Raw genomic sequence first — 57,671 nt, forward strand, 5'->3', positions numbered from 1 at the left:
TGAAACCGGAATCCAGGGTTTTTGTTTAAAAGGAATTGATGCCCAAACCCTAATCTTGGCGATTCGTTCGGTTGTGGCCGGTGCTTCTTGGTGGGATTCCCAAGCAACTAAGGAAATCCGTACCGCTTTTACTCCTGGGATCGCCGATTCATCCTCCCAGATCAAGCATTCTCTTTTAACAGAACGAGAACAAGAAATTTTAACCCTAATGGCCGCTGGAAATAGCAATCAAGACATTGCCGATCGCCTTTATATTGCCCCAGGAACAGTTCGGGTTCATGTTCATGCCATTGTCAATAAATTAGGAGTCCGCGATCGCACTCAAGCCATTTTATTGTGGCAGAGCAAGACTGTAGATTCCACACTCAAAACCATTTGGCCCTAATCCCCACAAAAGCTAATTTCCTTTCGGCTAAACTGTTGGGCGATCGCGATCAATTCCTGGGTAAAGGTTCCGTAACCCTGGGGACAAGTTTTTTTGAGTATCATCAAATCAATTTGAACAGCCAAATTCCACTTAATTTGATGAATCCTAAGATTACGATTGTTCTCTTGGGACAGATAATTTGATTCATTAATCGCTTTTTCCCCATATTCCGTACCAATTAGAAGAAAATAAATAATTTAAAATTTACACGCTATATGCAGGCATCATTAGCCATCACAACACTAGATATAGACGGAGAAGGAAAGACTATCGTAGTGCGTTTATCAGTGCTTTTGTGCTGCATAAAGAGGCGTACTTTTGTTGATCAGTAGATTGTGATTCCTGAAACCTTTGTGGGGAAGCACTTCTGCTAATCTAGACTTGTTCGTATTAATTAAAATTCTTGTTGCCAAGTACGGAATGTGGGTTTTAAGCAAGGATGAAATCATAAGAATGCTTATACAGCTCAGAAAAATCCAACGTCCATCAGGGTAATCGGCAACCACTTTAGGCAAATTCTCATAGGCTTTTGCCTTCCAACGGAGCGATCGTCGTCACTGACAGATAGGGCAATGCCGAACCCGACAGAACTTAGCAGAAGCCAACTTTAACCTCTGTTGACCCGTCTTCTTATCAGGAACCAGTTTGAATTCTAGTAACTGAGAACAAAGCGAAACCCTCTCAGCGTGAGAGTCCATTCCCCCTTGTTTGTAATAGTCGCTTACGATGTCAGCGTTCTTCCGATGCTTGTCCCAAGGTTTATCTTTTTCGGATAAGGATTCTAGCGAAGAATTCGATCAACGTTATCCCTTAATGATTCAAGATGCAATCCAAGAATATTTAATTGCTTTACAGGATCGGTTACAAGGGATAAATATTGAAACATTTCGGAAATTTTTATGAACAATTTGAGATTTTCAACGGCGATCGCAGGGGTCAATGTCGAGATTTATATTTGCCGCGATCGTGTTCTGGGTTGAGACTATAGTTTTGTAGTTTATTAAGATTAATAAAGGCAGAGTTAATATTAGGTAATCTCATGCAATTGTAACAGCAAGATTTGAGGGCTAAAAGTACAAATTAGGGGACGCGGAGCATTCGGTCTTCGATTTCTTGCCAGACGGAAGGGGAAATATTAACAGCAACTTTTTTGCAGTCAAGAATAAGACGATTAATATGAAAATAATGATTGTCTATTTCTTCAAATTCTGCGTTAGATAAATTGAGTAATTCAGGGGTTAAAGCAAAGGCTATATTCCAAATTTTAAATAATTTATCGACAAATTTTTGGTGTTCTTTTCTATTTATGTCTATGTGATTCTTAGGAATAAGTTGTTCTAAATCTTCTAAATCAGCGATCAATTGGGCAATATTAACCCTAGAAAAAATTTGATCCTGAGCAAATAAGTTGGCTAATTCAATAAAAATTTTTCTAACCTTGACGATGTGGTTGATGTAGGCGAAGGCGAAGGCGTTGACGATGGCGATGCCGATGTCGTTAGCAATGTGGTTGGCGATGTGGTTGGCGTTGGTGTTGACGTTGGCGAGGGCGATCGCGTATTCCTGATTTGACTCTTTTTCTGTATTGTTCACGGGAGCTTGAATTAGTGGCGATCGTATTGTTTACTTAAGGAAGTATGGTACGATCGCCTTTAAAATTGAGAGGCGATCTGTCAGTTGTGTTCCTTAACGACAACACCCTTGATTGACATCAAGACTATTTCTGGTATGACTATCTGTCTTGTTATCCAGAAAGTTTCTATCTATCATTGAAGAATATACGGAATTTTTCTGGATATTCTTCTCTACAAGGGGATAATACAGAAATTTTCTCTTTTTTGCTCTCTAGAGATTGACTATACGGAAAATGTCGGTATAATCAATGGTTAGACTAAACCGATACGCTCGACAAGGTTGTATTTGTCTATTTTTAGCTGAGATTAGGCACTCAATCATTTCATGGAGTTCTCTAAAATGTACGAATCGTTGTGTAACCCCTAGAATAATGGAAGATGGCTATAGAGGTGTGCAGTCATATGAGAACTCCTGATAATAGGCTGTAATCGAGTCTAGAAAAGGCTTTATCTGTATCTAACTTAAGAATATACCACTATATATTTTTTAACTTTTATTTAAACGAATAAAATTCTATAATTATGGAAATAAAATTAACCACAAAAAAAAAGGAAAATTTATCATTATCCTCGGATGCTATATGGATTAGACTTGAAGATGGATCTTCCCGAATGATTCATCTTCAGGGAGATTGTCTTTATTTAAGTCCATCTGCTACTTCAGATTTAGAAAATTGTATTATCAAGAAAAGCAATAGCAATAAAAACTCGTCAGTTAATATTGTAAAAAAATTAGCTTCTTACAGAATGCTAGATATTAATTCTAAAAGATTTTTTACCTTAAACAAAATAATTAAATATTTTAAAATACAATTTATTTATTGTGTTGTTTACATAATAGGATTATGTAATTTTATTACTAGCATTAATTTTAAAATAAAAATACTTTTAATGTTTTCATTTATGTTTTATCAAGTATTTGGTATTTCTATAACAATCGAAGCTTGGCAAAAATATTTTGGAAAATTTATTGAATCAAAATCAAAAATAAATAAATGTTATACAGTTATTGAGTTAAGTAATCTGGTTATAAATTGTGTCAGTAATTTTATATTTCCTTTAGCCTGTAAAGAACGTGCATTAGTCACATTTGCTCTTTGTCAACAATATGGATATAATGTATCATTATTTCTTGGAGTACAATTATTTCCATTTTCTGGTCATTGTTGGGTACAGCATGATGACATTATTTTAAGCGATGAACCAGAACGATGTAAATCTTTTATGCCTGTTAGATCCTATGATAATAGTAAAATAAATTTTTATTATGAAAATGGAGTTGTATGATCTATGTACAATGGATTTCATGTTATTTCAACAGAAAAAAATGTAGATATTTTTATACATGGAAAAGATAAAGTTTTACAAGATACTAATATTTCCTTCTTTAAAAATAATAATATAGTAATTTGCACCATAGGTCGATTATATGTGGAAGATAATAAAATTAGTCAGATTAATGCATCAAAATATATATATATTGTTTACGAAAAATCTGGAATTGATGGCTTGATAAAAATTCAGGGTGACTTTGCATTTGCCTTGATTAATCAGCAATCCATTTCAATTACTGCTATGAGAGATATAATTGGTGGTTATCCCTTATATTGGTATACCAATGGAGAACAAATAATTCTCACCACCAATCTTTCTGTGATTCTTCGCAAATTTGGCAAGCAAAGGGTTAATAATGAGTATATTGCAGACTTTCTAAGCCTACCTCATTGCGGTTTTGCTGAAGTTCCAACAGACAAAACAATTTTTGAAAATGTGAATAGAATACTTCCTAATCAGATATTTCGTAGTCACAAAAAGAATATTGAAATTATCAAAAAACCGTCACCATTTTCTGATTTTGTTATGCAAGATATCCCTTCAAAAGGAGCATTAGAAAGTGGTTCTTATATTTATAAATTAGGTGAAGAAGTAACAGAAATCCTCACCAATTCGATAAAACTACGAGCATTTGGAATAACGGCTTCTCATTTATCGGGAGGCTACGATTCCACAGGAATAAGTTTATTATCTAGAAAAATCCTTAAAACAAATATCTTGACTATTTCACAAGTTTATCCTTTTTTTCAAGGACTAAAAAGGGAAATTGAGTTCATTAACTCAGTTTTTGAAGAATATCAAGATATATTTTCTTATTGTTACCTTTTAGCGGATAAGTTTAAAGACTTTTCAAATCTAGACTCTACACCAATACTGGAAGAACCAAGTCCATGTATAACTTCATGGAAAATCAGGGAAGTAACCCTAAAACTTTTGCAAAGCAATAATATTAATACTTTATTTATGGGAATTGGAGGGGATGAACTTTTTAATGTTATGTCAACTTCTTATATCGAATCACTACTAGCCGAAAAAAAGATATCTTTTGCTTGGGCAGAAGCTAAAAAATTTGGGTTATTAAAAGCTAGAACGGGATTATTGATTTTTTTAGAATCATTATCTTTATTTTTAAGTAGTCGCTCTAGACTTTGGCATCAATTATTATTAACTCCTATTCCGTGGCTGAACAAAGAATTTGCTGAAACCTATTCAATTAGTTTGAGATGCTATCGTATGCTTAAAGTAAATTATTGGTCAAGCGATTCAAATCAACAGTACCGTATATTAAATACTTTCGTTGGCCAAGCAGGTCATGTCTTACGTTGGAAGTTCGCTCAGTCTGGCAGTACCCATGTCACTTTTCCCTTTTTAGATCTGAACTTGATTCGTTATTCAATGACAATACCAGATTACTTTAGAGTTAATAGAGGACAAGAAAAACCAATTCTAGCAGCAGCATTTAAAGATATTTTGCCAAAGAAGATTATTAATAGACGAACAAGAGGTAGCTTTCTAGAATTAGTACTTCGAGGAATCAATGAGAATTATGAATTAATAAAAACCATTATACTCGATAGTGATAGTCATAATTTTATTAGCCCATCCAAGATGGTACAATATTTAGACAATATTTATCATGGAAAAACAGTTTCCATGGATTTAATTGATAAATTTTGCTTGACGTTGGCTATCCTTATTTGGTATGATAGAACAAGCGTTATGTACTCTGAGGCTCTATCTCAAGTAGATTTTCTTGTTTTCCCCAATTCACTGGAGTAAATGTAAAATGAAAAAAGATATCCAAAATTCATTAACTTCTATCTTGCGTTCTATGTCATCGCTCTTCGCCAATACTTCTGATTCAGATGATTCTAGCTCAGATGTTGTTCTTATTAATTCTTCTAAACAGTTTTTCCAAAATTACCAAGGTTCTAGTCGCGATACCGATTGGTCAAGTACTCGAGGATACGACTAGCAAAATTGCTATTTTATTAAGCTGCTCGGCTCTCTTGGAGTTGGTGTGTAGTGCGATCGCCATCGCCTAGGGTGCGTTACTCCAACGCACCTTATTTTTGTTTAAATAATCGTGAGCAAAATCCGAATGTTAGAATATTGGAAAACATACCCAACCCAAGCTCAAGAGAATCCATGACTCTAACCCTTAACCTACCGTCAGAAGTTGAGCAATATCTCTTACAGGAAGCCAATCAAAAAGGGATTTCAATTGAATCTGTGACATTACAGCTTTTAACGAGCTTTATTCTTTTAAAGCAAAAACAAACTAAGGCAGTTAACCTAATTCAGTCTTGGATAGATGAAGAAGACAATAATGAACAACAAGAAACAGGTCAATACTTGATCCATGCCTTGGATGAAGATCGTTTTTCTGAGCGTAAATTGTTCCCAATTGAGATGAAGGGAGTAACTTGGTGAGCAGAATCATAATGTTGGATTCAGGGCCACTTGGTCTAATCACCAATCCAAAGTTATCTACTGAAAGTGAAGCTTGCGCCCATTGGCTCCAAACTCACATCACATCAGGTAGTCGTACTATAATTCCAGAAATTGCTGATTATGAGGTTCGCCGCGAATTATTGCGAGCAAACAAGACAAAAGGTATAGCTCGTCTAGATGAGTTAGGCAAGTTGATCGAGTATTTCCCAATTACAACGGCTGCCATGCGCCAAGCTGCAAAACTTTGGGCAGAAGCTCGTCAACAAGGGCAACCAACAGCAGGTGATAAAACAATTGACGGTGACATGATTTTGGTGGCACAAGCTATAACTCTTGGAGTTCCAGATATTGTAATTGCGACAACGAATGTAGGGCATCTATCGAGATTTATTGCAGCCGAGTTATGGCAAAACGTTGCCCCAGGTTAGTCGCCACCTAACTAGACCGTTATTAGACAAGTAAAAAAGGTTGGCTTCGTTGTGAATTTCCAGAAGGTTATCGGCGATCGTATTGTTTACTTAAGGAAGTATCGTGCGATCGCTTTTTTTGAATGAGCAAGCTGCGATCGCCGAAAATAGCCTATTCTTGTTTAAGCTTATAATTTGGAGGAATTGAGCTTCTCTACAAAGCTTTGATGTTCCCCTGATGCTAAACCTTTCTGTAAAACCCGAAGAACTTTTGCTAAATTCCCTGTTAATAACGCATTTTGATCTAACCATAAACCAGGAAACATCTGAGAATACAAAATTCCCTCTGTATCAGGTTGCAATTTAAGATATTTTCCTTGTTTTAATTGAAACCAATCTAACTGCTCATCTTCAACTCGCCAGACCAAATATTCTTGCACTTGATGAAGTTGATAAACCTCTAATTTCTGATGTAAATCCAAAGAAACCGTGCTGGCTGCAATTTCCACAATTAATTCGGGCGCACCTTCAACATAGCCATCATTATTAACCGTTGATTGTCCTCCCGTTTGAATTCTTAATAATGCGTCGGGTTGAGGTTCGTTATATTGATCGAGTTGAACAGTGGAATTATCTCCTAATTCAACGCCTGGCGTAGCCGCCCAATAACTGCCTAGCCAGGTCATTATCCGAGCGTGGGGATTACCATGTTGGGTAATTCGCAGAGGAGAAGCTACATAAACAATTCCTGCTATTAATTCCGCTTTTTGATGGTTTGGCATGGCCTGGTAACGGCGTTCAAATTCACTACGGCTTAGACGATCGCCATTTTCAAGGAGAGGAATATTTCCCGATTTTGTTGTTGCTATCACCATAAAGTTTAAGAATAGTTGATGATGTTATTTTAATTATAAGGTGTTTCCCGCGATCGCGTTCTGGGTTGAGGCTATAGTTTCGTAGTTTATTAAGATTAATAAAAGTAGAGTTAACATGAGGTAATCTCATGCCATTGTAAAGACAAGATTTGAGAGCTAAAAGTACAAATTAGGGGACACAGAGCATTCGGTCTTCAATTTCTTGCCAGACGGTAGGGGAAAGAAAAGAAACAACTTCTTTGCAGTCGAGCCTGAAACGATGAAGATATACTTTAAACGGTCATAGTTTGAATTTATCGAACCCTTAAAGTTCAGGGTCAAGTCCCCCTTTTTAAGGGGGATTTAGCGATTATCTTGTTTGTCAAGGCCTTGATAGGATCGCTATCAAATAAAATTAGTCAAAACAAACAACTCATCCTCATACAACTCGTCAGAGAATGAGTTATGTTAACTCTTTCAACCAATATCAGAGAATTAGCACGCTTGCAGTTTTTCCTCCTTTGTCTCTATATTTTCAGGACATCGCCAAGGTTTTTGACTCTTGACTATAGCATGAAGAAATCCCAATAGCTTATGAGCACAGGCAATTAAAGCTACTTTTTTGGCCTTACCTGCCTGGAGCAATTTTTGATAAAACGCCTTAATTACCGGATTGTGTTGTATTGCCACTAGGGCTGACATATACAGCACGGCACGCACCCTTGCTCGTCCACCGATAATACGTCGTTTTCCTCGCATTTGCCCACTGTCACAGTTCATGGGAGCAATTCCCACTAGACTCGACAGTTTCTTCAATGGTAGCTCTCCTAATTCTGGCAACATTGATAGCAAGGTCACGGCCGTTACTCTGCCCACTCCAGGTACACTGGTTAATAGCTCATACTGCTTTTTACTCTCTTCGTTGTCTTGCCGCAGTTGGTCTATCTGCTCATCCATTCCTTTTATCCTTTGTTTGAGCCATTGAATATTAGTCTCAATGTCAGCTTTCGCCGTGCTACTACGAACACTGTGCGCTCGTTTTTGTTCACTGTTTAGCATTTCCACTAACTGACTACGACGATTGACCAAATCGGATAAAGCTACTTGAGATTCTGATGCTAACGGTTTTGGGCTTGGTTGCAAGGCTTCTCCAAAATGGGCTAATACCTCGGCATCTATTTTGTCCGTTTTCGCTAGACGACCTGATGCCTTGGCAAAATCTCTGGCTCTTTTGGGATTAATCACTGCTACCTTGAATTCCTCTTTTTGCAGCTTGTGAGCCACTCCTCTTTCCATTCCTCCTGTTGATTCGATGATGATTAACTCAATTTTGTATTTTTTGAGTTGTTCGCTTAATTCCTGCCAGCCTGACTCTTGATTGGTTACTTGCAAAACCTTATTCGCTGGACGTAAAGCTATGTCCAACTTGGCTTTGCTGACGTCTATACCAACCCATTGGCTTGCTACTTGAGTTTCCATGCTTTTACCCCTTTACTTTGAGTTTTTATCTTCATTACTCGACCTTGTTCACTACGGGTTCGAGACCCTCTCGATTTTTCGAGTTTTTGAAGGATTGATGAGTGGCGACCTAGACTAAATCTCGGCTTTTATAACCAAGGGGGAATCGGTCTACCACTCTTCCTTTAAGATACAAGGGGGATCAGACCACTTTAATAAAAATCCTAAATTATAGCCGTTTGAAGTATAACAATAATGCTTATCGATTCAGCAGTTCTAAATTTAGGTTTTTATGACATACTGCCTGTTAGCTTCTTTTAATCCTTGTAATCATGGTTTACACAATTCGTCTGATCACGGATGCTGACTTACCCCTGGTCAATCATTGGGCCCAACAAGAAGGGTTCTGTCCAGGCGTAGGAGATACGGGAATTTACTATAATACTGATCGCACAGGGGTTTGGGTCGGCGTTCTCGATCATCAACCAATTGGTTGTATTGCCGGTATTCGTTACGATCAAAGTTATGGCTTCGTGGGGATGTTTATTGTTGATCCTGCTTTTCGAGGACGGGGCTATGGTGTGGCTCTATGGCAAAAAGCGATGGAATATTTACAAGAAGTTGCCTGTGTGGGACTAGAAGCCGCTCTAGAACGGGTAGAGAACTATGCCAGTTGGGGCTTTAAACCCGCTTACTATACTCGTCGCTATGGCTTACCATCGGCCTACCGTCATGCTTGCCTCAGACCGACAACCGCGTTAGATTTGCCCTTGGGTTTTCAAATTTTGTCAGGGGCTGAGGTACCAGAGGAGATTGTGCAGATCTATGATGCGCGTCACGAAGTCACCCCCCGTCCCTTGTTTTTGCACGAATGGTTACAGCATCCTGAAGGAACGGTAAAAGTGGTACTGGATGAAACGGGTTCCTGCCGAGGCTATGGACGCATTCGACCTTGTTTACTCCCTAACGATACCACTCCAAACGGTTGGCGACTGGGGCCATTATTGGCGGATCAGCCTGAATTAGCCGGTGCGTTGTTGGATTTACTGTTGAGCGATCGCCAGGGGCCAGTCTTAATTGATGTACCAGAGATTAATCGAGCCGCGACCTCTTTATTAGAAGAACGGGGTTTTGAACTCCAGTTATTTAACCTGCGTATGTACAAGGGAGATCCGCCCACTCTCTCCCTCAAAGATATTTATGGGCTGGCCTGTTTGGAATTGGGTTGACAGAAATCCTAAAAACTATTGTTAGGCAATTTTTACTCGGCGATCGCCTGGGGCAAGACACCGGGCCAACGTTTGTATTTAAGATAAAAACCAGCAAGGGAAAGGGCAATAACTCCCACACCCGCGATCGCTAGATAACTGGGAACCCAAAAAACAGCTTCTAAGACATTAACCTGACCTGGTTTGAGTTTCCAAAGCAATTGAGAATGGGTAGAAGTTGCTTCAGGACTGAGAGCATCCTCATTAACCCCATTTCGCACTAAAAAAGGTGTGTTTAAAGAGAAATCAAGGTCAATCAATGACCCTGGACTCACAATAATATTGCCCTGATTAGAAAGAACCCCCAGAGCGCGGAGATCTACCGATAACCGTAGCCGATTTTGATCCACAAAAAACCAATTACTCTGTTGAATCGCCATCTCAGCTTTCAGTTGCAATAGGTCTAGCTGATCATCTTTGATTTTACCGGCCCCTTGGGGTGGTTTAGGATTAAAAAAAGTATTAAACTTATCAACTAATTCTTGACCACTACCAAAAGGAATCGTAACGACCAATTCCTGATCAGAGACCCGTTGGCTATAACCCCGTAAGGCTTTAGCGCGACTTTCCAAACTAGCTAACCATTTATCTGCTTCAGATTGGCTCAGTGTAGTTAACTGCTGACTCAGTTGAATATGTTGGATAATTTCACCATAATGCTGTTCGGTAAAGTTAATCCCCAGATCGTAGCGAACACAACCCCCTAAGCCAAGGGATAAGAGAAGCAAGAGCGGCATAAACCAGGCAAAGAGACGCTTTTTAAGGTGCATCATGACAAGAAAAAAAGAGATAGAGGACAAATTAAGTAAGGCTAAGGTTCGGTCGTTGATTAGAATTGAGACTTTGTTGTTTATTCCTCTTCCCAATCTTCACCACTAATAGCAGCCCCGCCGCCAACAGTGACCAGATCAATTTGTTGACGATAGTAGTCCACGCTCTTAACTTGAACATCGACTTCATTGCCTAATCGGTAGGCAGTGCGATTTTTGCGACCGACCAGACAACTATGACGGGCCCGATACTCGTACCAATCATCCTTGAGGGAACTAACGTGAACCAAACCTTCCACTAAGAGATCTTCGATTTCCACAAAAAAGCCGTAGGACTGCACTCCCGTAATTAAGCCTCGGAACACTTGGCCGGTTCGTTCTTTCATTTTTTCGGCTTTTTTCAAGCCAATTAAATCTTTTTCCGCATCCTCTGCGGTTTTTTCTCGTTCATTGAGATGGGGAACCAGGTGGTGAAATTCTTCGGTGAGGCTTTCTTGAAGAGGGGGAGGTAAGATATTCCAGCTAATTTGGCCATAACAGTCGCTACTGGCTAAATTGATGCCGGTTTTCATTTGTTTGGTGCGGCGATCGCGGCCTTCCGTAAGCACTAATTTTAAGACCCGTTGTATTAGTAAATCAGCATATCGTTGACCAGGAGAAACGCAGTGGGCATAACCATCCCCATAGGCCAAACCAAAATGGGCAGTGGGATGACTGCTATATTTTGCCGAGGCTAAAGACCCTTCCAGCAAATGATTTAAAATACGGATGCAGGCAGTTTTAGAAAAGGACTGACTTAAGCGTTGGAAATCCTGGGGAGTGACATCTGCTTCCAAATTAATGGGAACTTCCAAGCCTAGATTAGTGGCTAGTTTTAAGAGATCGGTTAATTCCTCCCAATCGGGTTGGGACTGAGTACAATACAAGGCTGGCAAATCCAAGGCCGCTAGGTGATCCGCCACCGCTTTCCCCACTAAAATTAACAGTTCCGTCAAAAAAGCACGGATTGGTAAGGCATTAGAGATCAACACCGCGCCCATACGTCCTTCATCTAAAAAGGCGATCGGGGTATCGGACTGCAAAGAAAAACTACCGCGTTGTAACCGTTGAGCTTGGACTAAAGGACTAAGGGTAAAAAAGAGTTGATTTAACGGCTCGGCAAAATCGGCCAGGTCGGAAGGCATATTTTCCGGTTCCGCCAGCAGAGCTTGTACCTGGGAAAAGGTGAATTGTTGATCCACTTGAATGACACTGGCTTGATATTCAAACGCTAAAACCTGTCCCATCGTATCCAGGGTTAAAAAGACTGAAAGAGCCAGACGTTCTTCACCCATCAGTAAAGAACAACGACGGGTAACGGCTTCCGGGAAAAGGGGACAGACCTTATCACCCAGGTAAACAGCAGTGCCACGTTTTTTGGCCAATTTATCGAGCAGACTCTCTGGTTGAATGTAGTGATCGACATCACTAATATGAACGCCCAATCGCCAGTGCCGTTGTGTTTTTTCCAGACTGAAAGCCGTTTCGATAAAGGGAAGATGATCCCGCTCGATCTCATCAATGAGAGTAAAGGTTTTGAGAGAACGTAGATCCTGACGGGTTTTTAATTCATTCTGTTCTAGACCCATTGGTAAGTTATCGGCTTCCTTGAAGGCTTCTTCGCTCCAATAACTCGGTAGATCATGTTTGCAACAGACAATATCAGTGTCGGCAGCCGCTTCGGCATCACTGCCCAGGACTTTGGTGACTTTACCCAGAGGTGGCTGTTCTCCGATCGCATAACGAAGTACGGCAACATGAACCAAATGATCAACGGCTTGTTCCAGATCCAGACCATTTTCCTGGAGATTTAATTGAAACAAAAGGCGATCATCGAGAGGAATAGCCCGAAAGTTCTGTTCGACCTTTTTAACTTGGGCCAGCAGAGAAGGATTGGCTCGTTCCAGAATTAAAGCGACTTCACCTTCAGGAGAGCGTCGTCGGGTAGCGTCTTTAATGATTTTGACTAAAACGCGATCGCCGTTCCAGGCATTACTCAGATGGGTTTCTCGGACATAAATATCATCCGCATCCTCTTCATCCTGAATGGCAAAACAAAAGCCCTTACTCGAACAGCGTAATTTTGCTTCGACGAGATTCTCAGTCACTAACCGTCGATATTTCCCCCGTTCCTTTTCTAAAATCCCTAGTCTTTCTAGGGTATCGAGGATAATTTGTAGGGTTTCCATAGACCTTTCATCCTCGCAGCCAAGCTTCTTTTCCAGCACTTTGCCAGCAACTAACTTGTCATCACTGAAGAGGGAAAGCAATGTGGCGATCGAAAATTCCATGAATTACAGTCCTGAATGAAGGTGAGGAGTACAAACCAAAAATGAGGGGTCTGGCAAGCCAGGCTTGAGAAATGCCGTTAACAAAGCCAACGGAAAAATTTCCTCCGCAGACCAGGACTTCCTCCGCAGACGATGAGGATGTCGCTAACAATCTAGTGGGATGATGAAGAGAGAGCAGCCGTTGGCAAGGATGTGGGCAAACGATCTTCCGACCGAAAACTGTCTGACTCAGAGAACGAGTTGTCCTGTCAGGATTAAACCTAACGATAGTGGGGAAAGCTTCTTGCCCCTAGCTACTCCGTTAGACACTTCTTGTATAACTTTTCATTGTATCAATAGAGAGGACACAATGCTGCACCCAAATACTCAAAATTGGGTAAACCCGTCTTTGGTTTCTAACTGATGTAACAGACTGTGTTTAAGAAGAGAGATGTAAAAATCAGACAGTCCCTAGACGATCAAAAGGAAAGAAGCGAAAAACGGCCTGACCGATGAGATGATCTTTCGGTAAAAAGCCCCAAATATGGGAGTCATTACTATTGTTGCGATTATCTCCCATCACAAATAGATAACCTTCTGGGACTTTGACTCTAGGTAATGCGTAGCGTGGACTTTCCATTATGTAATCTTCCTCTAGGGGTTGATCATTGCGATAGACTTTACCCTCTCGTACTGCAACCGTATCTCCCCCAGTGGCAATGACCCGTTTAATAAAGGCTTGATTGGCGGCATAACCCTGGGCTTGCAGCAGATCGGGAGGACTAAACACCACAATGTCGCCAGCTTGGGGTTCCTGAAAGTGATAGGACAATTTTTCAACCACTAAGCGATCGCCTTTTTCGAGGGTGGGAATCATGGAATCGGAGGGAATAAAACGGGGTTCTGCCACAAATGTCCGAATGAGTAGCGCGAAAATCAATGCAATAAGTAGCAATAGGCCATTTTCTCGCAGCGATCGCCAAAGGCTTTTTTCAGGAGCAGTGAGTTCGGGATGGGGGGATGGGGTCATAGAGGGGAGGGGGAGACTTAGGGGAGGGGGAGACTGGGAGATGGGGAGGATGGGGAAGGTTAAAGGATCAACAGGAATACTTTACAATGGGAGGCCTAGCCTTAATCGTTAAAAATTATTGGGATTGCCAGTGTCGTTAGCATGAAATATCGCAAGTTTTGGGTAACTCTACTCATCAGTTTGGTTTTAATAACCACCTATTTGGGCTGGACACCCGACGCACTGGCCTTTACGGAAGAACAAAAGTTAGTTTTGCAATCCTGGCGTTTAGTTAATCAGTCCTACTTAGACGATACCTTTAATCATCAAAATTGGTGGAATCTGCGTCAGCAATATATTAAACGTCCTCTCCGCGATCGCAAGGAAACCTACAAGGCGATTGAAGAGATGTTGGCCACTTTAGATGAGCCGTTTACCCGTCTTCTCCGTCCCGATCAATATCACAATTTACAAGTTAGTACTTCGGGAGCCTTATCGGGAGTGGGGCTGCAAATTAATATCAATCCCGATAGCGGTAAATTAGAAGTCATTGCGCCTTTAGCGGGTTCTCCGGCAGAAGCGGCTGGTATTACGGCCCATGATCGCATTTTAGCCATTGATGATGTGGACACGGATACCCTGAGTTTAGATGAAGCAGCGGCCCGGATGCGAGGCCCCAAGGGAACAAGCGTTTCGCTGTCAATTCTCTCCGATGGTCAGCAACAGGCTCGACCCATTACCCTGATCCGCGATCGCATTTCTCTCAGTCCTGTTTTTGCCAATTTAGATCGTTCAGATCGCCAAAATCCCGTCGGTTATATCCGTCTGAGTCAATTTAGTGCTAACGCTTCCCAGAAGGTTGCCCAGGCCATTAAAACGCTGCAAACCCAGGGAGCAAAGGCTTATATCCTCGACCTTCGGAACAATCCAGGCGGGTTACTGCAAGCGGGTATTGACATTGCTCGACTCTGGCTCCCCGAAGGAACGATTGTCTATACCGTTAATCGTCAAGGTATTCAGGACAGTTTTACAGCCGAAGGAGAAGCCCTTAGCAATGCCCCCTTAGTCGTCTTGGTAAATCAGGGAACGGCCAGTGCCAGTGAAATTTTAGCCGGAGCCTTACAGGATAACGGACGAGCTATCTTAGTGGGGGAAAAAACCTTTGGTAAGGGTCTAATCCAATCGTTATTTGAGTTAAGTGATGGAGCCGGTTTAGCGGTCACTGTCGCTAAGTACGAAACTCCCAGTCATAAGGATATTCACAAATTAGGAATTGTCCCCGATCAGGTGGTGGCCCAATCCGCCTTAAGTTTTCCCCAGGTAACTTCCCCTGAAGATATTCAATATCAAACTGCTATGCAGGTTTTGAATGAAAAAGTGGTGTTAGCCCATGCCCATTAAGTTTAATTAATCAGCCTATTGTTCTATGCCTGGATTAATCGGTTTTACTCACCCTTATTGGGAAACAAATAAAACAAAATCACTGTTAGATAAAATGCTAACGATGACGCGCCATTATGATTTTTATAGTCGTGATGACATCTTTAGCAATCAAGAGATAGCAGCAGGGCGTTGTCATAATCAGGTTTTACAAAAAGAGATGCAACCCTATCGTCAAAACCATTATTATTTTTGGTTGGATGGTGAATTTTATAATCAAAAAGCTCTCGGTTTTTCACAAAAAAGTGATCCTGAAATTTTTTGTCTCCTTTATCAAAAGTATCAAGATTTTAGCTTTTTACAAAAGATTGATGGCATTTTTTCGGCGGTTTTTTATGATGCCCAGGAACAAAAAGTTTATCTGATCAGCGATCGCCGAGGTTTGAGAACCCTTTATTGGACGATACAAGGCCAGCAGTTACTTTGGAGGCACACAGAAAACGGGGTTAACCGCAGTTAAACAGCGTCAACTGCTTTATATTCGCTCCCCGATTGACCGATGGAGGCTTACGCTTCCTTGGTTCTAGGGTCTGGGACTTGCCTTTGTCCGTTTTCGCCTCCAATAATCAACTTCCTTGTGGTATCAATTACTGGAAACTTCCGAGTCCGTTCTAGCAATATTTCCTTTGTTTTTTAAAAAACAAGGAGGCGGGGAGTTCAAAATCCTCCCTTCTTGCAGGATACCTTCGGCAACATTGGTATTTGAGTGCAATACGACCCCATTATCTCTGGTAAACTGCTCCCCAGCGCGAGCCTCTTTAAGAGTCTCGAACTGAGAATCGAGTTGTGACGTATCAACACTTGTCAATTCCAACAATCGCGCAACCTACGCGATTTGAAACTTAATGACGATTGTAGCAAAAAAAGGGGGGAATTCTCTTATCGACAAGATTCTTTTTGCTCCGATTAACCCCGTTATACTTCGTTATTCCATGATCAGGTGTGTTGACATCGGAACTGAAAACTTTAAAATGTTGGCCTAATTTTGATCCTCAATGGAATGAAACAGCGATCGCGTTTTTTCTAGTTTTTGACGCAATTCGAGCGTTAGGGGTAATTTATCGAGGTGCCGAATGATTGAAGCAAGAGTCATAGCCAAATGTGACAGAGTGGGTTAACTAAAATATTAACCCTTAAGACTGCGATCGCCTCTTGGCAGAAATTATTCGTCAGGTTTCACCCTGTTTAACCGATAAAGTGCAACAGGATTTTCATAAGCGTTTTAGTTTACCCTTTTGCTCCGAAAACTAGCTGTACTTTTTATCGGGTTAATGTTTCTGTGAATGAGGAAACAGAAAAATTAAATCCAACTAGCGATCACTTTGTCATAAGTATTTTTTCAATTGTCAAACTAACCTACCACTCTATGGGAAAGGCGATCGCACTACAAACACTTTTGAGTCACATCAAACCTATTTAGAGATTAGGCTTTTGAGCTTCATTAAATCTCAGCCGTAACCACTCCGTGAAGATAAGCTAAAACATTTTCGTCTTTAGCTTTCTGTAGTGCTTCCTCAGTTTCAATCAGTTGATGGGAAACCCTGCGAAATAGAATTTTACCAACTAACCCCCTAAAATCTTTTCCTCTCTTGTCGTTAATGTAGTCACCTCCCAATTCATGAAATTTTCCTTTTTTCTTATATTTGAGAAACATTGCTCCTTGAAATCGAACTTGTCTTTCAGTCTCAGGATAATGTTCATAATTGAAAATCAAATCACCAGATCCGACATTACATTCTGTGATGAGAGCAATTTTTGAATACTCAGTACCCATGGGAGCTACTTTAAGCTTATGCTTATCAGTTTTATTCTCTGTGTCGTCCAACCAACTTGATACCTCCGTTGGCTCCGCGTTATTTCCTGGATAAACCTCTACGGTTATGAGAATTTCGTGCCAGTCCTGCTCAATTTTCATTAACTCTAAGCGAAGACGTTCAACACCTAGATGATTCTGTGCCATCCCTATCCATGTACCAGACAAATTTGGTACTTTGTCAAACCGATTTATTTTCCATATAAATTGGCCATAAATGGAACTGATAATCGAGAACGTTACTGGAACAAGCCCCGCAGACAGTAGTACGGACAGCAGCGACAAGGATGTCTCCAAAGATGAAAAATCAAAGCTACTGAAAGATGAAAAATCAGAGCTCTTGAGTGAATCCACTAATACTTTCTTCAGTAAATCAACTAATACAACTGTTACAAAGGTAGAAAGAGCCATCCAACTAAGAATAGTTGAACGGAAAGCTTGATTGTCAACACCGTAAGAATGCTTCTTTGCCATATTTCAATAGCTCCGTAGAATTTGTAATTTGTTCATTTTCATAAAGTAAAGATGGGAGTTTGGAAGCTCAGTGACCACAGACCTGAGAGTGTCAAAAAGTTCATCTTCTACATCTCTGCCACCATGCCTTATTCATGCTTGGAAACAATAGAGTTGTCCGACGAAGCAATTCATTGACAATCTCAATTGGTGGCAACAATCCATCCATAGTGATTGTATTCTCTTCTGGACTAATTGGCTCAAATGTAGCGATCTGACTGTGAAGCATTTCAAGTTTCATATAGTGATTTAAGCGTTTGATCAGTCTCTGCTCCAGTTCTAATTTAGGTACATTTAGCCACACTAACTGAACTCGCTTTAGAGATGTAAGTTGTTTTCTATAGGACGCTTTTAGCGCAGAGCAGGTTATGACAGTTTCTCGGCTTCGATCTATTGCTCGTCCAATATCATCCTCTATTTCTAGAAGCCACTGGCGGCGATCTTCATCTTGCAGGGGATTCTGTGAAAGCATCTTGATAATGTTTGACGGAGGATGTCGGCGATCGCCTTCCAGAAAGTCACACTCTAATCGCTCAGATAGAAGACGACCTATTACAGTCTTTCCTGAGCCACTTACACCCATAATTATCCACACTAAAGGGTAGTCATTCATAATCAAACAAACTCAATTAATTTATCTTAAGGCTGAGGACTGCGATCGCCTATTCCCAGAGGTCTAAATTGAGAAGATCATCCAGCGATCGCGTAAATTGCCAGGTATCAGGAAAATCGGTATTTTGATATTCGGGTCGCAATTTTTTTAGACATTGTTGATAAACACGATCAAGCAATTGAGGATAATCATTTTCCAGGCTAGGAGAAGTTTCGATTAAATCTTCAATTTCGGGGCGAATATTGCGAATTGTTCTTTCCCAACCATTATATTCAAGGGGCATATCAACATAACAGCGTTTTATAATATGCTCGATTAAGGTACGGATTTGACCTTTAAAGGCATTTTTCTGTGATTTCCCCAAGCTATCAATTTCCTCAATTAAATTGGTAATATCAAGTTGATTAAAGTCACGGTTTTGTAAATGGGCGATCGTCTCTTCTGTCCATTGTAAAAAATCGTGATCATATAATAATTTTGGAGGAGTAAGGGTTTTAGTCATAGTTTTATTTATTTTTCAGGTTTACTTTTGTAAAACTAGTTAACGTCTAAATTATCATTTTATGGTCAAGAGGAAAAATGGCGATCGCTCCTTTTGTAAACGTTGACGTAATTCAATCATCAGGAATAATTGATCAAAATGCCGAATGATCGAAGCAAGAATAATAGCAAAATGTGACAGAGTGGGTTTACTAAATATCAACTCTTAAGACTGCGATCGCTACTTGAAAAAAGTCGCATGTTCAAGGCAACAACGAAAGCAAATAACTAAAGTTGTAGTAATTGATTAACATAAACTTCCACCTCCGTTCCGGCTGCGATAAACCAGATATTCGTCCGTTGCATCATTTGACTGATGGACTGTTGGTTGCGTTGAGCAATTTGAGGAACTACGGTATTGGCCCCCCCTTCTAAAACACCTGCTAGCACATTACTTTTGGGATTGGCATTAGAAATAATACTGCCAGAGGCACTGGTGGTAATGACCTGCGACTCAGTGCGATTTATGAGTTCCGCCACTTTCCCTAAACCGCCGAGAAGAAACAGTCCCATATCCATGCCCGTAATGGAGGATTCCTGGTTAGGATATTGGTTGGCAATCAGAGGTTGTCCTTCGAGCGCACGGACAATCATGGCATTAGGCGGTAAATCAATTTCTGTGAGTTTGCCATTCTCCTGGATAACGCCTTTGATCACTCTGAGTTGAATTAATCCTTGTTCAGAAAGCGACTTAATTTCGGTTAAAAGTTCTGTATTTTCCGGTAAGGCGATCGCGCCATCAACGGATTTTAAAGGTTCTTGAAGACGGACAACAAAGACATTCTTTTCATTATCATTCTGATTATTGGCAGACTGCATGGTTTCCCCAAAAACGGCGGTAGCTAATACCGCTTTGGCTGTGACTCCGGCGGCCACAGAAGTCGAATTCTTCGTTTCAGGCGGAGAGGGCAAGGGTTGCAGGGGAGTGACTTGAGGTGTAGGTAGGGAAGTTGTAGGAGTAGATTGAAGGGGAACTGGAGTTTGGACTAAAGGGGAAGATGAGCGCGGTGGACTGGTCTTGACGATACGCTGAGATGAACTGGGGCGCGAAGTTGGGGGATTCGGGGCCAACTTGGGTGCAGCTGAAACAGTCTGAGGCACTTTGACAATTTTTTCCACCGTGATGATGCGAGGTACATAAACGGTTCTGACCCCCATCGTCTGACTGGGAACGGGCATTCTAACTACCGCACTGGGACTAAGCGGTTCTCTTCTGAGGGTTTCCTGGGCTCTTCTGACGGCCTCAGCCTGTTCTGCTAAAGCTAACTTGGTTTTGAGGGTTTCTACCTCACCGCTCAATAACTGGGTTTCATTTTTGGGTGTTGCCGTGGGGGTCGTGACGGGAACGCTTTTAGAGGCCGTACGATGGCCGCCTCCCATGATTTGAGATAAAAAAATGCCTGCCAGCAGCACGATCGCCAGGGTTGCCGATCCCACCAATCCCAGTTTTGCCAAAGGATTAGCCGAAAGGGGTTCAGCCGTGCGAGAGGATTGGGGACTATCCGGGCTTAAAAGATTGAGATCCGCAAAATCTGTCTCTTCCTCGTCGGGAGAAGTATTGACCAAAGACAGAGGAAGCTCCTCCTCCGCACTCAGTCCCACCAGTTTTGCCATGCGCTGTTCCCAAGCAGCCATATCAGTTGGGGGATCTGCATCATGGGAATTGGCGGGATCGGAAGTCCTGTCAAACAATAGATTGGGGGCGGGACTGGGAGAAGCAGGATTCATTGCTTAAGGTTTGGGGTTTTGGGGACAGGTTTTTTGCTGAAAATCACAGATCTGATAAATTTCGAGCCGAGCCTCACCCAGACGATAGGTGGCTAAATCAAGAGGCAACGGTTTATTGGGCAAAGTAATGGGATTTTGGGGAATCGCCCGAACCCAGATCTGTTTATGAAAAGGTAAGGATTTTCCCAATAGGTCAGAAGAGCTAAACAACAGTTGATGAGCGACGATTTCGAGTTTCCATTGCCCTGCTTCTATTTTAAGCGGTGCAGAAATTTTTTCGATGACCAGTACTGTTTCCAGATTAGCGTCTTCTCGTCCCGATCGCAGCGATCGCTGTTGTTCTAAAATTTCATTGGCAAATCGGGTTTGAAAGGATTTCGAGAACAGGCCAGAGGTAATATTCAAAACCAGACGGGGCGGCAATCTGGCAGAAGAGGTTAACATCAAGGTCATACTCTCCCCCACAAAACGGGAAAGGGTTGCTGGTTGTCGCTCTAAATTTTCTTCTGGATCAGCCGTAATCGCCGTTCCATTCTCTAACTCGATCAAACTTTGAGGCGTTAATTGTCGGCTAAGACTTTGTAGCAGGGATTGGTTAAAAAACAATAGCAATAACATTATTGCATTTAGTCCTAAAGTACCAAAGCCAAACAACAGTAAAGTATTTTTCTGCTGACTCTCGGATAGACGCGATCGCATAGACAGGGTAAGGGTAGGCTTAATAACTGATCATAGGCGAGGGACTGGAGTCGTGGGGGAAACGATGGCTTTTCCTAAGCTTTTCTGCTGGCCTAACTTATAACACCGCCGATAACGCCTATAAATTTTGATAAACTGTGACAGGACATTCTACCGATAGCGAGAACCCAATGTCGAGATACAAACAGAGAGCACAACTCCCTTGGTTTAGAGATTTGGCTTACTTTATCCCCCTATTGCTCTTGGTGACGCTATTCGTTTGCGTAATCGTTGTTAAAGGTTCTAGCCTCTTATTTTGTCTGCTCGTCAGTGGGGGAATGACAGTGGCGATCGCTTACTGGGGTCGTCGGCTGGGGATTTCCAAACAGTGGTTACTATTTTTCCAGTTTTTGGCGATCGCGCTAGTCACCAGTACCTTGTGGCTCAATTTTCTGGCTGAACCGGCTAATGCTCAATTTTTCAAAAAAGCCGAAGATTTCTTTCAAAATACTCTAACCCAAGGTTCCACCACCACCGACAATACCCGCACGGCCATTAGTTTAGTCTTTAATGTTCTCAGAGCAATTTATCTACTTTATATTGCTGGCTCTCTCATTGGCATCATTAACGCTGTTCGGAAAGACGAAGATTGGCAAAGCGTAGCCAGAATTCCCCTATTAGTGATCATTGCTGTTACCATTGCTGATGTCTTGACCTCCTTTATTGTCGGTGAACCCAATAAGTAATGTGATCCGTGATGGCATCAATAACACGAGAATTATTTCTTAAAACTTAAAGCTTAAAACTAAGGTGACAAATCAATATGATCGAAATATGCCTCTGCCAAAACAAAATCGACAGAGAAGTTAGAGGGGCAAGGCTTACGCCTAAAAAGTAACTCAAAAACAACTATGCCCCAGGAAAAAGATCCAGAATTTCGCCCCGTTAATCAAATCTTAGGATCACAACCCTCCCTTGGCCCCATTCCCGCCGATCAAATTATTCCCTGGGCAGTGATTGCCTTGAGCGTTTACTTTATTATTAACGGTGTTTTTGGCGGTTTATTTGAAGATGACTTTCAAAGATGGCTCTGGATCGTGCTGATGACCGGCTGGGGAATGGCTACCTGGTGGATTTTAACAGGGGGAAAAAGTTGGCGTTTTCTCAGCAAATTAATAGCAGTGCCCACCTGGACAAGGGGATTTGCTCGGTATCAAAGCTGGTTAGAAATAAATTATGAAAGACAAAATCGGCAAACAAAGCGTCAAACTCGCCAGCAATGAAACTCGTCTCACCCCTTTTGAAGATGCGTTACATTTAGCTACCATGCTAAGGATCTCACTCTATGAACGGGATATCGGAGCCTATCTTTTAAATAAAAATTATCAAAAAGATCGATTTTGCTTTGTCTTTGGCTTTGATTGTCGCGGCATTCATACGACCTTAACCACTGCCCAAATTGATACCATTTTCAATAATTTGGAAGTTGGCTTAAAAGATATTCCCCTGAATGAGAAGATCACCTTTCACTTAGGTTCCTTTGGTTCTGACCATCTCCGCCAACAAGAACTCAATCAGCTAATTCAAAAAGCCAGTTCCAGGGATATTAAATATTTGTTAATGTCAGAAAAAGCCAGAACTAAAGAATTAAAAAAAGCGGGGATTCGTAAAGTTAAATTTTTGAGAATTTATGTCACCTATACAATTGAGCCAAGTGCTGATCAGACGGAGGACTGGATTGAAAAATTACTAGCGAAGTTAGAATTATCCTGGCTACAATTTAAAGGAAAACTGACAGAAGTTGAAAATCAACACCTAGAAACTTTAGTGAGCAATGCCTATAAACAGGGATTTTGTCGCTGGGAACAAATTCTAGGCAATCAGATGGGATTAGACGTGCAAGCTCTGACAGCCAAGGAACTTTGGGCGGATCTCTGGCGACGCTTTAATTCAACGCCTGCCATTGATATCCCTCAACTGATGGTCTTAGATGAAAAGGGTTTATCTGAGCAATCCTATTCGGAGTTAAGTAGCAGTAAATTACTTTTAGAAAACCTACATAGTACTAGTTTGTTGATGGAGTCAGGAGTCCCCTGTGCCGATCGCCGTTGGGTGCATTTGAATAATCATTATATCGGGGTGATGACTTTTTTAGAAAAGCCAGGGGGCTGGCCCAATAAAATGGCCCAACTGCGCTATCTTTGGGATTTAATCGCTAGAGAAACTGTTGTTGATACGGAGATATTTTGTCAGCTAACCGCCGCCAATCCAACCTTGGTAAAAAACACCTTACAGCGAGTTTTAAAACAATCTAATATGTCTGCCAGGTTAGCTCAAGATAAGAATCAAACAATTGATGTTAATGCCCAACTCAAATTGCGTAAATCTGTTGCCGCCCAGGAAGAACTTTATGAAGGAGCCGTACCGATTTATAATGGCATTGCCATTTTAGTCCATCGTCCCCAGTTAGAACAATTAGATCAGGCTACTCGCTACATTGAAACCTGTTTTCAGCGTCCAGCCCAGGTGATCCGTGAAACTGAATATGCTTGGAAAATTTGGTTACAAACGCTACCTATTGTTTGGGAAGGATTATTGGCTAAACCCTTCAATCGTCGGCAATTATATTTAACCAGTGAAGTGCCTGGATTAATGCCTTTAGTCTTACCCAAAAAAGGAGATCAGGAAGGCTTTGAATTAATTACCGAGGAAGGCGGAACCCCAATTCACTTAGATTTATTCAATCAACATAAAAATCTGGCTCTTTTTGCCACTACTCGTGCGGGGAAATCGGTTCTAGTATCAGGCATTTTAACCCAAGCCTTAGCCCATAATATTCCCATTGTCGCCCTAGATTTTCCGAAGCCTGATGGGACTTCAACCTTTACTGACTATACGGAGTTTATGGGTAAAGAGGGAGCCTATTTCGATATTTCCAAACAATCTAATAATCTCTTTGAACAGCCTGATCTGCATTTATTAACCCCTGAACAACAGCAAGATCGTCTTTTAGATTATAGTGCTTTTCTCGAATCCGCTTTGATGACAATGGTGTTAGGTTCCTCAACGGATAATAAATTATTAGCTCAAACGATTCGTTCGCTCTTAAATTTAGCTCTCACTGCTTTTTTTGCTGATCAAACTATTCAAAAACGTTATCAAGAAGCGAGGCAAGAGGGATTGGGAAGTATGGCTTGGCAACATACTCCGACTTTAAAAGATTTTTTACGGTTTTGTTCCCATGAACATTTACTCTTAGAATCCGTCGGCGATCGCGTAGAAGAGGCATTAAATTATATTCAATTAAGACTCAGATTTTGGTTGTCCAGTCGAGTGGGAAAGGCTATTTCTGCGCCCTCTAGTTTTTCTAGCGATGCCCCTTTATTAGTCTTTGCCCTGAGAAATCTTTCGGATAATGAAGATGCTGCGATTCTTTCCCTGAGTGCCTATTCTGCGGCTTTGCGTCGTGCCTTAAGTAATCCGGCCTCGATATTTTTTATTGATGAAGCCCCGATTTTATTTGAATTTGATCAAATTGCTGATTTAGTGGGTCGAATGTGTGCTAACGGTGCGAAAGCAGGGATTCGCGTGATTTTATCGGCTCAAGATCCGGATACCATTGCCCAATCTAAAGCTGCTTCTAAAATCTTACAAAACTTAACAACTCGCTTAATTGGAAGAATCCAACCCGTAGCTATTGATAGCTTTGTACAAATTTTAAAATATCCTCGCGAAATTATTGCTCGTAATGCTTCCGAGAGCTTTTTTCCTCGCAAAGAGGGTATTTATAGTCAATGGCTACTGGATGATCAAGGGGTCTATACTTTCTGTCGCTATTATCCTGGCTATGAACAATTAGCGGTGGTGGCCAATAATCCCCAGGAACAAACGGCTCGTCAAAAAGCAATGCAGCATTATAATGATAAATATGAGGCGATTTCTGTCTTTGCCCGTCAGTTAGTGGCTTCTTTAAGGGGAGGATAAATTTAGATAAAGCTATGCGAAAACTTTGTTTTTTAACGATTTCTTTGACCTTGTTAATGGCCTTGCCGGCTTTGGCTGATTTAGGCCAGGTCTGGACGGATTTTCAGTCCTATTCTGGGGATCTCCAAAATTACCTCAGAAATAATTTTAATAAGACCTTTAACCCACTCAGTACTCCCGTACAAATTAATTTTGTTAATGCCCAGGGAGATATTGTGGTTCCCAATCCTATTTCCCTGAATGAAAATGTTTATAATGCCCTGACTCTCTATTCCCGCAGCGATCGCTTTGAAAATAATTCGGCAGTTTTTTCTAGTATGACTGGGGATGAAATTGATCGGCTTATGACGTTGGGTTCGGTGACAGCAAACTTGGGCGTTAAGGGTCAATTAAGGGTTAAAGATAAATTAAAAAATACCGAAAATTCCCTGAAAGTGATCACCAATTTTGCGAAACAGTTTGATGATCTTTTTATTCAATTGCAACAGTCGGTGGTGGGATTAGGTAACGCAACCGCGATTCCCCCTGCTTTAATGGCTCAGTTAACGGCTAATCAAGCTAATTTACAATTGCAGTCCATTAAAATTCAAACTGAGCAGGCTAAAATGGCGGCGGAAACCCTGGCTCAAGGCCTACAGAATAATCAATCTTTACAATATCAAAATCTTAATCTGGCTAATATTTCCCAACAAATGGCGATCGCCAATCGTAGCCAACGAGTGGAAACGGCGGCCGAAGCTGCCCGACTATTACGAGCCACCTCTCAAATGGATTTATTGGGCAGAAGTCAGTAATCATTTCTCTTAAATTAGCTTTTAGTGATTTTGTAAAAATAGAAAATGTAAAATTCGGAAACTAGAAAAGTAGAAAATAGAAAATAGGTTATTATGAAAGACAAGTTATTATTTTTACTGTCAGAAACCGGTATTAACGATGTTTTTAATAGTGGTGTGACCACTGCCCAAAGTATTAGCCAAAGTTGGGACAACCAATGGATCAATTTGTTGCAAAGCAATGCCAGTGATAACATCTATCGTTCCCTCACAACTTTGGGAATTTTCTTTGCAGTGGGAACCTTACTATTTTTTATGATCCAATGGCTACGGGATGCCATTTATAGCGAGTTTTCCCGCCCTTTATCGGCTTTAATTTGGCCCTTTATCGTTGTTCTTTTATTAACCAATATGGGTAGTGGCAGTATGCTATCCAATTTAACCCTCGGAGTCCGAAATTTTTTAAATACGATCAATCAGCAGATTGTTACGACCGCGAATGGCAACCAAACCTATCAGCAAGTTTTAAATATGAGTGTGGCTGAGGAATTTGCCGGTTCTTTATTTCGTCCCTGTAGTGCTTTAGTGGGAGAACAACAACAACAATGTTTTATTAAGGCCAACGAAAAAATGCAAGGCCTATGGCAGCAATACCGTAACTTATACGGCAATCAACCTTGGATTAGTCGTTTAGAAATTAAAGCCAATCAGATTACCTATAACACCGGTAGTGTCTCTGATACTAGTTTCAATGCCCTATTAGGATCAACCCTACAAACCAGCATTAAAAATTTTCTAATTTCTCTCCAATATGCTTTTCAAAATTTAATTGAAGCCACGATGTTATTAATCGCGGTTTTAGGGCCGATCGCGGTTGGCAGTTCTCTTTTACCCATTGCCGGTAAACCGATTTTTGCCTGGATTATTGGCTTTTTTGCCTTGGGAATTGCCAAAATGTCTTTTAATATTATGGCCATTATTACGGCCACTGTCATTATGAATGGGCCCGGTCAAGATATGAATACCGATCCCGATTTAATGTGGTTCATGATTTTTCTCGGCATCTTAGCACCGATGGTTTCTTTGACTTTATCGGCGATCGCGGGTTGGGCCATTTTTAGTGCCATTAGTCAGACTCATTTTAATTTAAGTAAGTTCTGATTTTTGAATTTTTTCTTGCTGTAAATTTTTCGTTGATTATGTCTGATGTTATCACGGAAGTCTTATCATCCCTTTTGACAGGAAAAGCTATCAACGAATTATTTACCCCACATTCCGTACTTGGCAACAAGAATTTTAATTAATACGAACAAGTCTAGATTAGCAGAAGTGCTTCCCCACAACGGTTTCAGGAATCACAATCTGCTGATCAACAAAAGTACGCCTCTTTATGCAGAACAAAAGCACTGATAAACGCACTACTATAGTCTTTCCTTCTCCGTCTATATCTAGTTTTGTGATGGCTAATGATGCCTGCATATAGCGTGTAAATTTTAAATTATTTATTTTCTTCTAATTGGTACGGAATATGGGTTAAAGGAGGGTTTTGGGGCAATTCTAGGCGTACTACTATGTCTAAAAGCCTGAAGACTCGTAAAATAAACTTGTTAATCCCGTTGAATTTTACCCCGTATTATGCGAACTAAAACCTGAAACCCTTGCTACAGGGCAAATTTAGAATTGCTGAGAGAATAGTTGATAGGGAATAGTTGATGATTGTCCATTTAAAAAGAGATCTTCCCCTTATTTCTCGTTATCTAAATTTAGATTTAGATAAAGTTTGCGCCATCATTTCTTACCCCTATTCCACCGTAACGGACTTCGCTAAATTACGCGGTTGATCCACGTCTAAACCTCGGCGGGCCGCAATATGATAGGCCAATAATTGCAAAGGAATGACTGCCACAATCGGCGACAATAATTCTTCCACTGGAGGAACCAATAACAAATCATCAAAAATTGATCGCGCTTCGAGATCATCATTGGGAGTTACACCAATTAACCGCGCATCCCGTGCTTTGGCTTCCTGGGCATTGGATAAAACCTTGTCATGGACTAACCCAGGCATGGCGATCGCCACGACAGGAACCTTTGAATCTAATAAGGCAATGGGGCCATGTTTCATTTCTCCGGCGGGATAACCTTCGGCATGAATATAGCTAATTTCCTTCAGTTTTAACGCACCTTCTAAGGCGATCGGGAAATTGATCCCGCGACCAATAAAAATAAAATCTTGCGTATCAGCAAAATCGTGGGCCAGGGTTTCGATCGCCTTTTCTTGTTTTTCTAAAATACTTTCAATTTGGGCAGGCAACTGACGCAAACCATTAATAATTGCGGCTAATTGATCCAAGGGTAAAGATTGATGACGATAGGCCAAATCTAAGGCAAGGAAATAAAAACCCATTAACTGAGCCGTAAAGGTTTTGGTGGCCGCCACCCCGATTTCAATCCCTGCTTGGGTATTAATAATCTGGCCAACCATATTGGCTAGGGTACTTTCGGGACGATTGGTAATCCCCATAATGCGGGGTTCGTAGGGAGAAGCCAAGGTTAAACGACGCTGTTTTTCCATTTCCAATGCAGCCAATGTATCCGCCGTTTCCCCCGATTGCGTCACCCCAATGGTTAGCGTATTGGGCGTAAGGGGGGTGGGAGAATAGCGAAACTCAGAGGCATAATGTACTGTCGTGGGAATGCCCGCCACTTGTTCTAATAGATACTTGCCCACCAAAGCCGAGTGCCAACTGGTTCCACAGGCGAGAACTTGAATATGCTGCAAATTATCGATTAATTCGGGAGCTAAGCCCAGTTGAATAGGAGAAGTAGGTTGATCGCTCTGCCAATGGGCATCTAAGTAAGTTTCCAAACAAGTACGCACTACCGCCGGTTGCTCATAGATTTCCTTGAGCATAAAGTGCCGAAAACCTTGTTTTTCAACGGTGGTCGAACTCCAATCGAGAGTACGGGGTAATTTCCGCAGACGATTCAAGGCAAAGTCATAAACCTCAACCCCTAATGGTGTTAAACGGGCAATTTCCCCATTTTCCAAAGACAGTACGGTGCGGGTATGGGCCACTAAAGCGGTGACATCGGAGGCACAGAAAAATTCCCCTTGTCCGAATCCCAAAATTAACGGGGCCTGTTGACGGGCCACAATCAATTCATCTGGATAATCTGCACATAAAACGGCGATCGCAAAGGCCCCTTCTAAGCGGGCAATGGTCTGTTGGATAGCATGGAGAAAAGCATCAGCATTGGTTTTATCAATATTTTTATAAATATCTTCCAGCAGGATCGGGATTACTTCTGTATCGGTTTCAGAGTGAAAAGTATAACCCTTCTCTTTGAGTTCTTCGCGTAAATCCTGATAATTCTCGATAATGCCATTCTGGACAACCGCCATGCGCCCACTATTATCTCGATGGGGATGGGCATTCCGTTCTTCGGGTTTCCCATGAGTTGCCCAACGGGTATGGCCAATGCCAATGCGGGCGGTATTGACTTCCCGTTCTAATTTTTCCTTGAGATTGACCAGTTTGCCTTTGGCACGAATACAATCCACTTCACCTTCACTAATGGTTGCAATTCCGGCTGAATCATAACCACGATACTCTAACCGTTCTAAACCATCGATTAAAACATTAATTGCAGTCTGAGTGCCGATGTAACCAACAATTCCACACATGAGAATGATCCAGAAGGGTAAAAAGGACTAAGTTAGGTTTTTATTTAGTGTAGTAGTTTCAGTCAATTCTGCAAGCATCCACTGACAGAGAAACGCATAAGAGTGACGATTCTGTCCTAACTTTATTAAAACTTATCGGTTTCGGGACGGGGGCCAACGGCTCCAGGTTGATTGACAAAGAGATTACCAGCTGCCTCGTTTTGATAAATGCAGTCAATTTTGGGTTTGCCTTCTAAGGGGCCGGTAAAGCCAAATGTATTCATGCGATTTTTACAAGCATTGACCTGCTGAGAATCCACCAATTTTTGCTGTTCTAGAATCGTCCAGTTATTACGACGCAGAACGCAGCCTGGTTGCATGATCGGTTGGGTGACGAAAACATTAAAGGGGTTAAGGGTGACAAATACCCGCATATCCGTAACAATCGCACTAGATCCGAACTGGATACAAAGTTCAGCATTAGGCGCACTTCGATCAATGACTTCCCGTGAAGCGACATTCTCTGGGTTAAAACTGGCCGTTGAGCTAAAACCAATTCCGACCCCTACTCCCAGCACAAAAATACCGCCAAAAAGAGCGATCGTGCCGTAGTTTATTTTTGATTTGGAGACTGGCGTTTCGTATTCCCTCTCCCTGGGGTAGGAACGGGGGGGCGTATAGCGAGGGGGTTTACGGGCCATAGACTAGGGGAAGGCTGATTGAAAAGGTTTTGAGGCTTCATTGTAAACAATTCTTTACCTAACCGCTAGGCAGGGGCAGATTATCATCCTTATCACTACACCCCTTTGGGGTTGCTATTTTCCGCTACATTGCGGGTTGGATCACCGAGATTGATTTTATCCGTTGGCCCTGGATTGAGGTTGGTGGGTAAAATCTGCCAATGTTGGGCCAAGCGTTGCAATAATTTATCCTGTTCAGCCCGTAAACGATCAAAATTAGAGCCGCTATTGATAATCGTGAACCAGACAATGCCTCTTTCTTGGGTCGGAATCATGCCGGTTAAGGCACTCACTTGATTGAGGGTTCCTGTTTTTACCGTTAATCCCTGGGGCATATTACGCCATTGCAGCGTTCCTTGGCGATCGCGGCCCATGACGGGAAATAAATCAGACAGAGAGAGATTCACCGCTTTTAATTTATCCTCTAACGTCATAAACAGTTGGGTGACTGCACGGGGAGAAAGTCGATTTTCAATGGCTAAACCGGAACCATTTTTGAGTTGGATTTCAGAGGCGGAAATATGGGCTAAACGAGAAGCTGTTTGAGCAACCACCGTAGCTCCCCCCACCGACTGAGCAAACATTTCGGCCATGTCATTATTGCTGTAAATATTCATCTGTTTCAGCAATTGGGCGACAGGGAGTGATTGATGGCGCAGGAGCAATTGGGCATCAGGAGGAAGGGTGGATTGAGGCTGTACAGTTCCGGTAATGATGACTTGGGGACGGGGTGTATTGACAGGTAAAGCTTGATATTGCTTTTCGACAAAAGGCGACCATTGGGAAGAATCTAGAGCCTGTTTCAAGAGGTGTCCGGCGATCGCTGGCTCAGTTTTAAAATTCATGGCAAAGGGGCCAGTAACGATGATATTACCCGTGATTTTTTGCAGGCCTAACTGATTTAAAGCATTGCCAACCGCGATCGCTTCCTCCCAAACAAACAAGGGATCATAACCCCCTTCAATCACTAAGTCTCCTGTCAATACCCCATTTTGTAGCGTTCCTAAGGTATAAAAACGAGTTTCAAAACGATGATCTAAACCCCATTTATCCATGGCCGCTAAACTCGTTGCCACTTTGGTTAGGGAGGCGGCTGAAACCGGCAGATCTTCTCTTTGCTGGGCGAGATAGGCCCATTCAGTTCGCATCCAAATGCCTTGACGATTGGGATCATAACCTTTGGCCGCTAACGCCTGGAGATAATCTTGAATCAAACTGGTGACGACGGGATCTTCCTGGGTGGGTATGTCAAAAATCTTAGCCTGCTGCCAGGAAACCACTGCTCCCAAGGGAAGAGATTGGGGATTGCCCCCCCACAGTTGAGCTAAAAAGCCAAACATGGCCAAGCTAATACCGTCGATCATCCTGTCTCTCCTGAAAATTCAACCACTGATTTTCCTATCAATGTTAACCAATGTCATTCTTTTGACAAGAGCCTTGAAAAAGCTAAAAATCTTGATTGCAATGGCGATCGCTCCCACGCCCTATAATAGTTTCTCTGGGCTAATTTGAAATGTTTTTATGACTGTTGCCACCTCTCAAACTGCATTGGCTTGGTTAGATCGCGGAACCCACGAAATCTTTCCCCATCAACCGGACTCCGATAATCCCAGTGAAAATCTTGCTCAATTGCTGGCCCAGAGCGATCGCCCCCTAAGAATAAAATTGGGGATTGACCCCACCGGCAGCGATATTCATTTAGGCCATAGTATTCCCTTTCGCAAATTACGAGCCTTTCAAGATGCTGGCCATACGGCGGTGGTGATTATTGGTGACTTTACGGCCCAGATTGGCGATCCCACCGGCAAATCGGAAGTTCGCAAACAATTAACGGCAGATCAAGTCCGTAGTAATGCGAGGAGCTATTTAGAACAATTGCGACCGATTTTGGATTTTGAAACCCCTGGCAGACTGGAAATTTGCTATAACAGCGATTGGCTGAGTCAGTTAAATTTAGCGAAAATTCAAGAATTATTAGCCACTATGACGGTGGGTCAAATGTTAGCCAAAGAGGGTTTTTCGGAACGATTTACCCAGGAAACGCCAATCTTTCTCCATGAATTTCTCTATCCTTTGATGCAGGGTTATGATTCGGTGATGGTGGATGCGGATGTGGAATTGGGAGGAACGGATCAAAAATTTAATATTGCCATCGGTCGAGATTTACAACGTCATTTTGGGAAACCGCCTCAATTTGGTCTATTGCTACCGATTTTGATTGGGACGGATGGCAGTCAAAAAATGTCTAAGTCGCTCAATAATTATGTGGGACTGCGAGAAGATGCCCTTTCCATGTACTCGAAGTTGGAAAAAGTACCGGATAGTTTACTCAAGGATTATTTTGAATTACTGACCAATTTACCCCTAGATTCTTTACCCGAAAATCCCAGGGAATGCCAAAAAAGATTAGCGGTGGAAGTTGTCGCTCAGTTTCATGGTCGGGAAGCAGCCTTAACGGCTCAACAAACAGCCCAGGCGATCGTCACCCAGGGCAATACGGCAGCAGCAGAAAGCGTGCCAGAATTTTCCCTCGCTCATACCCAGTTTCCAGTTAAACTCTTCTATCTGCTCAGTGCAACGGGGCTTTGTACCAGTAGTGGGGAAGGTCGTCGTCAACTCCAAGGCGGTTCGGTGCGTTTAGACGGCGATCGCGTTACCGAGGTTGATGTTACCTTTGAGAGTGAAACTGACTTGGAGGGAAAAATTCTACAGGTAGGCAAGAAAAAGTTCATTCGTTTAGTTGCCTAATGTTGGTCATAAAATTGGTATTAAAATGTACGATGATGCGCCACCGTCTCCCCGACCCTTTCCTAGAGTTCCCCTCGAACGCCGTTCCTATGCCTATTTGATGGATTTTATTGCCGTTTGGCTGCTCAGTTCCTTTGCGACGGGATGGTTGCAGGGGATGATCTTTCTGGGAGCTTGGTTTGGCTTGCGGGTAATTTTAGTAGAAACCAATCAGGGCCAAAGTTTGGGGAGTTGGGCCTTCGATATGAAAGTGATTGATCTGCGATCGCGGCGGATTCCGGGCATCTTCGAGTTGACTAAACGGGAAGGCATTTTAGGCGGCACTTCTTTATTGGCAATGGTGGGCTTAAATATTAATTTTCTTAACGCCATTTCTATGTTGTTATTAATCGCGCCTTTGTTGATGAATGGCGGTTTGGCTCTGAGTGATGAAATGTATAATCAAGCTTTCCATGATCGCGTCGCTGGAACGGTTGTTATTCGTGCTAAACGGGGATTTTCCCTCGACTTACGCTTAAAACGTTGGTGGTATGAAGCGAAAACAAAATGGCAGGAAAAACAACGAAGATAGAGGGATTATGCAGGCGATCGCCGATTAGTGAATAGTTGATAGTGAATAGGTGATAATTATCCATTCAAAAAAAGCGATCACCTCAATGTTATAAATCTATAGATTAATCAAATATATCCGTTAAAGTCTTTGCTTCTAAAAAGCGATCACTCCATAATTCTAAGTCGGCGATCGAAGCTTGAGTTAAACGAGATTCAATAGACCCCGATACATTTCCAAAACGTTTGACCAATAATCGCATTAGCAGGGCAACCTCTCCCTCTTGGCGACCCTCTTGGCGACCCTCTTGGCGACCCTCTTGGCGACCCTCTTGGCGACCCTCTTGGCGACCCTCTTGGCGACCCTCTTGGCGACCCTCTTGTAAAATGTCCTGATAGAAAGCTGATTCTTTCATAATGTCGTTCCTTAAAATTGTTTTTATCATTTCAGGTGTCATCACCAATCCTGCGAATACTGCCGTCGCAGCCATGAGATTAGCCCTCACCCGTTGGTTTTCTATTGTATCCAATCCCTTCGCAACTTCCCGTAATCGTGTTGTTGGCTCCTTACTTTGGGTTAATATCGCCAACGGTAATAATCCCGGATTTGTTAGAAATAAATCAGAAGACTGTTCCCAAAGACGAATGGTTCGATAATGATGAGTTGTTTCTCCTAGTTGAAAGCTATCTTGATAAACCAAGGCTGATTTAGTTGGTTTCAGATAAATAACCACTTGGTGCATGGTTTTAAGCGGAAAACGACGATAAACCCTGACTCGATAATCTAACATCCGAAAGCCCATTGTTTCATCGGGTTCGGTCTGAAATTCTAGGTGTAATACGAGATCTTCCGATTGTTCCAATATGAGAGAATCAGCGCGAATCGGCTCTAAAGATAATTCCGTTGGACTCAGTTTGGTCAATTGAACGGGACGACCAAGCAACCAAGTGGCGTAATCTTCAGAAAAGTTTTCGGCTAGGAATTTGCAAGCATTGTCAAACATGGATAAATTTTAACATTTTCAGCGATCGCCGTTTAGTGAATAGTTGATAATTATTAATTGTTAATTAGGGCTTGCTGAAAAAAGCTGAAACCTTTACGGAGAAAAATAGTAGGCGAATTAAGAACCGCTAGAATGCACGAAAATAGGGTAGAATGCCTCAAAACCATTGCATTAAGAAGAGAGAAAGCAGATGTACCGAAAGCAAAAGTACTCAATTGAAACACCAGAAAACTTGAAAAATCTGTTCGGCGGGCAGTTAGACGAAGAAAATCGTTGGATAGAAATGTCAAAAATGATTCCCTGGGAAGAATATGAGGAAGAATATGCAAAAAACTTCACAGAAAAAAAAGGAGCCCCAGCCAAATCATTTAGAATGGCATTAGGAGCATTAATTATCAAAGAAATTTCAGGAAAAAGTGACAGAGAAACAGTAGAACAAATAAAAGAGAACCCTTATTTACAGTACTTTATAGGAATGGAAAGCTATAGTAGCAAAGAAGCATTTAATGCGTCAATGATGGTTCATTTTCGTAAAAAAATAGGAATGGAATTAATAAATAAAATGGTTCTTCTGGCTTTGCGGTAGAAGATGTATAATAAGATACACTATATGAGGATGGCATCAATGTTATTTTTTCTAGAAAATCTGGTAGATTTGCCAAAGGTAAACATAAGAAATGTGATTCAAGAGGGAAAACAAGCGTTTTTAATACTGAGTTGTCAAGAGGAAGAAGTCAAATGTAATTATTGTGGTAGCTTAACGGATGAATTACATCAGACGAACAGTGTATTAGTAAGGGACTTGTCTATCTCTGGTCAAATGGTATATCTGAAAGTCCCTCGTCGTAAATTTTACTGTAAAGATTGTCAAAGGTTTTTTACAGAAAATCTAGAATTTATGGAAGCCCGTAGGAAATACACAGTGAGGTATGAAGAATATATTTATGGACGAGTAAATGTGAGCAGTGTGGAACAAGTAGGTAGAGAGGAATCTCTATCATGGGATCAAGTGAATGGAATTTACCAACGTCAATGTGAAGCTAAAAAAAAAGATTGGCAAGGAGTAAAACACCTCGGGATGGATGAAATAGCGAAACGAAAAGGTCATCAGAATTTTGTAACAGTGTTAGGAGATATAGAGAAAGGAGAATTAATAGAAGTGATAGATAGTCATCAACAAGATAAAATCATCGAAGTGCTGATGGAGAAAGAATTAGAGGTGAGGGAAGGAGTAGAACAAGTGAGTGTAGATATGTGGGGAGGATTTCCTAAAGTAATAGAAAAAGTATTTCCGAATGCAGTAATTGTAACAGATAGATTTCATGTAATGAAGGCGTTGAATGAAGAATTGAATAAAATCCGTAAACAGACAAAATTGAATGTAAAAATCAAGGGAGAAAAGTGGCTATTATTAAAAAATAAAGAAGACCTAAAAGAGGAAGAGTTAGAAAAACTAGAATTGGTGTTAAAGCAATCTGCTCGTTTGCGTAAAGCGTATGAATATAAAGAGTCATTTAGAGAGATATATGAAAAAGTAAATGATAAGGAAGAAGGAAGATTAAAATTTACAGAATGGTTAGAGAATGCAAAGAGCATTTATACAGATGTAATTAGCACAATTCGTAGGAATTTGGACTCTATTTGTAACTACTTTTTGAGTCGAACGACGAATGGGGCAATGGAAGGCATCAATAATCGTCTTAAACTAATCAAGCGTCAAGCTTATGGATTTATGAACTTTGATAATATGCGAAATCGTTTTTTAGCTTGCTTTTCATGATAAGCTTTAATTATCACTCTTTGTTCAGGAGAACCAATAAAATTAATAAAGAAATAGAAAAAAAGCGACGGGTGTAGCGTCAGAAAAAAAAGAAAATGAAGGAAAGTTATTGTTAGATGCGACTTGTACACCAGCAGATATAAAATATCCAACGGATATAGGAATATTGAATGATGCCAGAGAAAAAACAGAAAAAATAATAGATAAGCTGTATGAAGAAATAAAAGAGAAAAGGAAAGAAAAGCCGAGGACTTATAGGGAAGTGGCAAGAAAAGAGTACTTAGCCATAGCAAAAAAACGTCGTGTGTCAAAAAAAGAAAGAAGAAAAGGAACAAAAAAACAACTAGGATATATAAAAAGAAACTTGTCTGATATAGAAAAAATGATAGAAGAGGGAGCAAAGTTAGAAAAACTAACGAAAAAAGAGCAAGAAGAGCTTGTAACGATAGGAAAAGTGTATGAGCAACAGTTAGAAATGTATGAAAAAAAGACAAATAAAGTAGAAAACAGAATTGTGAGTGTAAGCCAACCTCACGTGCGTCCAATAGTGCGTGGAAAAGCGGGAAAAGCAGTAGAGTTTGGAGCTAAAATATCGGCAAGTAATGTGAATGGCTTTGTCTTCTTAGACAAATTAAGTTGGGATAATTACAACGAATCGGGAGATTTACAAGCGCGAATAGAAGAATATAAAAGGGAAACAGGATGTTATCCGGAATCATTGGTGTCAACTTAAGCCAAAATGCCTACTCACAAAAGATTAGCCTAAAAGCAGGCGGAAGTAAGAGTAGGCTGAAAAAAAGGTTAGTATATAAAAAAGTGAGCAAAAAACAAATGGCAAGACAACATCCTCGGAGAAAAGGAAACCCAGACTTACGTCGTAAGACAAATCAGCCAGGGGTAGAAATCCCTGAAATAACAAAAGAGTTGTTTGAATTACTAGAACCCACAATGTTTACACCATTAAAATATTTACAGGGAACTCATGAGAAAATGATGAGAGATAGGGTGCTAAATTTACCAGTAATGGTGGCATTAGTGTTAAGTATAGTGTATCGTCAAATAGCGGGTATAAGTGAAGCGGTAAGACTGTTAGAGGAAGAGGGATTGCTATGGGTAGCATCATTAAAAGTAAGCAAACAGGCAGTATCAAAAAGAATGATGAATGTGCCAGCCGAAATATTTGCAATATTACTAAAAGGAGTGTTAGAAAAAGCAGCCGAAAAAGGGAAGAAGCTCCAAGTAGGAGAAAAATGGGAAAAAATAAGAGAAAAGTTTAGTGCAGTGTGGATAGCAGATGGCTAAACGCTAGAGCAGATAAGGAAAAATATGAAAATAAGTAAAGAAGAAAAGAGTAAATTGGGGGGTAAAATAATGATGGTAGTGGAAGCCTTTACCCAAAGACCCGTTACTTTATGGTACACAGAAAATGATAAATCAAATGATAAAATATGGTGTGAAGAATTGGCAGCTAAATTACCAGAAAATGGTTTAATTCTCGTAGATATGGGATTTTTTAGCTTTGTGTGGTTTGATTTGTTAACAGAAGCTAAAAAGTTTTTTCTAACCAGATTTAGAGCGGGTACATCTTACAAAACCAAACAAGTATTGTCTCAAGGTAGTCATTACAGAGATGAGATTATCATTATGGGAAATTACCGTTCTAATCCTTGCAAGCATCCGGTGAGATTAGTCTCAGTATTATGGGGAACAATCTGGTATCAGTATTTAACAAATGTGTTGTCTCCCGAACAACTGTCCGCCGAAGAGGTCTGTGATTTATATCGAAGACGATGGACAATCGAAGAAGCCTTTTTATTAACGAAAAGACTTTTAGGACTAGCCTATTTATGGGTAGGGAATAAGAATGGTGTCCAAATCCAGATTATTTGCACTTTGATTTTCTATACGGTCTTAAATCAATTGGTAGGGGAAGTGGCGATTGCTCTAAATCAACCGAAAGAAAAAATCTCAGTAGAGATGGTGTTTCGGAGTCTATACTATGTAGCGAAGGCTATTGCTAGAGGAGAAAAGCCTGATACAGTAACCTATCTGGCTGAACGTGCTAAGTTATTTGGTTTGGTCAAAGCTGAGAGAAAGCGACATCGAGAAAAGGCCGCTCTCAATCAACAAATTTGGGAACCCATTCCTTTAAGTTGACACGGATGATCCGGAATCGGTTCATGTGGATAAAATCTATCGAACAAAAGCGAATCGAGCTTATTGTAAAGAAAGGGATATAAGAATGAGTGGTCCCCGATTGGGAAGACCGCCGAAAGAGGTGAGCAAAGAAAAAAAGAAAGAGGCACGCTCAGATGAAAGAGTGCGTAATGCCATTGAGGGTAAATTCGGACAGGGAAAGAGGAAATTTAGTCTTGGTCGAGTGATGGGCAAACTACCTGAGACCTCGGAAACGGTAATTGCGATGAACTTTTTGGTAATGAATCTTTCTACTCTACTTCAGAAGACAAAAAGTAAAAAGTTGTAGAGTCGTTTTTCTTGTGAAAAATGGTGTTAATTTTCCTCTCTTTTGTGAGGAGTGATTTGTGTTGACCTTTTTAGACAGAAAGGAACAATAGATTAAACAAAATCTGTATTTTGATTTGTTTCCATAAGGATAAGTTATCTATGCTTTTTCAGTCCATACTTCCCTAACCCACATTTCTTTCGTTTTTTGACTTTTTCAGCAAGCCCTAATTATCCATTATCCATTAAAAACGCGATCGCCTCCTTATTTTTGGTTAACTAAAAGCGAAGGTTGCTCCTAAGAGATTGACATTAACATCGGCAGCGACAAAACCTGTGGTAGCACTGGTGGTTAACAGTAAAGTTCCTGAACCAAAGCCAGTATTACTTGAAATTCCATCACCCACTTTAAACAGGGTACTTGTGCCAGAAACTTGTACGTCAATAGCGGTTATGCCGGTGAATTTGAGCAGATCTCCACTTGCTCCACGCACAAAGTTGTAAACCGTATCAACACCATCACCACTGGTATAGTTAACGGTATCTTTAACGGTATCACTGCCCAGATAGAGCAGATCATTGCCGCCTCCACCGTTGAGGATATCTGCACCGCCGTAGCCATAGAGAACGTTAACCCCCGTATTGCCCGTCAGATTATCGCCTGCGGTATTGGAGCCTTGGACATTCTCAATTTGGGAGAGAGTATCTATGCCATCCTGACCGTCGTTAGCGATTCCTGTGGCCAAATTAACGATTACGGAGTCGGTCGCATTGTAATAGTAGGCAGAATCGTTGCCATTGCCACCAATTAAGGTGTCATTGCCAATTGTGCCATTGAGCGTATCATTACCATCGCCGCCACTGAGGGTGTTATTAAAATTATTGCCAGTCAAGCTGTTGTTAAGACTATTACCTGTACCATCAATATCGGCATTGCCTAATAGGGTGAGATTTTCGAGATTATTGCCAAGGGTATAAGTTAGATAGGTTTTGACGGTATCGGTTCCTTCGTTGGCATTTTCAGTAACCACATCTCCTGCGCTGCTTAAGGTATAGGTGTCGTTGCCTAGACCACCTTGCATGGTATCGTTTCCGGCTTGGCCATCGAGAATATCGTTGCCATTACCGCCCATGAGGGTATTGTTGCCATTGTTCCCTAACAGGGTGTTGTTGAGTTCGTTGCCTGTACCGCTAAGGTTACTGCCGCCTAGTAGGGTAAGGTTTTCGAGATTATTACCGAGGGTATAGGTGATATAGCTTTTAACGGTATCGGTTCCTTCGTTGAGGTTTTCGGTGATTTGATCGCCAAGGTTATCAATGGTATAAGTGTCGTTACCTAGGCCACCTTGCAGGATGTCGCTACCTGCTTTGCCGTCGAGTTGGTCGTTGCCTTCTAGGCCAAGTATGGTGTCGTTAGCGGCGGTTCCGATAAGGTTATCATTGTTCGACGTACCAACAATCGCATTAGAACCATAAACTTCGATTTTCTGCCAACCTACCCAGGATGGCGATGCAACAGTTTTGATTTGAACATAGCGGCCAATGGTTATGTTACTAAAATCATCCCTTAGCCATTGTCCACTCCTTGTGTAACCTTGAATTGCGTCGGCCAAAACGCCATTACCAGACCAAGCAATCGGTTGGTTAGAAACCCAAATTTCATGAGTTGTATTACCATCTGGTAATTGTGTCGTCAAAAGCTGAATGGTATTAAGGGCATATTCCTTACCAAGATCGACTTCAATCCATTGTGCTGGAAAGTCGCTGGAACTCCAGACTTGTGAGAAGTCGTTATCAAAGGCGGCTTCAGGCCCCCCGTTCCAAGGGGATCCAATATAAATGCTACTAGCGGTATAGTTGGCAACGGGTAAATTCTGAGAAATTAATGATCCCGTAGAAGTTTCATTATCAACAATAGTGAGTATTGCGTTATTTTGTGTTCCAATTGTTGCTCCATTAGTCGGATCTGCTAACGTTAGATTAATCGTTTCGGAGGTTTCTATTAGGTTATCATCCGTAATAGGAATAATAACCGTTTTACTGGTTTCACCATCGGCAAAATTAACTGTAATAGGAGCGTTATTGTAATCATTTGGCGTTCCTGATGACAATGCGGTGCCATCAGTTAAGTTAAGGGTTGCGCTAACTTCTCCATCGCTTCCCCCTGTGCGAGTGAGGATTACTTGAGTGATGGGAATGCCGTTTTCGTTAACGCTAAATTGGGAATTACTAAAGGCGATGGTTCCCGCCGACGGAGGAGCAACGGTAGAATTACTTAAAACCTGAATAACATTGCCAACAGCCGTATCGAGAATTGGCGAAAATGGATTAATAGTCATGGCTATAACGATTAGGAGTGAGGACAACAAAGATCATAACCCACATTCAGCAGGCTATTTTGAATATTTTTTATTTTTTATAATCCAGTCATAGAGCGATTTACAGCAATTATGGAAAGTATCATTTGAGTAAACGAATAAAACCTGCCTGCTCAAAATGATGATCGGTTGTTAATGTTTCCAGAATTTCAAGTTGCTGCATTACAATAAAGGAAGTACAGTCAACTAATGACCAGGCTTTATCTAATCTACTTTTGCAAAGTTGCCAGGCTAAATTATCAGTTGCTTTATCAATATAGAGAATCTCAACATAATCTACCATTTTAATGGCATCAATAATTTCAAAGAGACGAGAACGGGAAACCCGAAGTGGACTATTTAATAAAGCGACTAATTCAGCCAGAATATAATTGGTCGTATAGAGTTTTTTTTGTTGTTTAAGGGACAAACGAAAATATTGTTCTGCCTGATGATAGTAAGGCTGAGTTGAAATAAAAAGACTTGCCCAACCCGAAGTATCAATAAACAAACTATTCATTGTCTTTTAGCTCCTGATAAAGAGTCTGACTTTTCCCGTTAAGTCCAAAATCCAGCAATGCAAACTTCTAGAGGCTTTATCTGGCAAGGGTTTGAGTAATGATTCTCTTGACAGGAAAAAAATATTCTGAAGCCATCATCCCGCTTATCGTTCAAATTTCAAAAACAAAGGATGAAGGGAGTATGAGACTGTAAAATGGAGAAAATCTTAAAGGGCAGGTCAAAAAATGTTGGAATGGTGGACAAAAAACTTTGCCAGTTGTGAATTGGGAGACGAGAGGCTAAACAATCGTGCCTTCTCGATTGGGAAAAAGTTAAGTGAGGGGTTTGGAAAAGCCTTATCAGAAGTGTTTAAGGGAGGAAACGAGTTAAAGAGGGCCTATGAATTTTTGGGAATCCGAAAACAGACTTTGTCAAGATAATAGAGCCGCACTGTGAAATGACAACTGCCGCCGTAGAAGAATATAAGATAATGCTATCAGTCGGAGATACGACCTTCTTAGATTATCGCAATATCAAGGAAAAAAGGGAAGGGTATGGGCCGACTGGAAAAGGAGGGAATGGATTAATACTGCATAGTGCTTTAGCAATTGAGCCAGAAAAAGGACAAGTATTAGGTTTATTATGGCAAAAACTGTGGAATAGGGAGGTAAAAGAAAAGCCCCCAACAGATGAAACGGCGAAGCAGAAAAAAGAAAGACAGAAAGAACAAAGAAAAGCAGCTCGTCAAAGACCATTTGAGGAAAAAGAATCCTACAAATGGGTAGAGGCTCTAAACACCTGTGAGAAACAGGTAGAAAGTTCAACGAGGGTAATTCATGTATTTGACAGAGAAGGAGATGTTTCAGAAGTCTTTGACTCAGTGCGTCAACTCAAGCATACAGGAGTGCTGGTCAGAGCGTCTCATAATCGTAGTTTAGACAAAAATAGTGAACGACTTTGGCAACATTTGGAATCAGAACCGATTCGTTTTCATCAAGAAATCGAGATTCCGAGTACAGGAAAAAGAAAAGCACGGAAGGTTAAGCTTGCCGTCCGATTTTGCTCAGTTAATCTACGAACTCCCTATCGTTTTGATAATCGTGACCCGTTGAATGTCTATGCTGTTTATGCGACAGAAATCGATTGTCCCGAAGGCGAAACTCCTTTATCTTGGATGCTTCTGACTACAGAAGTTGTTGAGACTATTGAGATGGCTGTCACTATTCTTCGTTGGTACACCTACCGATGGCGGGTTGAAGAATTTCATAAAGTCCTTAAGTCTGGTTGTCAGAGTGAGCGTTATCGACTTGCCTCTGATGGAATGAAAACTCTTTTGGGTTTTTTAAGTGTCATTGCTGTTGAACTTTTACACGTTACTTATCTTCATCGTACCCAGCCCGATGCTCTCGCGATTGAAATTCTTAATCCTCTTCAACTTCAGGTGTTAAAAGCAGCCGCCTCTCAAAAACTTCCCCCTATTTTGACTGTTGCTTGGGCTGTCGAGTCTGTTGCTTTTCTTGGTGGTTATCTTGAACATCGTCGTAAAACTCCTCTCGGTATCCAAGTCCTTTGGCGCGGTTGGTTGAAGTTGCATGACCTTTGCCAAGGCTGGCAGCTTGCAATCCGCACTTAACGGGAAAAGTCAGGATAAAGAGTTTGTCCAATATAGCGATCGTGATTTTCAGCTAAATCAGAAATATCAATATTTAGCGAACCAATTAATTTAATTAGAGGATCAGTTTCTATCGGTTTTTCTTGGCCTAATGAAGAGGAGTTTGTTAACTGTTCCGATAATACTTGTAGCAGAGTATCTTCTAAGGATTGATTTAGAGAGTTTGCTTGGGTTATTAAGGCTTGCTCTAAGTCATCAGGGAGGGTAATAGTAAATATCTTAGCCATATTGAGCCTTGATTTTTGTTAATAAATGATCATATTATAATAACAACTGCGATCGCTGTTTTAAATTTAGAAACACAAAAGCGCGATCGCATTATAGATATTCTATTCTGTCTTTCATCTCATCGGGTAGTGCAATTTCATAAATGAGGGATATTGAGGACGTAGAGATTCAGCAAAGACTTCTGAGGCTCGAATGCTTTCATCTATGGCGGTTTTATTATCGTAATAAAAAGCGATCGCGGTATAGACTTCTGCTAGGGAAAGATCATATTCGCCGGCAATTTCTTCTAATGATTGTCCTAATCGCAAATAGGCGATCGCAATATCTGCAACAGTAATACGCCGACCGGCAATGCAAGGTTTACCGCTTCTGATGTTAGGAGTGATTTCGATATAGCGATTAAGTTGGATTTCCATTTATAGATAGCAAGAGAAGGGTCATTTTATTATTATAGTTTTTTAACTAGGGAAGAAAAGCGCGATCGCTATTTTAAATCCAGAAACACAAAAGCGCGATCGCAATATCTGCAACGGTGATATGTCGTCCTAGAATGCAAGCTTTACCAAAGAACATCTCACTCATGGGATTAAGTATTAATATCACGGGTTTCAGAAAAGATAAGACGTTGAACTTTATCAAAGAAGAACAATTCTTAAAGTCCTAAGAATCCCATAATCAGAGGCAAGATCTTTTGACAAGCTTTAAATAGTTTACTGGCGGGTTCTAATCCTTTGGCGATCGTTTCTAGCAGATTAACGGCTTTTTTGGCTTTAGTTTGCAAAGCAGAATCATCGGGATTTTGACTGGCTTGGGCGATCTTTTTCACCTGATTAGCGGCTTCAGCTTTTTCTTCATCATCGAGAGTCGCTTCAATTTGAATCGCTTCTGTTAACTCTTGCAGTAGAGTTTTAAGTTCTTGGTTTTGAGGTGAAGTATCGGCTGGAATTTGGTTAATAGTATGGTTAACATCGCCAATAATATCTCGAAGATTGACAACGGATTGAGTGGCATTAATATTGAAATTACCGCCAACATTAATTTTTTGACTTTTATCAGTAGATTCATTCATAAGTTTATTGAGTAAATTTTCTTGTTGATTGAGAATGGTCTTGGTAAACATTAACAGATTTTCATCTTGGCTAATTTTTTTGGTCAGAATCCGATTTTGTTCCCTTAAAAATTCTATCTCCTCTTGTAAAAATTGTATGCTTTGTTGTAAGGTTTCAACCTGGCGAGTTAAATCTTCTACTGTTAGGGTTTGATTTTCTAGAAGCAAAAGCAGCAGTACGTTTACAAGCCTTTGGTTTTCTTCGTTGTTGTCCATTCACTGAGAGTATTATTGATTGCTTAAACGGGATTCAATTCTGAGTATTTTTTCAGCAAATCTCTATATTCTTGAGCCGTTTCAACGAGTTCACCAATACTGGGACGTTGGGAAAGTTGAGTGACCATTTCTCGTAAATAAACCACTTCTTGATGATATTGTTCAATAAGTTCATCTTTGAGTCTGAGTTCCTCGTCTTTACTCTTAAGTAAATCGGTATATTGAGCTTTGAGAATGTAAATGATTTCTCGAATTTTTTCGGGGGTTAGTTCCTCTGGATTGAGTAAGTTATTAAGGGGGTCAAGGATAGCATTATTAGTTTTCATGGTTTTCTCCTGAAAGTTTTAGAGGAAAGAATAGACTGGGTTTTTATCCCCCTATATTTCCCTGGGTGAGCTATCCATTACACAAAAGTCTCTGAAACCCTTGCCGAATCTCGATCCCCCCCAACCCCCCTTAAAAAGGGGGGAGAATATGACAAGCTTGCTGTGTATGGCTTTGAGTTTTTTTATTAGGAGATTTGCGTAACGAACAGTGTTGAAAGGGGGAAGACAAATTAACGGTTTTAAGTCCCCCTTTTTAAGGGGGATTTAGGGGGATCAAACCTCAAAGCGTGTCTTTTTCAAGATGTGTGTACACAGTAGCTTTTTAAGGGGGATGCCGCAGGCAGTGGGATCAAACTTCTAGGGATGCAAGGAGATGCGTGTACACAGTAGCCTCGGTAAGGGGGATTGCTTGAGTTTTAATGGATGTCGCGGAGGTTAACGGTGGAGTCTTTGGCCTCGATGGTGAGGTCTTGGCCGACGTTAATGGCTTGGCTTTGATCTTGTTTATTATAACTAATCTCAACTTTGGTCTAGTTATTGGCTTGAATTTTAATAATCTGCATCAGGTCGGTGTTCTGTTCTCGTAAAAATTTTAACTGTTCGTCTTGGGCTGTTAATTGGGCTTTAATTTGATAAATTTCAGTCAATTCTTGATGGATTTTTTCTTTGTTGGCATCGGGAGGAACATGAACTTTGACGATAAAGACTCCATTACCTTTATTTTCAATGGCTTGCACCTGGAGAGGCGTATCTTCGTTTTGAACTTGCACTTCTTTGAAGGTATTCATTAAAGCTTTCCAGTCCATGCCATCCCGAAAAATGAGATCAACGGTGTCGAAAACTTCTTCAAACAGTTGGGTAAATTCCCCTGGCTCAAATTCGCCGCTACTGGGACGACGTTCTTTTTGGTTATTGAGAAGATAAACGTATTGGCAATCTATATTTTCGAGTTGAGTAGTGGCATCAATATTCCAGTTTTCTACACAGGCTCCTGTTAAAGTGGCATGGCTTAAATCAGCATTAACGGCGTTAACTTCGGTGAGATTGGCTTCTCGTAAATTGGCATATTTAAAACTGGCTTGACTGAGATCAGCTAACTGTAAATTGGTTTTTTGTAGGTTGGCTCCGTCGAGATTGGCCCCGCGTAAATCGGCTTTGCTTAAATCCTGTCCTGCGCCTGTACTGGGATTAATCAATAATTCTCTGACTTGAGGATTAACTAATAAAGTTTTGCCAGGGCGGGCTAATTCTAATTTAATCGCTTGTTTAAAGATCGTTTTATTCAGGATTGCTTGATTAAAATTGGTACTTTTTAAAGTTGCTCCCGTAAAGTCAGTGGCGGTTAAGTTGGCATGAAAAAATGAGGTTCCGCCAAGGCCAGCAAAGGCAATGACAATTCTGCGTAACCAGGGATCGCGGTGTTCTTTTTTAAGAGTTAACCAACCAGTGTAACAGAAGAAAAGCGTCAAGGTTACTACTACTGCCGTTGCTACTTCTCTTACTCCTACTCTTAATGATGCTACTCCTACTCCTCCTGCTACTGTTACTATCACCGTTCCTGCTATTCCTACTACTGCTCTTTCCACTCCTACTAGTGCCAGTACTGTTGCCATTATCGCTACTGAAACTCCTGCTACTAATGCTAGTGTTATTGCTACTCCTCCTGCCACTAGTATTCCTCCTCCTGCTTCTGCTACTAGTAAACTTGATAATGCTCCTACTATTGCTACTGCTACTGCTCCTGCCATTGCTCCTGCTAAAATATTTTTTCGCCAGGTGAAAACGCAAAAGAACAAAAGAAAAATTAAGCTGACCCAACTTGCTATCTGAATGTCTGTTCTTGATTCATCAAAAAGGTAGCTAATAAGAATTGAATTTATGGTAGAGAAAAAACTCGAAATTATCATTAATACCAACGCCGCCAATAGCAAAATTATCACCGATCGCTTTTGTAATCCAGCCTTTGCCCCTTCAAACTTCGCCTCCGTCAAATTGGCCCGACTAAAATTTGCCCCACGAAGATCACAGCCACTAAAATCAGCCCCGCTCAAATCCTGCTTTTTAAAATTACAACCCCGCAAAGATTCCCCTTGAAAATCTCTCCGCCCATTTTTATACTGTTCAATAACTTCGGCTGCTTTCATAGTCCATCAGCGAATATCTGCTATTAGGATAAAGGCAAAAAACCTTGTTGATCAAAAATTTCCCTTGCTTTGGTAAAATCGTTGTCTAACGAACTTGCTTTAATGGTAATTTTGGAACTATGATCATGATGGCATCACTTCAATTAAGGCTCTGAGAACTTTATTGACAGATTCAGGTGTTTTGAATATCTTAGCAACGTCTTCATCCAAAACAATAACCTTTAATTGTTGTTCTTCATTTTGGGGAACAAAGCGATTAGGTTTTGCCTGACGATAATCAAAATTGTATTCAGGAAGAATATCATCCAGATTATCCGTTGGTTTAGTAGTATCAAATGATATTTCGTTCATAATTGTTACGCTCTTGGTAAGTAGCTAGACGGGCAGTAATAATACGGATTTTAGGATATCGTTCCGTGAAGACAATGACAAGTAATCGATTACGCCGAGAGTGACCGATAATGATTTCTCGTGGCTCATCCGTAGAATGTAACTGATCGGAAAAGATAACGGCTAGAGGATTGTCGAAAACGGTTTTCGCTTCCTCGAAGTCAACGCCATGCTTCTTAAGATTAGCAGCAGCTTTTTTCTCATCCCATTCAAACGCCATATTTATTAGGATAAAGGTAAAAAACCTTGTTGATCAAAAATTTCCGTTAAACTTAGATCTTTTTCCAACAAACAAGCATGACCACTATAGGGTAGGACTTGAAACTTGGCATGGGGAAAGAGAGACTGTAGGCGTTGACCTTCTGTGACTGAGGGTAATAAACGATCATTACGACTGGCTAAAATTAGGGTCGGTGACTCGAAGTTTTGTATAGCTTGAGGGGCTAGGGCAAAATTTTGTAATAACCCTAAACGCCAACTGATCACATCAGGGGAAACCGATCGCATAGACTGCAACAATTGACGACGATCGCCGGATTCAATACGATCCAAAGCGGCTAAAAAGGGTAAAAAACCTAGGGTAGTGGTGGAATGCCAAGCCATAGGCAGCGATCGCGTTAAACTAACCCCCCAACTTAACCAGGGATAGCGAGAAAAAGAAGAAGCCGGATTAATTAAAATTAATTGTTCAACACTTTTACTCGCATTGAGAGCTAACTGGAGAGCCAGACAACCGCCAAAGGATTCTCCACAAAGATGAATAGGGCGATCGCCGATAACTTTATGAGACAGATCCCAAATATTTTGGCTTAAGGATTGCCAGGTACTTTTATCTTTAGTTGGCAAGGACAGACAATAAATATTAAAAAATCTGGCCAAGGTTGAAGATTGACGATGGAAAAGCTGACCTGTCCCATCCATGCCAGGTAAATAAATTAAGGCCGGTAAATTAGGATTAAAGGGTTCGGGACACAAAAATTGCATAGATAGAAAATATTATCAGGTCAGAACCGCTAGGGGCTTTTAGTATCTTAGTCTTATCAGTTTAACGAATTTCAGGAAAAATTGTTATTCTAAAAACAAAGACTGTCTCTAGGGTCTGGCTTCCTTAGCTTAAAAATGGAGCAAGGTAAACTCCCAGTTTTGATAAAATTTTAGCTTTTTTCGCACAATTTACCCGTAACAGGCTAGAAGCCTATTCCACAAGAGTTTATGACTGATTTAAATTAGCTATCAAGAGATTATGAGACTGCCAAAAGGAGGGAATCATGTCAAACTATCAACGATTTCCCAATCGGGTTATTGCCGGTCAAAATTTGGCCCAAAAACTACAAACCTATCAAAATTGCTCTAATGGCTTAGTTCTCGCCTTGCCCAGAGGTGGTGTTCCTGTTGCCTTTCCCATCGCCCAATCTTTGGATTTTCCCTTAGATCTCTGTTTAGTCCGCAAACTAGGCGCACCGGAACGTCCAGAATTAGCAATGGGCGCGATCGCTGGCGGTAACATTCAAGTCATGAACCCCGATATTGTTAATTGGTTAGGGATTACTGCGGCTCAAATTGCCTCTATTGTAGAGCAAGAACAGCAAGAACTGGAACGCCGTGCCCATTGTTATCGAGGCCAGAAACCTTTTCCGAATCTCTCAGATCGCATTATTATTTTGGTCGATGATGGCATTGCCACCGGAGCTACCATGCAAGCGGCGATCGCGGCCATTCAATCCCAAAATCCCCGCACTTTAATTGTTGCCGTTCCCGTTGTTGCTCCTGCTATTTATCACTTGTTGCAAACCCTAGTGGATGAAGTTGTTTGTTTAATTCAACCGGGTGCATCCCACTTAAGATAATACATTGACACTCAAAAGAGGAGACTTAAGATAATACATTGACACTCAAAAGAGGAGAGTGATTGAGATAAGCACATCGTAGCCGAAGAATACGAGAAACATTATGAAGATGCCAACGTGCTCCCGACAATTTAACCCTAGCTCCCACCTGTTTAATCTTAGACTCCACATCACCAGAACCAATCACAATACCAAGCTGTTGATAGTATTGGTAATCAGGGATACGCTGATAATGCTTCGTCAAATAGGCTTGAAAATTCTTTGCCCTCTTGCTTTTGACTCCATCAAACGCATCTATTGCCTTGTTCACAAAACCCCGCCACAGTAAATGCTCCACTGCTTCTAGCCGTTTGAGAGAGCCACCCACTTTGAACAGATTCTCCTTGAGATGATACCAATCCAACACCTCTCGTCGTATCAGCCACGATTGAGTGGCGAAACTCTCTACCGCATTCCAGATTCCGGGATGACCATCTCCCAAAAAGGTCACTATTGGGGACAAAGGTTGAACATTGCTCCAATTCTTTAAGCCCTCTGGGTCTTGGAAAAAGGCTTCACAGACATTGCCATGAAGACTCACCAGTTTATAATCTCGCCACTGTCCCCCTTCCTTCTCCTCGCCCCGCAGACAAATCTTTCCCCCATCTATACTGACCCCCGCACTCTCTGACTGAGCTTGAGCTAAGGGCAGTTCTGTCCGTTCTACCAAGCGATGTAAACTGCTATGTCCTACTTTTATCCCCATCAACTCCTCTATATCTTCTTCTGCTTGTTGGTAGGATGTTTTCGCACTGGCTCTTAGACAGCATTTCTCTAAACCTGGACTTAAGACGATTTTTGGCGACACCTTTAGTTTTCTGGCTTGTTTTTGGCTTATTTCCACTTCTCCGACTAGGGTTTTGATTTTTCGCTTGTTTCCAGACCGTTTTTTTCCCCCTTCTGAAAAAAAAACTCCCCCATTGTTGGCCCCACAATTTCTAACATCTGGGTTCTGACTTCTACTTCGATGCTTCCAAAGTCCTTCTGTTTCTCTGGTTCCGTATATTTGCGCAAGATACGGGCTGATTCGGTGAGATGCTGTTTTAACAGTGCTTTTTCTTCTGGGGGAATCGGTAACATACTTTTTTCGCTCATCAGTTTTTTTCCATTTTACCCCAGATTCTATGTACTACTTTATCCGGGATGTACCCAATTCAACCTGACCCCCTCCATTCCATTAGTCTTTGGTACGAAAATTTTCAACAGGTAGAGGATGAAGAAGTACAACGCTATCTTGCTCAAGCCAACCCCTTACCGCTTCGTTCTTAAGACCTCATAACTAACGTAACCTGAAGAGAGCCAAACAAGAAACTCAAGGCCAAGGAGATTGGGTGTTAAAAAGCGTTATTTTAACCATTCTCAGTTTAATTTTTATAATCTCTGTCTGGCGGTCAATGCCGGCCCTGGGGACAACCAAAACCGAAATCCTTTGGGATAGTTGGGGAGTTCCCCATATCTATGGTCAAAATCAGCGATCGCTCTTTGAAGCCTTTGGTTGGGCGCAAACCCATAGTCACGGTAATTTACTGCTCAAACTTTACGGAGAATCGCGGGGCAAAGCTTCTGAATATTGGGGTATTAACTATTTAGCCAATGATCAATATATCCGTATGATGGGCATTCCAGAGCGGGCCAAGCAATGGTATCAACTCCAAAGCCAAACCATGCAGGACAATTTAGAGTCCTTTGCTTAGGGGATTAATCGTTATGTGGCCCAGCATCCCCAGGAAATTCCTGCCGAATTGCAAGCCGTGTTACCGATTACCGGAGTTGATGTGGTTGCTCACGGACAACGGGTACTCTATTTTGAGTTTTTAACCAATGCTGAACAGCTAGAGGCCATTAAAGCTCAAACCTTGGCCGCCTCACCCAAAAATGGCTCTAATGCCTGGGCGATCGCTCCATCAAAATCCCAATCTAATAAAGCTCTGCTGTTAGCCAATCCTCACTTACCCTGGTCAGGGGTTTATCGTTGGTACGAAGCCCAATTAATAGCCCCTGGGATCAATGTCTATGGCGCGACGTTAGTGGGAATGCCAGTGCCAGCGATCGCCTTTAATGACGACTTAGGCTGGAGTTTAACCCTCAATGATCCCCACAATACCAATATTTATGAATTAACGCTTCAGGGAGACGGTTATCTGTGGAATGGCGAAGTGCGTCCCTTCGAGAGTCAGACCGAGCATCTCAAAATTCGTCAAAGCAATGGCGGTTATCAGGAGTTGGAATGGGAAGTGCGTCACAGTGTTCAAGGAGTTGTAATTGCTCAACAGAAGGATCACGCCTATGCGTTACGGGTGGCCGGTTTAGATCGTCCCTACGGTATTGAACAATTTTGGCAGATGGCCCAGGCGCAGAATCTGGCCAGTTTTGAAACAGCTTGGCAAAAGTTACAGATTCCCCTCTTTAATGTGCTTTACAGCGATCGCCTGGGCAATATTTTTTATCTCTACAATGCGATCGCGCCCAAACGAGCCGGTGGCACTTGGCAAAGCTGGCACAAAATTCAAGCAGGCGATACGGACAAAACCCTTTGGACAGAATACCTTCCCTATGAAGCTTTACCCAAACTGCTCAACCCGAAAAGCGGTTGGTTACAAAATACCAATGATCCGCCCTGGACAAGCACCTTGCCCTCGTTATTAGATCCCCAGGATTATCCGCCCGATCTCGCTCCCCCCACCCTAGAAGCTGCCCCAGAAATTTTTCGGACACAGCGATCGCTCAAAATACTCTCAAAATCAGGAAAATCCAGTTTAGCCGACCTGATTAAAGAGAAATTTTCAACCCGTTTAGAAATGGCGGATCGAATTTTGCACCTCCTCATTCCAGCGGCCAATATGTTGGCCAATCCCATCGGCATCGAAGCGGCGGCGGTTTTAAAAAAATGGGATCATCAGGCCAATGCTGACAGCAAGGGAGCCGTCCTATTTATGCTCTGGGCTATGACCTTAAGTCCCCAGCAAATTTTTTCCAAACCCTGGCAAGCCGATAATCCCCTACAAACGCCTTCCGGCTTGGCCAATATCAATATTGCCCTGGCGGTGTTAGAGGGGGTGGCAGCCCAAACCCAGTTACTCTATGGCAAACTCGATGTCACCTGGGGAGAAGTGGTGACAATGCAGCAAGGAAAATATCATCAACCGGCGATCGGTGCGCCTGGTGAACTGGGCAGTTTACGGGTGCTCAACTTTAAAACCAATTCAGAACAAAAGTATGAGGTCAATTTTGGGGATAGCTATATTGCGGCGATCGCCTTCTCCGAACCCATTCAGGCCCAAACCCTGCTGGTCTATGGCAATGCCAGCCAACCCCAATCTCCCCACCTCGGCGATCAGCTATCCCTCTACGGCAAAAATCAATTGCGTCCTGTATGGCGACAACGAGAAGAAATTTTAGCCCATTTGGAATTGCAAGAGGTTTTAAAGTAGCTTTGGATCTGGGACAAAACTTTAATAACTTTGACTTTGCCACTGTTGCCCTTCACTGGGGTTTAGAACCGTCACTTTCACTCTGTTCGTCATCTGGGCAGGGGGTAATTTTTGCTTTTTTAAAGCCGGATGAAGCGGGGTAATATCTCCTGAAACCGGAGCACAATAGGCCGGAATCGCACTGGCTACCAAGGCAATATGGCGATCGCTGACGGCTAAACCATGAGTAGGATCGTAACCGCGCCATCCTCCCCCAGGCAAATAAACCTCTGCCCAGGCGTGTAATTCCCAGTCGGCAATATCCTGATCTCCCTCTTGATAACCACTGACAAAACGGGCTGCTAAACCAACGGAGCGACACACTTCCATAAACAGTACGGTCAGATCTCGGCAGGAACCTAATTTATTTTGCCAGGTCACACCAGCTTCCCAGGGTTGACCTTGTTCTCGCACCGTATAGTTACAGTTTTCATGCAGTCGTTGAGTCAAGGTAGAGAGGAATAATAAAGGGTTACGCTGGCTGTCCTGGGCAATTTCCTGGCCCAAGGCGATCGCGGAGGGATCGGGGTGAATACCATAGGATTGCCAATAGGGTTGTAACTGTCGATAGAGCGAGGTGGGATAATCAAAGGGTAGCTGCAAAGCCCAGGCTTCCAGCAAAAAATTAAAAGGATTCTGAATATGGGTTTCTACCAAAGAATCAACCGTTAAACTGAACTGTTCTGTCGGCTCAGAAAACCAAAGACGTTGAAGACAATTACCATCTAAATCATTAACCACACTGATTCCCCCTGGTTCAGGATTGACGGTTAAGGCAAAATTTTGTAGGGATTGCCAGCCATCAGAACGGGGGCGCAAGCGGAGGATTTGAGGCTTTAATAATACTGCCTGATGATAATGATACTGGGTATGATGGTGGATCTGATAAAGCACGTTTTCAACCTCGAAGGAGCATTCTGAAATCAGGACTGGATTGTAAAACCCAGGCTTTTTGGTAAACTAAAACTCTATTCATTTCACAATGGCAAAAATTGACAATGAATCCTGCCCAGCTTGCTGTTAATGGTCTTGGTATTTTCTTGGCCTTGATGACGGTTTTGTTCATTTTTCGGATCATTCTAACCTGGTATCCCCAGATCGAGTTAACCAAAATGCCCTGGCGATTGGTTGCCCTGCCAACGGAACCCCTATTAATTCCGGTTCGTAAGCTTATTCCGCCCTTGGGTGGTGTGGATATTGCCCCGATCATTTGGGTCGGCATTTTTACCCTATTGCGGGAAATTTTGATCGGACAACAGGGGATTCTAACCCTCGGTCTATCTTTTCAGGCAACACCTTAAGCACCATGATTTTGAATAAGCCCTAGGGAGAATCCAGACTGTGTATTGCATTGGCTTAATGAGTGGTACGTCCGTTGATGGTATTGATGCTTGTCTAGTGGAAATTCAGGGATCAGGGTTAGATCTGACCGTTAGTTTGCTCAAGGGAGCCACCTATCCCTATCCTCCCCATTTACGCACGGAAATTTTGGAACTCTGCGATGGAGCTTTAGTGAGCCTAGAAAATCTGGCTTCTCTAGATGATGCGATCGCCGTTCAATTTGCCCTAGCCGCCCAAACCATTCAAGCCGAGATGCCGCCAGCCGTTTTGATCGGTTCCCATGGCCAAACCGTGTTTCATCGTCCGCCTAACCCTTCGACTTTCCAGACCCTGGGTTATAGCTGGCAATTGGGACGGGGAGAAGTGATTGCCCATTTGACGGGATTGCCTACCATTAGCAACTTTCGGGAAGCGGATATTGCGGCAGAAGGACAAGGTGCGCCCCTGGTTTCTAAAATTGATGCTTGTCTGTTGAGCCATCCCACGGAACACCGTTGCGTTCAGAATTTGGGCGGTATTGGTAACGTCACCTATCTACCGGCCAGATCCCAGACCCATTGGCAAGAGGGCATTACAGGCTGGGATACGGGGCCAGGCAATGTGCTGATCGATCTAGCGGTACAAAAATTTACCCAGGGCCAGCAAACCTACGATGGGGGGGGAGAATGGGCTGCCCAGGGCCAACCCTGTGATACTCTCGTTCATCAATGGTTACAACAGGATTTTTTTAAACAGCCCCCTCCTAAATCCACTGGCCGCGAATTGTTTGGCGAACTTTATCTGACCCATTGCTGGACAGAAGCTCAATCCTATCCCCTCAGCGAGTCCGATTTTCTGGCCACTTTAACGGAATTAACAGCCCTATCAGTGGTGGAAAATTATCGACACTTTTTGCCTCGCTTACCAGATACGGTTCTCCTTTGTGGCGGCGGCAGTCATAATTTCTATCTGCGGGAACGATTAAAGACTCATCTCGGCCCCCAAACAACTCTGATAACCACCGATGACCAAGGACTCAATAGCGATTTTAAAGAGGCGATCGCTTTTGCGGTGTTGGCTTACTGGCGGTTTCAGGATCATTTTCCAGGTAATCTGCCCCAGGTGACAGGAGCAAAACAGCCTCAATTACTGGGGGATATTCACTTGCCATGGGGCTAAGGCAGTGGTTAAAGCCCTAAATCCATCTTTTTTGTAAAGTCTGATAACCTTGAGAAAAACAAAATGCTACTTTCTAGAATGCTCAGGGAATACTAAATTAGAAGAAGTGTAAATTGATTTCTATAATACAGTTTTAAGGAGTGGTGCTTTGACACACACCTTTTTGATGGCAGCAGGACGCTGGAATATTGAAGGTTCTTGGCTCGAACGCAATCAAATGCCGATTCCAGTTAAAGGACGTACGATTGTTGCCTGGAATCAGGAAGATTGGTTTACGATGGTAACGAAGCTCGTTTTCCCAGAAAGTGAGTTACCGGAGATCTCCTTTCAGTATCGAGGTCGTCTCAATGGAGAAGAACGTCAATATAGCTACGTTCTCCAGCAAAGTGTGCTAGGCCGAGTTGAAGGGGAAGGTTGGATTGCACCCGATTCAATTATTCAACGCTATTGGGTTCTCGGCGATCGCCAACGTCGAAGTGGCTTTGAGACTTTTCACCGTCTTAGCGATAATCGCTATCATCTAGCCAGTGGTATTTTAGCTGGTCATTACTTAACAAGTACAATGGAAGCTATTTTAGAACGGCAAGCCTAAAATTACCTCACAATTTAAACTCTGCCTTTTTGTTTCCTTTTTTTGAACCCAGGCCTCTTGAATTATGCCACCAGAGTCTAGACACCGCCGTTTACTTGCCAATCGCTATCAACTAATTGACCTGGTTGGTAGTGGTGCGATGGGCCAGGTTTATCGGGCCGAGGATAAGCTATTAGGGGGTGTAACCGTTGCGGTCAAATTTCTTTCCCAAGCCCTGCTCAACCATCGCATGAAGGAACGTTTTGAACGGGAAGCCACCATCTCCGCCTTATTGGGGGAAAGAAGTATTCATATTGTTCGAGTACGGGATTATGGTCTGGATGAAAAGGAAATCCCCTTTTATGTCATGGAATTTTTACAAGGGGACAGTATTGGCGACATTATCAAATATCGTCCCCTACCCGTAGAGCGTTTTATCAAAATTTGTCGTCAGATTTGCTTTGGATTGGAATGCGCCCATAAGGGAATTTTATTTCAGGGAGAAATCTGTCCGATTGTGCATCGGGATATTAAACCCAGTAACATTCTGTTGGTACAGGATGCCGCTTTGGGAGAACTGGTTAAAATTTTGGATTTTGGTATCGCCAAACTGGTACAAGCCGAAGAGTCTCAAACCCAAGCTTTTATGGGAACGTTAGCCTACTGTTCCCCCGAACAAATGGAAGGAAAAGAACTAGATAATCGTTCTGATATCTATAGTTTGGGCATTATGATGTACGAAATGCTCACCGGAGAAATGCCTCTTTTTCCCACCAGTTCTTCCTTTGGTAGTTGGTATGAGGTGCATCACCATACGAAGCCTCAATCCATTCATCCTAGCCATCACGTACCACCTAGCTTGGAAGCTTTGATTATGGGCTGTTTGGCTAAAGCACCCAAAGATCGTCCCCAAACCGTTGATGATGTACTAAGAGCTTTGGAAGCGATCGAGGCTTCTCTGGTAACACCCGCCATTCCCCCTGGTAGGATTAGCTTTGATGATCCCGCCGATTCCCAGCCGACAATTATTGCCCCATCTCAACCGTCTGCCCAAAAGAAACTACTCCCCATTCAAGAACTCTGTAAACAAATGGGCTGGCCAACTGATAAGCCCCATCAAAAAATCGTTTTTCCCCATGTTTTAAGGGCGGCAGAAGGCACATTTGCCAGCCTTTGGGTGATGTTGGATCAAGAAGATGTTTTGACCCGAATGACGAGTATTCGCTATAACCAATTTCTGATGGTGACAAATCCTCATCCGATGATTCTCTGGATTACGGTGTTATACCACAAAGAATATGGCCCCCGTTGGCTTCCCTGCTATCTAGATTTAAAAACCTCATCT

General features: G+C 41.8%; 51 protein-coding genes and 6 pseudogenes (2 of these 57 running past the window's edge). 28 read left to right on the top strand and 29 right to left on the bottom strand.

Annotation, left to right across the window (positions count from 1 at the left end; translation table 11 throughout):
• Positions 1-385: the 3' portion of a response regulator transcription factor gene (locus tag KA717_13645; protein UXE63554.1), read on the top strand. The gene continues 290 nt to the left of window position 1, outside the view; only the last 385 of its 675 coding nucleotides appear in the window; the start codon falls outside the window, past its left edge; the stop codon is at positions 383-385.
• 1,122 nt (positions 386-1,507) lie between these two features.
• Here KA717_13645 and KA717_13650 read toward each other — a convergent pair.
• Positions 1,508-2,020: a hypothetical protein gene (locus tag KA717_13650; GenBank protein UXE63555.1), complete on the bottom strand. Its 513-nt coding sequence runs from the start codon at positions 2,018-2,020 to the stop codon at positions 1,508-1,510.
• 563 nt (positions 2,021-2,583) lie between these two features.
• Here KA717_13650 and KA717_13655 point away from each other — a divergent pair.
• The 4 genes from KA717_13655 to KA717_13670 all read left to right on the top strand — a co-directional run bounded on the left by KA717_13655 (position 2,584) and on the right by KA717_13670 (position 6,278).
• Positions 2,584-3,348 (top strand): lasso peptide biosynthesis B2 protein, encoded by a 765-nt coding sequence (locus tag KA717_13655; GenBank protein ID UXE63556.1) that lies wholly within the window; start codon positions 2,584-2,586, stop codon positions 3,346-3,348.
• 3 nt (positions 3,349-3,351) lie between these two features.
• On the top strand, positions 3,352-5,175 hold the full coding sequence (locus tag KA717_13660) for an asparagine synthase-related protein (protein ID UXE63557.1): 1,824 nt from the start codon (positions 3,352-3,354) through the stop codon (positions 5,173-5,175).
• A 369-nt stretch (positions 5,176-5,544) separates the two neighbouring features.
• On the top strand, positions 5,545-5,829 hold the full coding sequence (locus KA717_13665; protein UXE63558.1) for a hypothetical protein: 285 nt from the start codon (positions 5,545-5,547) through the stop codon (positions 5,827-5,829).
• 11 nt (positions 5,830-5,840) lie between these two features.
• Positions 5,841-6,278: a nuclease gene (locus KA717_13670; GenBank protein UXE63559.1), complete on the top strand. Its 438-nt coding sequence runs from the start codon at positions 5,841-5,843 to the stop codon at positions 6,276-6,278.
• A 167-nt stretch (positions 6,279-6,445) separates the two neighbouring features.
• On the opposite strand, the gene KA717_13675 is transcribed toward KA717_13670, so the two are convergent.
• Both KA717_13675 and KA717_13680 read right to left on the bottom strand, forming a co-directional pair.
• Positions 6,446-7,132 (bottom strand): Uma2 family endonuclease, encoded by a 687-nt coding sequence (locus KA717_13675; protein ID UXE63560.1) that lies wholly within the window; start codon positions 7,130-7,132, stop codon positions 6,446-6,448.
• 474 nt (positions 7,133-7,606) lie between these two features.
• On the bottom strand, positions 7,607-8,590 hold the full coding sequence (locus KA717_13680; protein ID UXE63561.1) for an IS110 family transposase: 984 nt from the start codon (positions 8,588-8,590) through the stop codon (positions 7,607-7,609).
• Between the two features lie 311 nt (positions 8,591-8,901).
• On the opposite strand from KA717_13680, the gene KA717_13685 reads away from it, so the two are divergent.
• Complete coding sequence (locus tag KA717_13685) at positions 8,902-9,798, top strand: GNAT family N-acetyltransferase (protein ID UXE63562.1); 897 nt, start codon at positions 8,902-8,904, stop codon at positions 9,796-9,798.
• A gap of 32 nt (positions 9,799-9,830) precedes the next feature.
• Here the strand turns inward: KA717_13685 and KA717_13690 are convergent, their stop codons facing one another.
• The 3 genes from KA717_13690 to lepB form a co-directional block, all read right to left on the bottom strand.
• Positions 9,831-10,610, bottom strand: a complete 780-nt coding sequence (locus KA717_13690) for a DUF3153 domain-containing protein (GenBank protein UXE63563.1) — start codon at positions 10,608-10,610, stop codon at positions 9,831-9,833.
• A gap of 77 nt (positions 10,611-10,687) precedes the next feature.
• Positions 10,688-12,835, bottom strand: coding sequence for a ribonuclease R (locus tag KA717_13695; GenBank protein ID UXE63564.1), 2,148 nt, complete (start codon positions 12,833-12,835; stop codon positions 10,688-10,690).
• A gap of 541 nt (positions 12,836-13,376) precedes the next feature.
• Positions 13,377-13,946: a signal peptidase I gene (lepB, locus tag KA717_13700; GenBank protein UXE63565.1), complete on the bottom strand. Its 570-nt coding sequence runs from the start codon at positions 13,944-13,946 to the stop codon at positions 13,377-13,379.
• 141 nt (positions 13,947-14,087) lie between these two features.
• On the opposite strand from lepB, the gene KA717_13705 reads away from it, so the two are divergent.
• Both KA717_13705 and KA717_13710 read left to right on the top strand, forming a co-directional pair.
• Positions 14,088-15,326 carry a S41 family peptidase gene (locus tag KA717_13705; protein UXE63566.1) on the top strand — a complete coding sequence of 413 codons (1,239 nt, stop codon included), beginning with the start codon at positions 14,088-14,090 and terminating at the stop codon, positions 15,324-15,326.
• Positions 15,327-15,351: 25 nt separating this feature from the next.
• Positions 15,352-15,825, top strand: a complete 474-nt coding sequence (locus KA717_13710; GenBank protein UXE63567.1) for a hypothetical protein — start codon at positions 15,352-15,354, stop codon at positions 15,823-15,825.
• Positions 15,826-16,806: 981 nt separating this feature from the next.
• On the opposite strand, the gene KA717_13715 is transcribed toward KA717_13710, so the two are convergent.
• From KA717_13715 to KA717_13735, 5 genes are all read right to left on the bottom strand, one after another.
• Entirely contained in the window at positions 16,807-17,652 is an 846-nt protein-coding gene (locus KA717_13715) for a hypothetical protein (GenBank protein ID UXE63568.1), read from the bottom strand.
• A gap of 100 nt (positions 17,653-17,752) precedes the next feature.
• The gene (locus KA717_13720; protein ID UXE63569.1) at positions 17,753-18,274 is read right to left on the bottom strand and encodes a gluconokinase, GntK/IdnK-type; all 522 of its coding nucleotides are present in this window, start codon (positions 18,272-18,274) and stop codon (positions 17,753-17,755) included.
• 79 nt (positions 18,275-18,353) lie between these two features.
• The gene (locus tag KA717_13725; GenBank protein UXE63570.1) at positions 18,354-18,806 is read right to left on the bottom strand and encodes a DUF29 domain-containing protein; all 453 of its coding nucleotides are present in this window, start codon (positions 18,804-18,806) and stop codon (positions 18,354-18,356) included.
• Positions 18,807-19,072: 266 nt separating this feature from the next.
• A complete protein-coding gene (locus KA717_13730; protein ID UXE63571.1) occupies positions 19,073-20,572 on the bottom strand; it encodes a hypothetical protein in 1,500 nt (499 codons plus the stop codon).
• Between the two features lie 3 nt (positions 20,573-20,575).
• Positions 20,576-21,121, bottom strand: coding sequence for a hypothetical protein (locus KA717_13735; protein ID UXE63572.1), 546 nt, complete (start codon positions 21,119-21,121; stop codon positions 20,576-20,578).
• Between the two features lie 467 nt (positions 21,122-21,588).
• On the opposite strand from KA717_13735, the gene KA717_13740 reads away from it, so the two are divergent.
• The 5 genes from KA717_13740 to KA717_13760 all read left to right on the top strand — a co-directional run bounded on the left by KA717_13740 (position 21,589) and on the right by KA717_13760 (position 27,168).
• Positions 21,589-21,996, top strand: coding sequence for a hypothetical protein (locus tag KA717_13740; protein ID UXE63573.1), 408 nt, complete (start codon positions 21,589-21,591; stop codon positions 21,994-21,996).
• A gap of 165 nt (positions 21,997-22,161) precedes the next feature.
• Positions 22,162-22,533 carry a hypothetical protein gene (locus KA717_13745; GenBank protein ID UXE63574.1) on the top strand — a complete coding sequence of 124 codons (372 nt, stop codon included), beginning with the start codon at positions 22,162-22,164 and terminating at the stop codon, positions 22,531-22,533.
• A complete protein-coding gene (locus tag KA717_13750; protein ID UXE63575.1) occupies positions 22,487-25,234 on the top strand; it encodes a hypothetical protein in 2,748 nt (915 codons plus the stop codon). The genes KA717_13745 and KA717_13750 overlap by 47 nt, the downstream gene beginning before the upstream one ends.
• Before the next feature lie 44 nt (positions 25,235-25,278).
• A complete protein-coding gene (locus KA717_13755; GenBank protein ID UXE63576.1) occupies positions 25,279-26,028 on the top strand; it encodes a hypothetical protein in 750 nt (249 codons plus the stop codon).
• Positions 26,029-26,121: 93 nt separating this feature from the next.
• The gene (locus tag KA717_13760; protein ID UXE63577.1) at positions 26,122-27,168 is read left to right on the top strand and encodes a hypothetical protein; all 1,047 of its coding nucleotides are present in this window, start codon (positions 26,122-26,124) and stop codon (positions 27,166-27,168) included.
• 640 nt (positions 27,169-27,808) lie between these two features.
• Here KA717_13760 and glmS read toward each other — a convergent pair.
• The 3 genes from glmS to KA717_13775 all read right to left on the bottom strand — a co-directional run bounded on the left by glmS (position 27,809) and on the right by KA717_13775 (position 31,778).
• Positions 27,809-29,695, bottom strand: a complete 1,887-nt coding sequence (gene glmS / locus KA717_13765; protein UXE63578.1) for a glutamine--fructose-6-phosphate transaminase (isomerizing) — start codon at positions 29,693-29,695, stop codon at positions 27,809-27,811.
• A 125-nt stretch (positions 29,696-29,820) separates the two neighbouring features.
• Positions 29,821-30,375 carry a DUF3172 domain-containing protein gene (locus tag KA717_13770; protein ID UXE63579.1) on the bottom strand — a complete coding sequence of 185 codons (555 nt, stop codon included), beginning with the start codon at positions 30,373-30,375 and terminating at the stop codon, positions 29,821-29,823.
• A 95-nt stretch (positions 30,376-30,470) separates the two neighbouring features.
• Positions 30,471-31,778, bottom strand: coding sequence for a D-alanyl-D-alanine carboxypeptidase (locus KA717_13775; GenBank protein UXE63580.1), 1,308 nt, complete (start codon positions 31,776-31,778; stop codon positions 30,471-30,473).
• A gap of 157 nt (positions 31,779-31,935) precedes the next feature.
• Here KA717_13775 and tyrS point away from each other — a divergent pair, with 157 nt between their 5' ends.
• Both tyrS and KA717_13785 read left to right on the top strand, forming a co-directional pair.
• Positions 31,936-33,162: a tyrosine--tRNA ligase gene (gene tyrS / locus KA717_13780; protein UXE63581.1), complete on the top strand. Its 1,227-nt coding sequence runs from the start codon at positions 31,936-31,938 to the stop codon at positions 33,160-33,162.
• A gap of 25 nt (positions 33,163-33,187) precedes the next feature.
• Entirely contained in the window at positions 33,188-33,733 is a 546-nt protein-coding gene (locus KA717_13785; protein UXE63582.1) for an RDD family protein, read from the top strand.
• A gap of 103 nt (positions 33,734-33,836) precedes the next feature.
• Here KA717_13785 and KA717_13790 read toward each other — a convergent pair whose 3' ends face one another.
• The gene (locus KA717_13790) at positions 33,837-34,715 is read right to left on the bottom strand and encodes an Rpn family recombination-promoting nuclease/putative transposase (protein ID UXE63583.1); all 879 of its coding nucleotides are present in this window, start codon (positions 34,713-34,715) and stop codon (positions 33,837-33,839) included.
• A gap of 190 nt (positions 34,716-34,905) precedes the next feature.
• Between KA717_13790 and KA717_13795 the strand changes: the two are divergent.
• From KA717_13795 to KA717_13815, 5 genes and pseudogenes are all read left to right on the top strand, one after another.
• A pseudogene (locus KA717_13795) lies at positions 34,906-35,280 on the top strand (transposase).
• 60 nt (positions 35,281-35,340) lie between these two features.
• On the top strand, positions 35,341-36,495 hold the full coding sequence (locus tag KA717_13800) for an ISL3 family transposase (GenBank protein UXE63584.1): 1,155 nt from the start codon (positions 35,341-35,343) through the stop codon (positions 36,493-36,495).
• 91 nt (positions 36,496-36,586) lie between these two features.
• Positions 36,587-37,216: pseudogene (locus KA717_13805) on the top strand (IS5/IS1182 family transposase).
• 110 nt (positions 37,217-37,326) lie between these two features.
• A pseudogene (locus KA717_13810) lies at positions 37,327-38,652 on the top strand (IS4 family transposase).
• Between the two features lie 10 nt (positions 38,653-38,662).
• A pseudogene (locus KA717_13815) lies at positions 38,663-38,980 on the top strand (transposase).
• 253 nt (positions 38,981-39,233) lie between these two features.
• On the opposite strand, the gene KA717_13820 reads toward KA717_13815, so the two are convergent.
• Both KA717_13820 and KA717_13825 read right to left on the bottom strand, forming a co-directional pair.
• Positions 39,234-41,297, bottom strand: coding sequence for a discoidin domain-containing protein (locus KA717_13820; protein UXE63585.1), 2,064 nt, complete (start codon positions 41,295-41,297; stop codon positions 39,234-39,236).
• 121 nt (positions 41,298-41,418) lie between these two features.
• Positions 41,419-41,835, bottom strand: coding sequence for a PIN domain-containing protein (locus KA717_13825; GenBank protein UXE63586.1), 417 nt, complete (start codon positions 41,833-41,835; stop codon positions 41,419-41,421).
• Positions 41,836-42,061: 226 nt separating this feature from the next.
• Between KA717_13825 and KA717_13830 the strand changes: the two genes are divergently transcribed.
• Positions 42,062-42,256, top strand: coding sequence for a transposase (locus tag KA717_13830; protein ID UXE63587.1), 195 nt, complete (start codon positions 42,062-42,064; stop codon positions 42,254-42,256).
• 17 nt (positions 42,257-42,273) lie between these two features.
• Positions 42,274-43,449: an IS4 family transposase gene (locus tag KA717_13835; protein UXE63588.1), complete on the top strand. Its 1,176-nt coding sequence runs from the start codon at positions 42,274-42,276 to the stop codon at positions 43,447-43,449.
• Here KA717_13835 and KA717_13840 read toward each other — a convergent pair.
• The 9 genes and pseudogenes from KA717_13840 to KA717_13880 all read right to left on the bottom strand — a co-directional run bounded on the left by KA717_13840 (position 43,446) and on the right by KA717_13880 (position 48,884).
• Complete coding sequence (locus KA717_13840; GenBank protein ID UXE63589.1) at positions 43,446-43,715, bottom strand: hypothetical protein; 270 nt, start codon at positions 43,713-43,715, stop codon at positions 43,446-43,448. The two genes, KA717_13835 and KA717_13840, sit on opposite strands and share 4 nt — an antisense overlap.
• 114 nt (positions 43,716-43,829) lie before the next feature.
• Positions 43,830-44,132: a DUF433 domain-containing protein gene (locus KA717_13845; protein UXE63590.1), complete on the bottom strand. Its 303-nt coding sequence runs from the start codon at positions 44,130-44,132 to the stop codon at positions 43,830-43,832.
• Positions 44,133-44,368: 236 nt separating this feature from the next.
• Positions 44,369-45,040 carry a hypothetical protein gene (locus tag KA717_13850; protein ID UXE63591.1) on the bottom strand — a complete coding sequence of 224 codons (672 nt, stop codon included), beginning with the start codon at positions 45,038-45,040 and terminating at the stop codon, positions 44,369-44,371.
• A gap of 23 nt (positions 45,041-45,063) precedes the next feature.
• Entirely contained in the window at positions 45,064-45,366 is a 303-nt protein-coding gene (locus KA717_13855) for a hypothetical protein (GenBank protein UXE63592.1), read from the bottom strand.
• 530 nt (positions 45,367-45,896) lie between these two features.
• Positions 45,897-47,291, bottom strand: coding sequence for a pentapeptide repeat-containing protein (locus tag KA717_13860; protein ID UXE64656.1), 1,395 nt, complete (start codon positions 47,289-47,291; stop codon positions 45,897-45,899).
• A 109-nt stretch (positions 47,292-47,400) separates the two neighbouring features.
• Positions 47,401-47,510, bottom strand: a pseudogene (locus tag KA717_13865) (hypothetical protein).
• A 123-nt stretch (positions 47,511-47,633) separates the two neighbouring features.
• Positions 47,634-47,861 (bottom strand): hypothetical protein, encoded by a 228-nt coding sequence (locus tag KA717_13870; protein UXE63593.1) that lies wholly within the window; start codon positions 47,859-47,861, stop codon positions 47,634-47,636.
• Positions 47,842-48,120 (bottom strand): BrnT family toxin, encoded by a 279-nt coding sequence (locus KA717_13875; GenBank protein UXE63594.1) that lies wholly within the window; start codon positions 48,118-48,120, stop codon positions 47,842-47,844. Before KA717_13875 ends, KA717_13870 begins: the two co-directional genes overlap by 20 nt.
• A 5-nt stretch (positions 48,121-48,125) precedes the next feature.
• Positions 48,126-48,884, bottom strand: a complete 759-nt coding sequence (locus KA717_13880; protein UXE63595.1) for an alpha/beta hydrolase — start codon at positions 48,882-48,884, stop codon at positions 48,126-48,128.
• 284 nt (positions 48,885-49,168) lie between these two features.
• On the opposite strand from KA717_13880, the gene KA717_13885 reads away from it, so the two are divergent.
• The gene (locus KA717_13885; GenBank protein ID UXE63596.1) at positions 49,169-49,747 is read left to right on the top strand and encodes a phosphoribosyltransferase; all 579 of its coding nucleotides are present in this window, start codon (positions 49,169-49,171) and stop codon (positions 49,745-49,747) included.
• 25 nt (positions 49,748-49,772) lie between these two features.
• On the opposite strand, the gene KA717_13890 is transcribed toward KA717_13885, so the two are convergent.
• The gene (locus tag KA717_13890; GenBank protein UXE64657.1) at positions 49,773-50,651 is read right to left on the bottom strand and encodes an ISKra4 family transposase; all 879 of its coding nucleotides are present in this window, start codon (positions 50,649-50,651) and stop codon (positions 49,773-49,775) included.
• Positions 50,639-50,881: a hypothetical protein gene (locus tag KA717_13895; GenBank protein UXE63597.1), complete on the bottom strand. Its 243-nt coding sequence runs from the start codon at positions 50,879-50,881 to the stop codon at positions 50,639-50,641. Before KA717_13895 ends, KA717_13890 begins: the two co-directional genes overlap by 13 nt.
• A 299-nt stretch (positions 50,882-51,180) precedes the next feature.
• Here KA717_13895 and KA717_13900 point away from each other — a divergent pair.
• Positions 51,181-53,217: pseudogene (locus KA717_13900) on the top strand (acylase).
• A 21-nt stretch (positions 53,218-53,238) separates the two neighbouring features.
• Here KA717_13900 and KA717_13905 read toward each other — a convergent pair.
• Positions 53,239-54,150 carry a transglutaminase family protein gene (locus tag KA717_13905; GenBank protein ID UXE63598.1) on the bottom strand — a complete coding sequence of 304 codons (912 nt, stop codon included), beginning with the start codon at positions 54,148-54,150 and terminating at the stop codon, positions 53,239-53,241.
• A gap of 104 nt (positions 54,151-54,254) precedes the next feature.
• Between KA717_13905 and KA717_13910 the strand changes: the two genes are divergently transcribed.
• From KA717_13910 to KA717_13925, 4 genes are all read left to right on the top strand, one after another.
• The gene (locus tag KA717_13910; GenBank protein ID UXE63599.1) at positions 54,255-54,557 is read left to right on the top strand and encodes a YggT family protein; all 303 of its coding nucleotides are present in this window, start codon (positions 54,255-54,257) and stop codon (positions 54,555-54,557) included.
• Between the two features lie 40 nt (positions 54,558-54,597).
• Positions 54,598-55,755, top strand: coding sequence for an anhydro-N-acetylmuramic acid kinase (locus KA717_13915; protein UXE63600.1), 1,158 nt, complete (start codon positions 54,598-54,600; stop codon positions 55,753-55,755).
• Positions 55,756-55,903: 148 nt separating this feature from the next.
• Positions 55,904-56,347, top strand: a complete 444-nt coding sequence (locus tag KA717_13920; GenBank protein ID UXE63601.1) for a hypothetical protein — start codon at positions 55,904-55,906, stop codon at positions 56,345-56,347.
• A gap of 64 nt (positions 56,348-56,411) precedes the next feature.
• On the top strand, positions 56,412-57,671 hold the 5' portion of the coding sequence (locus KA717_13925) for a serine/threonine protein kinase (protein ID UXE63602.1). It continues 285 nt past the right edge of the window; the window shows 1,260 of its 1,545 coding nt (coding positions 1-1,260); its start codon is at positions 56,412-56,414; the stop codon falls past the right edge of the window.

The sequence above is a fragment of the Woronichinia naegeliana WA131 genome (assembly GCA_025370055.1).
Classification (GTDB): Bacteria; Cyanobacteriota; Cyanobacteriia; order Cyanobacteriales; family Microcystaceae; genus Woronichinia; species Woronichinia naegeliana.

What these genes read in the sequence shown, in the direction of transcription:
- KA717_13655 (UXE63556.1), top strand. Translation starts at nt 2,584, where the DNA reads ATGGAAATAAAATTAACCACAAAAAAAAAGGAAAATTTATCATTATCC.
- KA717_13660 (UXE63557.1), top strand. Translation starts at nt 3,352, where the DNA reads ATGTACAATGGATTTCATGTTATTTCAACAGAAAAAAATGTAGATATT.
- KA717_13665 (UXE63558.1), top strand. Translation starts at nt 5,545, where the DNA reads ATGACTCTAACCCTTAACCTACCGTCAGAAGTTGAGCAATATCTCTTA.
- KA717_13670 (UXE63559.1), top strand. Translation starts at nt 5,841, where the DNA reads ATGTTGGATTCAGGGCCACTTGGTCTAATCACCAATCCAAAGTTATCT.
- KA717_13675 (UXE63560.1), bottom strand. Translation starts at nt 7,132, where the DNA reads ATGGTGATAGCAACAACAAAATCGGGAAATATTCCTCTCCTTGAAAAT.
- KA717_13680 (UXE63561.1), bottom strand. Translation starts at nt 8,590, where the DNA reads ATGGAAACTCAAGTAGCAAGCCAATGGGTTGGTATAGACGTCAGCAAA.
- KA717_13685 (UXE63562.1), top strand. Translation starts at nt 8,902, where the DNA reads ATGGTTTACACAATTCGTCTGATCACGGATGCTGACTTACCCCTGGTC.
- KA717_13690 (UXE63563.1), bottom strand. Translation starts at nt 10,610, where the DNA reads ATGATGCACCTTAAAAAGCGTCTCTTTGCCTGGTTTATGCCGCTCTTG.
- KA717_13695 (UXE63564.1), bottom strand. Translation starts at nt 12,835, where the DNA reads ATGGAAACCCTACAAATTATCCTCGATACCCTAGAAAGACTAGGGATT.
- lepB (UXE63565.1), bottom strand. Translation starts at nt 13,946, where the DNA reads ATGACCCCATCCCCCCATCCCGAACTCACTGCTCCTGAAAAAAGCCTT.
- KA717_13705 (UXE63566.1), top strand. Translation starts at nt 14,088, where the DNA reads ATGAAATATCGCAAGTTTTGGGTAACTCTACTCATCAGTTTGGTTTTA.
- KA717_13710 (UXE63567.1), top strand. Translation starts at nt 15,352, where the DNA reads ATGCCTGGATTAATCGGTTTTACTCACCCTTATTGGGAAACAAATAAA.
- KA717_13715 (UXE63568.1), bottom strand. Translation starts at nt 17,652, where the DNA reads ATGGCAAAGAAGCATTCTTACGGTGTTGACAATCAAGCTTTCCGTTCA.
- KA717_13720 (UXE63569.1), bottom strand. Translation starts at nt 18,274, where the DNA reads ATGGGTGTAAGTGGCTCAGGAAAGACTGTAATAGGTCGTCTTCTATCT.
- KA717_13725 (UXE63570.1), bottom strand. Translation starts at nt 18,806, where the DNA reads ATGACTAAAACCCTTACTCCTCCAAAATTATTATATGATCACGATTTT.
- KA717_13730 (UXE63571.1), bottom strand. Translation starts at nt 20,572, where the DNA reads ATGAATCCTGCTTCTCCCAGTCCCGCCCCCAATCTATTGTTTGACAGG.
- KA717_13740 (UXE63573.1), top strand. Translation starts at nt 21,589, where the DNA reads ATGACAGTGGCGATCGCTTACTGGGGTCGTCGGCTGGGGATTTCCAAA.
- KA717_13745 (UXE63574.1), top strand. Translation starts at nt 22,162, where the DNA reads ATGCCCCAGGAAAAAGATCCAGAATTTCGCCCCGTTAATCAAATCTTA.
- KA717_13750 (UXE63575.1), top strand. Translation starts at nt 22,487, where the DNA reads ATGAAAGACAAAATCGGCAAACAAAGCGTCAAACTCGCCAGCAATGAA.
- KA717_13760 (UXE63577.1), top strand. Translation starts at nt 26,122, where the DNA reads ATGAAAGACAAGTTATTATTTTTACTGTCAGAAACCGGTATTAACGAT.
- glmS (UXE63578.1), bottom strand. Translation starts at nt 29,695, where the DNA reads ATGTGTGGAATTGTTGGTTACATCGGCACTCAGACTGCAATTAATGTT.
- KA717_13770 (UXE63579.1), bottom strand. Translation starts at nt 30,375, where the DNA reads ATGGCCCGTAAACCCCCTCGCTATACGCCCCCCCGTTCCTACCCCAGG.
- KA717_13775 (UXE63580.1), bottom strand. Translation starts at nt 31,778, where the DNA reads ATGATCGACGGTATTAGCTTGGCCATGTTTGGCTTTTTAGCTCAACTG.
- tyrS (UXE63581.1), top strand. Translation starts at nt 31,936, where the DNA reads ATGACTGTTGCCACCTCTCAAACTGCATTGGCTTGGTTAGATCGCGGA.
- KA717_13785 (UXE63582.1), top strand. Translation starts at nt 33,188, where the DNA reads ATGTACGATGATGCGCCACCGTCTCCCCGACCCTTTCCTAGAGTTCCC.
- KA717_13790 (UXE63583.1), bottom strand. Translation starts at nt 34,715, where the DNA reads ATGTTTGACAATGCTTGCAAATTCCTAGCCGAAAACTTTTCTGAAGAT.
- KA717_13800 (UXE63584.1), top strand. Translation starts at nt 35,341, where the DNA reads ATGTTATTTTTTCTAGAAAATCTGGTAGATTTGCCAAAGGTAAACATA.
- KA717_13820 (UXE63585.1), bottom strand. Translation starts at nt 41,297, where the DNA reads ATGACTATTAATCCATTTTCGCCAATTCTCGATACGGCTGTTGGCAAT.
- KA717_13825 (UXE63586.1), bottom strand. Translation starts at nt 41,835, where the DNA reads ATGAATAGTTTGTTTATTGATACTTCGGGTTGGGCAAGTCTTTTTATT.
- KA717_13830 (UXE63587.1), top strand. Translation starts at nt 42,062, where the DNA reads ATGTTGGAATGGTGGACAAAAAACTTTGCCAGTTGTGAATTGGGAGAC.
- KA717_13835 (UXE63588.1), top strand. Translation starts at nt 42,274, where the DNA reads ATGACAACTGCCGCCGTAGAAGAATATAAGATAATGCTATCAGTCGGA.
- KA717_13840 (UXE63589.1), bottom strand. Translation starts at nt 43,715, where the DNA reads ATGGCTAAGATATTTACTATTACCCTCCCTGATGACTTAGAGCAAGCC.
- KA717_13845 (UXE63590.1), bottom strand. Translation starts at nt 44,132, where the DNA reads ATGGAAATCCAACTTAATCGCTATATCGAAATCACTCCTAACATCAGA.
- KA717_13850 (UXE63591.1), bottom strand. Translation starts at nt 45,040, where the DNA reads ATGGACAACAACGAAGAAAACCAAAGGCTTGTAAACGTACTGCTGCTT.
- KA717_13855 (UXE63592.1), bottom strand. Translation starts at nt 45,366, where the DNA reads ATGAAAACTAATAATGCTATCCTTGACCCCCTTAATAACTTACTCAAT.
- KA717_13870 (UXE63593.1), bottom strand. Translation starts at nt 47,861, where the DNA reads ATGAACGAAATATCATTTGATACTACTAAACCAACGGATAATCTGGAT.
- KA717_13875 (UXE63594.1), bottom strand. Translation starts at nt 48,120, where the DNA reads ATGGCGTTTGAATGGGATGAGAAAAAAGCTGCTGCTAATCTTAAGAAG.
- KA717_13880 (UXE63595.1), bottom strand. Translation starts at nt 48,884, where the DNA reads ATGCAATTTTTGTGTCCCGAACCCTTTAATCCTAATTTACCGGCCTTA.
- KA717_13885 (UXE63596.1), top strand. Translation starts at nt 49,169, where the DNA reads ATGTCAAACTATCAACGATTTCCCAATCGGGTTATTGCCGGTCAAAAT.
- KA717_13895 (UXE63597.1), bottom strand. Translation starts at nt 50,881, where the DNA reads ATGAGCGAAAAAAGTATGTTACCGATTCCCCCAGAAGAAAAAGCACTG.
- KA717_13910 (UXE63599.1), top strand. Translation starts at nt 54,255, where the DNA reads ATGAATCCTGCCCAGCTTGCTGTTAATGGTCTTGGTATTTTCTTGGCC.